This is a genomic window from Nocardioides sp. NPDC059952, assembly GCF_042730435.1.
In the GTDB taxonomy this organism is placed as follows: Bacteria; Actinomycetota; Actinomycetes; order Propionibacteriales; family Nocardioidaceae; genus Nocardioides.
Genome location: NZ_JBHWLY010000013.1, coordinates 28,099 through 84,535, shown reverse-complemented (window position 1 = coordinate 84,535; position 56,437 = coordinate 28,099). Strand labels below are relative to the sequence as shown.

The window sequence follows — 56,437 nt, the reverse complement described above, 5'->3', positions numbered from 1 at the left end:
GCGATCACCGAGCCCGGCACCGGCTCCGACTCGGCCAACATCAAGACCACCGCCACGCTCGACGGCGACCACTACGTGCTCAACGGCGAGAAGATCTTCGTCACCTCCGGTGACCGGTCCGACGCGGTCGTGGTGTGGGCGACGCTCGACAAGGAGCTCGGCAAGGCCGCGATCAAGTCGTTCGTGGTCGAGAAGGGCACGCCGGGGATGAAGGTCGAGCGTCTCGAGCACAAGCTCGGGATCAAGGCCTCCGACACGGCCACGATCACCTTCACCGACTGCCGGGTGCCCGCGGAGAACCTCCTCGGTTCGCCGGAGGTCAACGTCAAGGAGGGCTTCGCCGGCGCGATGGCCACCTTCGACAACACCCGTCCTCTGGTCGCCTCGATGGCGGTCGGCTGCGCCCGGGCGGCGCTCGACTACACCCGCGACCTGCTCGAGAAGGCCGGCGTCGAGATCGACTACGACCGGCCGGCCCACCTGCAGTCGGCGGCCGCGGCGAAGTTCATCCAGCTCGAGTCGGACTACGAGGGCGCCTATCTCCTCATGCTCCAGGCCGCCTGGATGGCCGACAACCGCCAGCCCAACTCCAAGGAAGCCTCGATGGCCAAGGCCAAGGCCGGCCGGATGGGCTCGGACGTGACGCTGTCCTGCGTGGAGCTGGCCGGCACCATCGGCTACTCCGAGGGTGAGCTGCTGGAGAAGTGGGCCCGCGACTCGAAGATCCTCGACATCTTCGAGGGCACCCAGCAGATCCAGCAGCTGATCGTGGCGCGCCGCGTTCTCGGGCTCTCGTCCGCGGAGCTGAAGTAGAACCCCTGGGCCGACTCGGCTCGTCCTGACCAGAATCCATGCCGAGTCGGCGCGTCAGAACGCGCCGACTCGGCATCTGGTTCTCGGGGTGACGGTAGGGTCACCGGCCGTGAGCGTACTCGTGGTGTCGGCGACCAAGGCCGAGGCGGCCCATGTTCCTTCCGGACTCAAGGTGGTGATCACCGGGATGGGGAAGGTGGCGTCCGCATCGGCCGTCTCGCGGGTGCTGGCGGCCGACAAGACCATCCGGCAGGTCGTCAACATCGGTTCGTGCGGTGCGCTGCGTGACGGTCACGCCGGGATCTACGAGGTCGGGACCGTGCTGAACCACGACTTCTCGTCCGCCGCCATCCGGGCGCTGGGTCACCAGGTCGAGGACGCGCTGGAGGTCGGGGAGTCGGACATCGTCTGTGCCACCGGCGACCTCTTCGTCACCGACACGGTCGTACGCGCCGAGCTCGCCCGCCGCGCCCACCTGGTCGACATGGAGGCCTTCGCCGTCGCCTGGGCCTCCCGGGAGGCCGGAGTCCCGGCGCGCATCGTCAAGCACGTCTCGGACAACGCCGACGAGAGCGCCCTCGACTGGGCCAACGTCGTCGACCGCTCCGCCCGCGAGCTGGCGGACTGGCTGTCCGCTCACGTTCTGTGAAACCGCATCCCTGCCCGGTCGGTGGTGGGAGCATGAGTCCGACTCTGTCGACCCGACGGAAGGATGCTCATGATCGTTCGCTACTGGCGGGGCTGGACCACTCCCGCGAACGCGGATGCGTACTTCAAGGTGCTCACCGAGCAGGTGATCCCGGGGATCGCCGCGCGCGCCATCCCGGGGGTGGAGGGACCGGTCGTCCTGCGGCGGGACCTCGGGGACGAGGTCGAGTTCGCGACGGTGATGACCTTCGCCGACGAGGACGGGGTCGCCGCGTTCGGCGGCGCGGACGGTGCGGCGGTCGTGCCCGCGGCGGCTCGCGAGGTGCTGTCGCGGTTCGACGAGTTCTCGGCGCACTACGAGGTGGCCGCAGGGACCGCGGCCGTCGCCCGACCGAGCATGTGACGTGCGCCCCTGCCGGGGCGTGTCGAAGCGACCCGATGCGAGGACCTACTCCTCGGTAGCATCACAATCCTCGGTGTGGACGCAACGCAATCGGGAGTGGTCGAGCTGCTCCGGTCCCGCCTCGGCGGGCACGGCGGGAACAAGGATGACGGGGCGACGCTGGCTCTCGTGATCGAGGGTGGCGGGATGCGAGGGATGCTGTCGGCGACCATGGCCGCGGTGCTCGCCGACCAGGGCATCGTGGACGCGGTCGACCTGGTGGTCGGCACCTCCGCCGGTGCCGCCAACGCGACCGCGGTCGCGGCCGGGACCATCGGCGCATTCAGCGAGTCGTACGCCTCGGTCTTCGCCTCGCCCGAGTACATCGGCGCCGGGCGGATGCTGCGGCGCAAGTCGATGGTGGACACCCGCGGGATCACCGCCCGCTCGGCGGAGCTGTTCGAGTGGTCGCTCGCGCTGCGTGAGGCGGCGCCCCGGCTGGCGGCGGTGGCCACCGACGTGGTGACCGCGAAGGCGGTCCCGCTCACCGACTTCACCGGTCCCACCGACCTCACCGACTCGGTGATCGCCTCCAGCCAGCTGCCCCTGGCCGGCGGTCTCCCGGTGACCGTACGCGGCCGCCGCTGGCTCGACGGCGGGCTGGTCGAAGCGGTCCCGGTCGCCTCGGCGGCGGCGCTCGGGGCGACGCACGCGATCGTGCTGGTCACCCGGCCCTTCGGGACGGCGCCCGCCTACGGGCCGGCCGACCGGGTCATCGAGCGCTATCTGCACCGGGTCAACCCCGAGCTCGGCGACCTCTATCGGGGCCGGCCGGAGCGCTACCGCAGCACGGTCGCCCAGATGCGGGCCGGGAGCTACGCCGGTGTGAGCACGCTGACGTTCGCGCCCGACGCGGACGACCCGATCCCCGGTCGCACCGAGACCGACGTCGATCTGCTGCGAGCGGCGCGTGAAGCGGCCGCCGCCACCGCGACCCGGATGCTGGCGCAGGCGGGGCTGGCCTGAGGCAGCGTGCTCAGGCCACCGTCTCGGTGAACATCGCGCCGGCCGACGGCGTGGCGATCAGGTGCCCCGGGGCGCCGTAGCCCGCCTCGGCGAAGGCCTTGTCGATGGCCGCGCTGACCGTCTCGACGGCGTCGGTGGGGAGGATCGAGACGATCGAGCCGCCGAAGCCGCCACCGGTCATCCGCGCCCCGTCGGCACCGGCGTCGACCGCGGTCGCGACGGCCAGGTCGAGCTCGGGGACGGAGATCTCGAAGTCGTCGCGCATCGAGGCGTGCGAGGTGGCGAAGAGCTCACCGATCGCGACCCAGTCACCGCCACCCAGCGCGGTCACGGTCGGGTCGACGCGGGCGATCTCGGTGACGATGTGGCGCGCCCGACGGCGTACGACCTCGTCGCCGAGGGACTCGACCTGGCCCAGGGTGGCCTCGCGCAGCGAGCGCAGCCCGAGATCCGCGGCAGCCTTCTCGCACTGGGCGCGCCGGGAGGCGTAGCCGCCGTCGGTCAGCTGGTGCTTGACCCGGGTGTCGGTGACCAGGATCGTGCGCTCGCCGAGTGCCAGCGGGACGTTGCGGTGCGCACCGGAGTCGAAGTCGATCAGCAGGGCACCGCCGGCCTCGGCGAAAACGGCGACCGACTGGTCCATCCCGCCGGTCGGCGCCTTGGCAACCTCGGTCTCGGCCCTGATCCCGGCCGCGACGACCGCCCGCTGCAGGTCCTCGTCGAGAGCCCGGCCGGCGACACCCAGCGCCGCCACCGCGGTGGCGCACTCGACCGACGCCGAGGAGGACAGGCCGGCGCCGAGCGGGACCGAGGACTCCAGGTGCATGTCCAGGCCGCCGTTGACGAGGCCGGCCTCGCGCAGCGTCCAGAGCACCCCCGCGACGTACGCGGCCCAGCCCTCGATCTGCGGTCCGAGCTCGTCGATGTGGCCGGTGAACGGCTCCGGCTCCTGGGCGGATGCGATCCGGATGACGCCGTCGGTGCGCGGCGCGGCCGCCGCGTAGGTGGCGTGGGGGAGGGCGACCGGCAGCACCAGCCCGGCGTTGTAGTCGGTGTGCTCACCGATCAGGTTGACCCGTCCGGGCGCCCTCCCGACCACCGTGGCCTCGGCGCCGAAGGTGGTGCGGAGCGCCTCGGTCGCGCGGGCGGTGAGATCGGTCGGTTCGAGCATGGTGCAAAGTCTGCCGGGTGCGCGCGGCCCGCGACGACTCGGGTCTCAGTAGACCGCGATCACCCGGACCGTCGAGGTCCGTCCGGTGACGTCGAGGTTGCGCAGCACGCCGACCACGACCACGTTGTCGCGGTGCTCGAGCTCGTCGAAGTCCTCCTGCTTCCCGCGGCTGCCGACGTGCATGGTGATGGTGAGCCCGTGGCTCTTCTGCTCGAGGGTCCCGGTGTTGTCGCGCCCCTCGCCGACCGGGGCAGGGACCTCGAGCACCGCCTGGCGCAGGTCGGGGCCGGCGACGTTGAACTGGAGGAACTGGTCGTCGGTGTCAGTCCGGGCGACGAGGCCGGCGACACGGTTCAGCTCGGCGTCGGGCTCGTGCAGCAGCCCCCTGACCTGCAGCGCGGCCAGTACGTCCCCGACCAGGGTCTCCCTGGTGGGCTGCGCCTCCTCGGTGTACTTCTTGGCGAGCTCGCGGGCCTGCCTGGTCACCGCCTTGACCGGCGGGACGTCGATCCCGGCCTCGACACCGCCCGACGAGGTCCTGACGATCTCGCGGAGGCGGGACCCGACCTTGCCCCGGAAGAGCTGGGCGTGGAGCATCGCGATCCGGGTCTCGGAGAGGAAGTAATAGGTGTGGATCGGCCGGCCCTCGGGACCACGGGGCGGGCGTGGCTCCGGATCGTCCCCGGGGGCCCGCGAGCCGCGCGCGAGCGACCCGACGGCGCCGAGCACGAGCGACCCGACGGCGCCGACCGCCCATCCCCACGCACCGGTGGCGACGGCCGCACCGGCCAGCGGGACCGCGGCGACCGCCCCGGCACTGGTCCAGCCGGAGTTGATGATCCTGGTGAGGGTCGAAGCGGGCTTACTGGTAGTCACGGATCTCCTGGAAGATCTTGCGGAGGTCGGCGGCGTCCTCGGCCACCACGTCACGGCCGCCGGTGTGCTCGGCGAAGCCGACCAGCTGCTCGATGCTGGCCTCGTCGGAGGTGGCGGCGTCGCCGACGAGCACCACGTAGAGCGGCACCCCGAGATCGCGGTAGGCCGCCTCGTACTTCTTGCTGAGCTGGGCATAGGACTGCCCGCCGTTCTGCTCGCCGTCGGTCATCAGCACGATCGAGGTGGTGGCGCCCTCCTCGGGGGAGGCTTTGATGCCGGCGTAGGCGGCGTCGATCGCGTCGTAGTAGGCGGTGCCGCCGTCGCCGCTCAGCTCGCCGACCCGGTCGATGAGGTCGCCGAGCGCGTCGTCGCGCTCCGGCTGGTCGGCGACCACGACGGAGCCGAGGGGCCGGGCCTCGTCGGCGTAGGTGTAGACCGTGAGCCGCTCACCCTTGCGGAAACGCTTGAACTGGCCGCTGATCGACGTGTCGTCGCCGGCCAGACCCTCAAAGGCCCGCCGCAGCTGGTTCATCTTGATCTCGTCCATCGAGGCGGAGATGTCGAGCAGATAGGTCGTCCGGGTCTTGGGTGCGAACTCGTCGAAGTAGGTGAAGATCAGCTCGTCGATGGTGCCGAGGTCGTCGGGGAGCGGGAGCGTCTTGACGTCGTTGTCGGGCACGCCGGGGGAGGGCTCCACGCCCGTGCGACCCGGTCGGCGCCCGCTCGCCTCGCTCAGCTCCTCCTGCACCTGTGCCGTACGCAGCCACGCGACCGTCGTCTCGTACGCCTTCTGTTTCCCGGCGTCGATGAGCGTGACCGGGTAGGTGGCCTCGGTGGTGCCGTCGCTGGGGTAGACGATGTCGAGATCCTCGACCTGCTCTGCGAGCGCGAGCAGCTCGGACTCGTAGTTGAAGATCGCGTCGTAGGCCGTCGGGTTCTCGCCGAACATGTCCGAGAGCCACCCCGAGCTGGCCGCCCGGCCGAGCTGCCCGCTGAAGAGCTGGCGTACGTCCTCCCGGACCACGTCGACGTCCTCGCTCTGCAGCGGCGGCTCGGCGTCGAAGGCGGTGGCCACGCCGGCCAGCGTGGACAGGCCGGAGTTGGAGGAGGCGGGGCTGGTCATCAGGAATCCGAGCTCGCCGTCGGCGGAGCGGCGGGCGATCTCCTCCCAGGAGACCGGGGTGTCATCGGTCCAGCCGAGCCGGGTGGCGACGTCGTGGTGCACGCCGAGCACCACCGGTGAGCGCATGATCGGGTCGGAGGAGGTCAGGTCGTCGGTGCCCTTGGCCGCCAGCGCCAGCCGCAGGTAGTCGTCGGAGGCGAACCAGGCGGCGTCGTAGCGGTCGGGATCGGCCACGATCGCGTCGGCGGCCTCGAGGGTGCCGATGAACTCCGGCTCGAGCTCGACGTTGGTCTCCTCCTTCAGCTGCTTCACCAGCTTGCTCGGCTTGCAGCGGACCGGTGTGCCGGTCGACTCCTCGGCCCTGCTGGTGCCGCCGGCGCAGAGGATGTCGTCGAGCTCGGAGCCGGCCGCGATCCTCAGGGTCACCGGATCGGCCAGCTTGTCGGTCCCGGCGCCTCCCGGGAGCACGTTCGCGATCAGGAACCAGCCGAGCAGTGCCAGCCCCAGACCGCCTGCGAGGACGGTCGTCCACCCCGTGCGGTTCACCCGTAGCGCCTGCCTTCTCGTCTTGATCGGGCAGAGTCTAGGGACGCACGCGGAGCCTGCTGACCGGAATGAGAGCGGCGCAGCCAGATGTCGCCGGGCGTTCACCCGGCATTTGCCGGAGCCGGAGCCTCAGCCGCGAGAGGAGTTCCGCGAGCGGCCGCGGACGATGCCGATGAAGGTCTGCACCCGCTCGTCGTCGTTGTCGATCAGCCAGGCCAGGCCGACGGTGGTGGGCTCGATGCCGGTGACCGGCCGGAAGACGGCGTCCTTGCGGTGGTAGAGCCGGGCGATCGACATCGGCACGATCGCGATCCCGGTGCCGGCCGCGACCGTCTCGACGGCATCCTTCTCACTCATCGGCGGCCACGACATCTGCTCGGCGCTCGGTGTCCAGCCCCCGCGTTCGGGGATGACCAGCTGCTCCTCGGCGAGGTCGTCGAGGGCGACCTCCTCGAGCAGCGAGAGCAGGTGCTCGTGGCCCATCACCGCGACCGGCTGCTCCTCGTACAGCGGGATGCAGTGGAGGCCGTCGCGGTCCACGGGGAGGCGTAGGAGACACATGTCGAGCTCGCCCTCGCGCAGCAGCCGCTCCTGGTCCTCCTCGGTGACCGGGACCAGCTCGAGCCGCTCACGGCTGCGGTCTCGCCAGGTCCGGGCCCATTTGTCGGGGGTGGCTCCGGTGACGAAGCCGACGGTGAAGGTCACCTGCGCATCCTCCCATCATTCGCCCCTGAATCCCGTGCTGAAGAACGCAGCGTTCCTTGTTGCCGGGAAGTTTCTATCGTGTGACAGGTTTGCTAGGGTCGAAGACGTCAGCCGAGACCGGCTGCCGGACGAGGGAGCCGTACCCGGAGGCGCGACAAGACGGCCGTCTGGAGTGGGTCATGTCCTGGCTTTTTCTTGTTGTATCAGGTGTCCTCGAGGCCGTGTGGGCACTTGCCCTGGGTCGCACCGAGGGATTCTCGCGGCTGGTCCCCTCGATCGTCTTCGGCGTCGCCCTGATCGGCTCTCTGGTGGGCCTCGCGATGGCCATGCGCACCCTGCCGATCGGCACCGCCTACGCGGTCTGGGTCGGCATCGGCGCCGCGCTCACCGTCGGCTACTCGATGGTGGCGGGGGAGGAGGCGATCAGTCCTGTCCGCGTCCTGCTGATCGTCGCGCTCGTCGGCTGTGTCGTCGGGCTCAAGCTCACGCACTGACGGGTTTGGGGGCGGACACGTCCTCTGGCGCTTGACTCTTTCGATATGAGTGCGAAACTTACCCTCTCCGATGTTATCTATCGCACGACAGAAAAAGGCGATGCCACGGTGTCACAGATCTCGCCGCGCCCGGGTCGCGGCCGTCCACGGCTGCTCCCCGGAAAGATTGCGGCGAACCCCCGAGATCAGATCCTCGCTGCCGCTGCCGAGCTCTTCGTGAGCCGTGGCTATGCCGGCACCACCACCCGCGAGATCGCGGACGGTGCCGGGCTGAGGCAGGCCTCCATCTACTACCACTTCGGCAGCAAGGAGGAGATCCTCGCGGTGCTGCTCGAGCGCTCGGTCCAGGACCGGGTCGAGCAGGCCGGGAAGATCGAGGCCGGGATGGGGTCGGTCGAGCCCGACGTCGGCCTCTACGCGCTCGCCGTCAGCGACATGAGCGCGCTGGTCGCCATGCCCTACAACATCGGCATGCTCTACCGCCTGCCCGACGTCATCGCCTCACCCGTCTACGACCGCTACGGCCATCTCCGGGGTGACCTCGTCGCCGGTTACGGCCGGGCCGCGCAGCGCGCAGCGGGCGAGCGGGTCTCGGCGGCGAGCGGCGAACCCGGCCTCGGCGAGCTGGTCGTGCAGATGGTCGAGAGCGTGGTCAGCCTCCGCCGCGAGGACCGGGTCGGCAGCACGACCGTCGCCACGATCGCCGCGGCCTGTCTGCGGCTGTGCGGGGTCGCCGAGGACGCGATCGAGCAGGCCCGCGAGGCGGCCCTCACCGCGCTCGCTCGCGCCTGATCCTGCGCCCTCAGTGCATCCCCGGCTCGTGGGCCAGGTGCGTCTCGGGCTCGAGCTGGAAGGTGGAGTGCTCGACGTCGAAGTGACCGGCCAGGCAGGCCTGGACCCGGTCGAGGACCTTCGGTGCGCTGCCGTCGACGAAGCATTCCGGGCGCAGGGTCAGGTGTGCCGAGACCGCGGGCAGGCCCGAGGTGACCGTCCAGGCATGCAGGTCGTGCACCTCGACCACATGGTCGACGTCGAGCAGGTGCCGGCGCAGGTCGTCGACGTCGACCTCCGCCGGCGCCCCCTCGAGCAGGATCCGGCCGCTGTCGCGGAGCAGGCAGACGCCTGCGTACGTCATCAGGGCGACGACCACGAGCGAGGCCACCGGGTCGGCGCGGGTCCAGCCGGTGAGCAGGATGACGATCGCGGCGACCAGGGTGCCGATGAAGCCGTAGAGGTCGTTGAGGACGTGCTGGTAGGCGCCCTCGACGTTGAGCGAGGTGCGGTTGGCGCGCGCCATCAGGGCGGCCGCGAGGATGTTGACGGCGCAGCCGACGAGCGCGACCACGAACATCGGCCAGCCTTCGGCGTCGGGCGGGTCGATCAGGCGTCGGATGGCCTCCACGGCGACCACCGCGGCGAAGACGATCAGGGTGATGCCGTTGAGTGCGGCGGAGAGGATCTCGGCGCGCTTCCAGCCATAGGTCCACTGGCCGTGCGCCGGCCGCGCGGCCAGCCGCATCGCCCACAGAGCCGCCGCGATCGCCCCGACATCGGTCAGCATGTGGCCGGCGTCGGCCAGCAGCGCGAGCGAGTCAGCGAGGATCGCGACCGTCACCTCGCCGATCAGGAACACACCCAGGAGCGACATCGCGGCGATGAGGTAGCGCCGGTCCGCCGCGGGTGAGATGTGGTCGCGATCGTGGCCCATGCTCATCGATCCTAGGCCGGAATTCCGGTTCTCGGCCGCGCCGTCCCGTGGCAGGGTGACCGGCATGTCGCTCGCCGAGAACTTCCTGTCGCTGCACCTGCCCGGACGCCCGCTGCTGATGCCGAACGCCTGGGACGCGGGCTCGGCCAAGGTCCTGGCCTCGCTGGGCTTCCCGGCCCTGGCCACGACCAGCAGCGGCTACGCCGCGACCCTCGGGCGCCTCGACGGCCAGGTCACCCGCGACGAGGTGATCGCGCACGCCACCGCGCTGGTCGAGGCGGTCGATGTGCCCGTCTCCGCCGACCTGGAGGCGGGCTTTGCGGGCACCACGACCGAGGTGGAGGAGACGTTCCGGCTCGCCGTGGCCGCCGGTCTGGCCGGCGGGTCCATCGAGGACTACGCCGGGATCGAGAAGGACACCATCTACTCCGTCGAGGAAGCCGCCGAGCGGGTGACCGCCGCGGCCGGCGCCGCCGGTGACGGCTTCGTCCTCACCGCCCGCGCCGAGAACCACATCCGCGGCCGCGACGATCTGGACGACACGATCGCCCGCCTCCAGGCCTATCAGGAGGCCGGCGCCGATGTGCTCTTCGCGCCCGGAGTCATCGCCGTCGAGGACGTACGCCGCCTGGTCGACGCCGTCGACCGCCCGGTCAACGTCCTGCTGCTGCCGGGCGGCCCATCGGTCCCGGAGCTGGCCGAGGCCGGCGCGGCGCGCATCTCGGTCGGCGGCGCGTTCGCCTTCGCTGCCCTCGGTGCGGTCAAGCGGGCAGCGGAAGAGCTTCTCGGCGCCGGCACGACGAACTACTCGGAGCTGGCGGCCGAGGGTGCCAAGGCGTTTCGCAACGCTGGTTGACTGGCACCGTGATCGATGAGCTGAGGGTCGTCCGGGCGGGGTTCGCGCCGATCAAGGGGACCAGGCACCTGCCCCACGACCGAGCGGTGCTCGACGCCCAGGGCGTCGTGGGAGACCGGGGCCTCGCGCTGGTGGCGGTCGACGAGACCGACCCGGCCCGCGGGCGGGTGCTGCGGACCGTGCAGCACCCCACGCTGGTCGCGGTGCGGGCGGAGGTGGCCGGCGACCGGCTCGAGGTCGAGCTGCCTGACAAGGAGTCCGTCACGGCGGAGCCGGTCGCGACGGGTGAGCGGCTCACCTGCGACTACTGGGGTCGGGAGGTCGAGGTGGAGCTGCTCGGCGGCCCGCACGCGGAGCTGTTCTCGAGGTGGCTCGACCGGCCCGTGCGGCTGGCCCGTGCCCGACGCGGTGACGTCGTCTTCGCCGGCGCGGTGTCGGTGGTGACCACGGCGTCGCTGCGCGACCTCGCCCGGCAGGCGGGTCAGGACGCCTTGGATGCGGCGCGGTTCCGGCCGAACCTGGTGGTCGAGACCGATGAGCCCTATGCCGAGGACAGCTGGCTCGGACGGGAGATCCGGGTCGGCGGGGCGACGCTCCGGATCGGTGTGCCCATCCCGCGCTGCGCCGTGATCGACATCCATCCGGAGACGGGGGAGCGGGACGTACGGCTACTGAAGACGCTCGCCTCGCACCGCCCGCTCAACCGGGCCGGCGAGCCGGCATTCGGGGTCTTCGCCGAGGTGGTCACGTCCGGCGTCGTCGGCCCGTAGTCGGCCGCACAGGCAACGCACAGGAACACGCCAGCGCGGACTCAGGTGGAGTGCGTACGCTCCTAGGGTGGATATGCAATCGCTGTTGTCGCGCGACTCCGTGAAGGTCGCCCTCGTCGTCAACGCCGGCTCCCGCCGGGGAGCGGACGCGCTGGATTCCGTGGAGGAGAAGCTTCGGTCCGCCGGGATCGAGGAAGTCCGTTCCTATGCAGTCCACTCGGGGGAGGAGCTGGAGGCCGCGCTGGACGAGGTGGCCGCCGAGAAGCCGGACCTGTTGGTCATCGGCGGCGGTGACGGGTCGGTGAGCGCTGCCGCCGGCCGCGTCGCCAACACCGATGTCGTGCTCGCCGTCATCCCGCTCGGCACCGCCAACGACTTCGCGCGCACGCTCGAGCTGGAGCTCGAGCCGGAGGCTGCGATCCAGCAGTTGCTCGAGGGCAAGGTCATCAACGTCGATGTCGGCAGGGCAAACGGCCACGCCTATCTCAACGTGGCCTCCTTCGGTCTTTCCGTCGCGGTGACCGAGGCGCTGAGCCCGGGGATGAAGAAGCTGATCGGACCCGCGGCCTACCCGGTGGCGACACTGAAGGCCTACCGCGATCACACCCCCTTCACCGCACGGCTGGAGTTCCCGGAGGGCGACCACGAGACGGTCGAGTTCGAGGACCTGCTCCAGGTCGCCGTCGGGAACGGCCGCCACTACGGCGGCGGCAACACCGTCTCGCCCAATGCCTCGGTCGACGACGACCTCCTCGATGTCTACGCGATCATGCGAGGCAAGCTGAGCGACCACGTCTCCATCGCCCGGCTGCTGAAAAGCGGCCATTTCGTCGAGCACGAGCAGGTGCATCACGTGACCACCCAGGCCGTGCGGATCACCACCGACGAGCCGATGCCGGTCAACCTTGACGGCGAGATCCTCACCGAGACGCCGGCCCACTTCACGCTCGAGAGCAATGCCCTCCACGTCGCCGTACCGATGCGTAGTCGCGCCGGCCGCCTCGACGGCCCGCCGCCGGACGCCAGCGACGAGCGGGCCGAGGCGTAGACCGGACCCTAGGGGCGCCCGGCCCTCGGCACGTCGACCCGGATGGCCAGCAGCCGTGCCTCCGTGTTGGCCTTGCGCTGATCCTCGAAGAAGTCGGGCGCGGCGCAGGCGTACAGCGTCTTCCCGTCGCTGCCACCCAGCATGCACGCGAAGACGCCGCCGCCCGGCTCGATCTGCTCGAGGATCTCGCCGCCCTCAGCGACCCTGACCAGCCTGCCGAAGACCCCGTCGGCGGTCCACACGGCGCCCTCGGCGTCCAGACAGCAGCCGTCGGGCGCGAGCACGGCATCGCCCATCGCCTCCGCGAAGGCGGTGTGCGTGGTGAGCTCACCGAACTTCGCCCACGTACGCCGGTTGCTCAGCGACCCGTCCTCCGCGATGTCGAAGGCGCTGATCCGGTTGCCGCAGGTCTCGTCGACGATGAGGGTGCCGTCGTCGGTGATCACGCTGCCGTTGGGGAACCACATGTCGTCGGCCACCTCGGTCACCGTCCCGTCCGGGTCGACGCGCAGCAGCACCGTCGGCGCCACGTCGGCGCCGGCCATGATGTCGAAGCCGAAGTTCCCGATGTACGCCCTGCCCTGCTCGTCCACCACCATGTCGTTGAGGTGGTGGCTGACATGGCTGCTGAGGTCGGCATGGGTCACCAGTGATCCGTCCGTCTCGCGTCGCAGGATCCGGCGATCGCGCATCGAGACGACCAGGAGGTGGCCGTCGGGGAGCCAGCCCAGCCCCGACGGCTGCCCCGGCACCTCCGCCTCGACCCGGAGATCTGACCCGTCCTCCTGGGCCGAATAGACCTTGTGGGAGTAGAAGTCCACGAACCAGATCCGGTCCTCGTGCCAGCGCGGGCACTCCAGGAAGTGCAGGTCCTTCACAACGGTAGTGATCTCTCGGGCCATGTCTGTGCTCCTCGGGTCGTCGTCGACTGCCCCCATCATGCCGAGAAGTCAGGTACGTCGGGCGAGAAGTCACTGACGTCGGCCGAGATGCCACCTCGGTGCCATCTCGGCCGACGCACGTGACGCCTCGGCTACTCCTCGAGCCGCCAGGCCGCCTTGAGGGAGAGCTGGCCGCCGGTCTGGAGCAGGGCGCGGCTGTAGAGACGCTCGGCCAGGCGTACGAGGGCGACGCCGAAGGCGAGGAGCAGGACCACGGCGATGATCGGCTCCCACCAGGCCGCGGTGCCTTCGACCAGGCGCATCGGCATGAGGACGGCCGAGAGCGGGGGGACGTACGATCCGATCTGCTCGCCGACGCCGTCGAGGTAGAGGGCGCCGAAGAACATCACCATGAGCAGCATCGTGATCGGGGTGGAGGAGGACTGCAGGTCCTCGGTGCGGGAGGCGAGCGCGCCCGCGACCGCCCACAGGGTCGAGAGCACCACGAAGCCGATCAGGAAGAAGACCACGAACCAGCCGATCGCGCCGGACAGGGCCGGTAGGGCGAAGCTGAACTCGGTCAGGCTCAGGCCGACGAGCCCGACGGCCACATAGATGAGCATCTGCCCGACGGCGATGACGGCGTTGCCGATGATCTTGCCGGCGAGCAGCTGCCGCAGCGGTACGGCGGCGGCGATCATCTCCACGATCCGCGACTGCTTCTCCTCCACGACGCTGTTGGCCAGCGTCATCCCGAACATGATCGAGGCGAAGTAGAAGACGATCGCGAGGGCGTACCCGACGATCCACCGGATGGCGCTCAGCTCGCTGTCGCCCTCGATCTGGTCGAACGCGACCTGCGCTCCTTCGGTGAGCACGGCCGCCGAGGTGCCCGCCGCCTGGGCGTTGCCGGCGAGGACGATCTCCTGGACCGCCTGATCGACTACGTCGCGAAGGTCGGAGTCGGCCTCCTCGAGGCTGACCAGGGTCCACCCGTCCGAGGTCGCCCGCAGATACGCGTCGGCCTGCTCGTCCTCGAGAGCGTGCCGGGCGGCGTCCTCGTCGGCGACCTCGACCGGCTCGATGCTCACCAGCTTGTCGATGTCGCCGGCCCGCTCGGCGACGCCCTCGACCATCGCTTGCGAGGCCGTGGAGGAGTAGGCGAGGTCGTAGGTCTTCTCGCGGCTCTCGCTCCACGCGGTGAAGCCGAGCACGCCCACGATCACCGCGAGCATGACCGCGGTGCCGATCAGGGTCGACTTGTCGGTGGCACGGACCGCGATCTCGCGGCGGGCGACGATCTGCCACACGGGCTGGCTCCTGGGCTTCGTCCTCATGCGGTGACCTCCCGGTAGATCTCGGACAGGCGGGGTACGACGCGGTGGAAGTCGAGCACGTTCCCGCGGCTGGTGGCCTCGGTGAGCAGCTTCTGCTCGGCGCCGGGGGAGACGACCTCGATCTCGGCCTCGGGGCCGGAGACGTCGCGGACGTGGAGGCCCGGCAGGTCGCGTACCCAACCGGCGTCGCCGTCGAGGACGAGCCGGTAGCGGAGCGCGGTGTCGGCGCGCAGCTCCTCGCCCGTCCCCTGGGTGACCACCCGGCCGCGGGCCATCACCACCAGCCGGTCGCACAGCCGGTCGACGAGGTCGAGCTGGTGAGAGGAGAAGACGACGGGTACGCCGTCGCGAGCGTGCTCGCGCAGCAGGTCGGCCATCGCGTCGATGGCGTCGGGATCGAGCCCGGAGAAGGGCTCGTCGAGGATCAGCGCCATCGGCGCGGGGACGAGAGCGGCGATGATCTGGACCCGCTGCTGGTTGCCCAGGGACAGCTTCTCCAGCGGATCCTTCATGCGACCGCCGAGGCCGAACCGCTCCAACAGCGCGGAGATCTCCCGGCGCGCGTCGGCGGTGGACATGCCGCGCAGCCGCGCCAGGTAGACCAGCTGGTCCAGGATCGGCTGCTTCGGATAGAGACCGCGCTCCTCGGGCATGTAGCCGAACCGGCGCCGGTCCTCGCGGGTGACCTCGTGGCCCTGCCAGGACACCGTCCCGGCGTGCGCGGCCAGCACCCCCATGATCATCCGCATGGTGGTGGTCTTCCCGGCACCGTTGCCGCCCACGAACCCGGTGAGCCCACCGGACGGGACCGGGAAGGACACGTCGTCGACGGCGACCATCTCACCGAAGCGACGGGTCAACCCGCTGACCTCGAGCATCGAATCTCCTCTGCGTTGGGAACGAACGGGGCCCACGCTATTTCAGCCCCGCGCCCGGCGGATCCGTCGCGAGGATGAACTCGCCCTCACCCGTTGGGCGGGCCGGCCGGAAGAAGACCGTGGCGGTGGATGAAGACCACCGTCTGCACCCTGTCGCGCAGCTGCAGCTTGGCCAGGCAGGCCGACACGTGGGTCTTCACGGTCGCCTCGGTGAGGAACAGCCGGCGGGCGATCTCGTTGTTGCTCAGGCCCTCGCCGATGAGCAGCAGCACCTCGCGCTCGCGGGCGGTGAGCAGGGCGAGCTCCTTGGGCGGCTTCGTCCTCGGAGTCGAAGGGGCGTTGTCGCTGGTCACCCGCCCGATCACGCGCATCGTGACCTCCGGGGCGAGCAGCGCGTGGCCGTCTGCCGCGGCCCGCACCGCCTCGGCCAGCGAGTCGGGGTCGGCGTTCTTGAGCAGGAAGCCGCTGGCGCCGGCGGCGAGTGCGTCGAAGAGATAGTCGTCGCGGTCGAAGGTGGTCAGGATGATCACCTTGGCGTGCCCCTCGGCGACCACCGTACGCGTCGCCTCGATGCCGTCGGTGCCGGGCATCTGCACGTCCATCAGCACCACATCAGGCCTCAGCTCGCGCGCCTTGGCGATGGCGTCGGCGCCGTCGGAGGCCTCACCGACCACCGAGATGTCGTCCTCCAACGAGAGGATGAGTCGGAATCCCGAGCGCACCAGCTGCTGGTCGTCGGCGAGCAGCACCCGGATCACGCCGGCACCCCCGTCTCGATCGGGAACCGCACCCGCACCCGGAACCCCTGCACGGCCCTGGGTCCGATGTCGACCTCCGCCTTCCGGATGGCCGCCCGTTCGCGTACGCCGAGCAGACCCAGTCCGCTGCCGGAGGTGCCGTGCCGGGGCCGGCCGTTGTCGGTGACCTCGACCTCGGCGTACGGCGCGGCCGACGCCCGGTCGACACGGAGGACGACCTGGGCGCGGTCGGCGGTGGAGTGGCGGCGTACATTGGCCAGCGCCTCCTGGACGATCCGGTAGACCGAGTGCGCCAGCGGCAGCGAGAGGTCCTCGACCGGCCCCACGGCCTGGTAGTCGACCCGCAGCCCGCTCTCGCGTACCTCGTCCAGGAGCGCGGGCAGGTCCTCGAGGCGCGGCTCCGGGCGGCGTACGCTCTCGGCCTCCGTCTCCGTCTCGCCGGCCGGGTCGCGCAGCGTGCCGAGCAGGGAGCGCATCTGGGTGACGCCCTCGCGCGCGGAGGTCTCGACGTTGCCGAGCGCCTCGGCAGCGCCCTCGATGTCACCGGGACGGCCGCGTTCGAGCAGCTTGCGCCCGGCTGCGGCCTGGACGCCGACGACCGCGACGTGGTGGGCGACCACGTCGTGCAGCTCGCGCGCGATGCGCAGGCGCTCGTCGATGACCGCGCGGCGCTGGAGCTGCCCGGACTGGGCGGCGATGGTCGCGGCCTGCTCGGCGAGCTCGGCCTTCTGTCGTGCGCCCCGCCAGGCGACCTGGCCGCCTACGATCGCGCCGGCGAAGTAGAGCAGGTTCATCATCGTGGTGAGCAGGACGTAGGCGGTCACCGGGCCGATGAGCGTGGAGCCTTCGGCGTCGGCGGTCGCCTCGCGGATCTCGTCGATCCCGCTGCCGACCGCGAACTGCCAGGAGAGCCAGGCGAACATGAACAGGGTGATCAGCCCCATCACGACCACCATGTCCCGCCGGCGCCGTGCCCAGGCCGCGCCGGCGAAGAAGGCCACGAAGTAGATGATCTGCATCGGCAGCAGCCCCATCACGGTCGGGAGCCACACCCCGGTGACGAACATGTGCAGCCCGGCCAGGAGCGCGACCGTGAGCGGGAAGCGCCGCCTGAAGACGAGCAGCGCCGCGCCGACGACCACGGCCGTCCACTCGACCCACGTCGGTGCGTCGCTGGAGTCGAGCGTCCCGACTCCCCGGATCAGCTCCAGGGTGGCCAGGCTCGAGACCAGCACGATCGCACCGACGAGCCAGTCGCCGAGCGTGATCGAGCCCTCCCGCTCCCAGTCGTCGTCGGTCGCGAAGAAGGTCGCCAGCCGGCCGGGCGAGCCGGAGGTGTCATGCACAGTCACCCGGCCAACCCTAGTTCGGCCGGCGGACCAGGTCCTCAGTCTCGAGTCGGAGTCCGACCCCGCTGGTCGAGCCGCGAGGCCGCCTGCGGCCGAGCGTGTCGAGACCAACACGGTCCCATCGAGCGCCGAGGGGACTGTGTTGGTCTCGACACGCCTTCGCCTAGCGGCTCCGGCGGCTCGACCGACGGTGGAGACTCAGCGGCTGCCAGCAGCCCGCTGGCGCTTGCGGGCACGCGAGCCGGGGCGGCTCTTCCGGTTGCCGGTGCCCTCGCCGGCGGGGCGGCGCGGCGGCTGGGTGACGACCGGGACGAACGGGCCGGGGCGGCTGCGCTCGCCCGGAGCCAGCTCGACCAGGATCGGGTGGCTGGGGCCGTCGAGGCGGGTGGTGGTCGGCTTGATACCGGCGGCCCGGGTCAGGGTGCGGACGTCCTTGACCTGGTCGGGCAGCATCAGGGTGACCACGGTGCCGGAGGCGCCGGCGCGGGCCGTACGCCCGGAGCGGTGCAGGTAGGCCTTGTGCTCGGCGGGCGGGTCGGCGTGGACGACGAGGGTGACGTCGTCGACGTGGATCCCGCGGGCCGCGATGTCGGTGGCCACCAGCGTGGTCGCCCGGCCGGAGTGGAACGCCTCCAGGTTGCGCACGCGGGCGTTCTGGGAGAGGTCGCCGTGGAGCTCGACGGCCGGGATGCCGGCGCGGCCGAGCTGGCGGGCGACGCCCTTGGCGCCGTGCTTGGTGCGGGTGAAGACGACGGTGCGGCCCGGAGCGGCGGCGAGGTCGGCGAGCACAGGGATGCGGTGCTCGCGGGCCGAGAGATGCAGCACGTGGTGCTCCATCTCGGCCACCGGCGACTGCGCCGAGTCGGCCTCGTGGATGACCGGCTGCTGGAGGAACTGCTTGACCAGCACGTTGACGCCCTTGTCGAGCGTCGCGCTGAACAGGAGGCGCTGGCTGCCCTTCGGCGTCATCGCCAGCAGGCGCCGCACGGCGGGCAGGAAGCCGAGGTCGGCCATGTGGTCGGCCTCGTCCAGGACGGTGACCTCGATCGAGGACAGGTCGGCGTGACGCTGCGAGATCAGGTCCTCAAGGCGGCCGGGGCAGGCGAGCACGACGTCGGCACCCTTGCGCAGGCCGATGACCTGCGGGTTCTGCCCGACACCACCGAAGACGGTCTGGACGCTCAGGCCGGCCTCTGCGGCGAGCGGCCGCAGCGACTCCTCGATCTGGCGGACCAGCTCACGGGTCGGGGCGAGCACGAGCGCCCGCGGCTTGCCGGACTTCGCCCGGGCGCCACCCGCGAGGCGGGCGACGAGCGGAAGCAGGAAGGCGTACGTCTTGCCCGACCCGGTCCGCCCGCGACCGAGCACGTCGCGCCCGGCGAGGGAGTCCGGCAGGGTCGCGGCCTGGATCGGGGTGGGGGAGGTGATGCCGTGGTGGTCGAGGACGGCGGTGAGGTCTGCGGGCACGCCGAGCGCGCTGAAGCTCTGCTGAGACAAGGAGGAGTCAACTTTTCAAGCGAGGTGTCTCGCCATAATGAGTTGATACCGAAAGCAGCCGGGGGCAAGACCGGAACGGGCCGCTGATGGGTCAGATACTACCGGTAGGTGATCCGTCCACCAGAATCGTCGGCTCATGCAGGCGCAGATGTGCGGCCAGGCTGTGCTGGTGATCGACCTGAGGCAGCGGCAGCGAGCGGCCGGTGACGAGGTGCAGGGTGATGTCGATGCGCGGGTTGGGCTTGCGCGAGTCGGCGACACCGGTGTCGATCCTGACCACGTCGTCCCACAGCACGACATCGGTGTGCCGGGCATATTCCAGGACCAGCCCGCCTTCGTACAGTCCCAGGTCGACCGCCAGCGGCCGCCTCAGCCCGAGCCAGGTGAGCCGGAAGCCGAGCCCCAGCCCGGCCAGTGCGACCGCCGAGCCGGCCAGGACGATCACGATCGGCAGCTGCGGGCGGGTCGCGATCCAGGCGCCGAGCCCGACCAGCGCAGGGCCGCCGAGCAGCCCGACCGGAACCAGCCAGGCCCGCCCGTGCGCCGGGTGGGTGCTCAGCCGGATGACAAGATCTTCGGAGAGCGACTCCTCGCTCGGCGTACGCAGCCATGCCCGCCGTGTCGGAAGCACCGCCAGGCCGAGCACGACGAGCCCGAGACCACCCCAGAGCACCGGATCGCGGCCCATGCCGAGGATGCGTACCGGCCACGGGTTGATCGCATGCTCGCCGTAGGCGTCCGCGCCGACCACCCACATCCGGAAGGTCGCCTTGGACGGGTTCGGGTCGCGGCCGATGTCGCGCAGGGTGCCGTGGATCTGCCCGGTCACCTGCTCGCCGGCGACCTTCCACCGGCCGGTGCAGGCGAGGATGTCGCCGGTGCCCGCGTCGAACTCGCAGCGCTCCACCACCTTCACCTCCGCCCATCGACCGCTGTTCCAGCGGTCCGCGACCTGCTGGGCGACCGCGGCGACGGGGAGCAGCATCGCCAGCGCTCCGAGGCCGAGAGTGAGCAGCACGACCGCGGCGGTGGTGCGCCGCTGCAGCCGCAGGATCCGCCGAGACGGCATGATGAGACGGGACTTGGGGCCGGTGGTGGGGGTCACGAGCTCTTTCGGAGGCGATGGACGATCGAGATCGGAAGCCTATCGGGGTATGCCATGAATCCGTTCACCAGAACCGTTGATCACGCCCAGGGGTCGACCAGGATCTTCGCGTGCGTCTCCGGGTCGGCCAGATCGTTGAAGGCCTGAGCGACCCCGTCGAGCCCGACGGTCCCGGTGTGCAGCGGTGAGGGGTCGACCTTTCCGCCGGCGATCAGCTCGAGCGTGCGCGCGAACTCCGCCGGGTCGTAGCCGAACACGAACCGCAGGTCGATCTCCTTGTGGATCGCGATCGCCGGCCGGATCGTGTCCGGCTCCATGCACACCCCGACCACCACGACCCGCGTGTGCAGCGGCGCCGCGGTCATGATCTGCTCCAGCATCCCGGGCACGCCGACGCACTCGAAGACCACCGGGCCGGTCGGCGACTGCCCCAGGCGGTCGGCGTTGAGCAGCACCGTCTCCCAGGGGAGCAGGGGGATGCGGCGTACGACCTGCATCGCGTCGATCCCGAAGCCCAGGTAGTCGGTCAGGGACTTCACCGGGCCACGCTGCTTGTAGGCGTCCCACGGCGAGGACTCGCGCGGGTCGACGACCACGTCGGCACCGCACTTCACCGCGAGCGCGCGGCGCGCGGGGGAAAGGTCGGAGGCGACGACCGTCTTCACCCCCTGCGCCTTGAGCATGAGGATGACGGCGAGCCCGATCGGGCCGCAGCCGATGACCACGGCGGGGCGCCGCGCGGAGACCGCTCCGCGGCGTACGGCGTGGAAGGCGACCGCCAGGGGCTCGGTGAAGACCGCCTGGTCGGGCGAGACGCCATCGGGGACCGGAAAGGTGAAGGCCTCCTGAACGACGCAGTACTCCGCGAAGCCGCCGGGGGAGTCGACGTCGAAGCCGACCATGTGGATCGCCCCGTCGGTACGCAGCACCGGCAGCGCCGCCACCGAGGTGCCCGGCTCCCAGCGACCGCGGGTCTCCGAGCCGTAGGCGACGACCTCGCCGAGGATCTCGTGGCCCAGCACGATCTCCTGGTCCGGCGTCATAGCGGTCGTGTAGCCGATCTCGGTGACCACCTGGTTGAGCTCGTCGGCGTGCTCGCGGACGTGCAGGTCGGAGCCGCAGATCCCGGTGCGCAGCACCTTGATCAGCAGCTGACCCGGCCCGGGCTCCGGTCGCGGCACCGACCGCACCGAGAGCTCGCCGTTGTGGACCACGGTTGCGCGCATCTGAGTCATCACGACTGACGCTACCGTGCGCTGCGGCGCGGATCATGTCGACCCGGTCGACCCATCTGATTGCCGGGAAACGGTGCGTTTCGAAGGCAAAACGATGGATACGTCTGATAAACGATGAAATCATGACCCAGATGCCCCAACCGACCTGCCCGCGCTGCGGTACGCAGCTCGCTGCCGGTGTGACCGCCTGCCCCACCTGTGGGGTTCCGCGATTCGGCCCGCCCCCGCCGGGCATTCACGACGAACCGACCCTGGTGCCGGGCTCATGGACCCCGCCACCCCCGCCACCCCCGCCGCCTGCCCAGTGGGCGGCGCCGGGGACGCCTCCGCCAGGCTTCCCGGCGCCGGGCCCGAAGAAGCGGACAGGACTGTGGATCGGTCTCGCCATCGGTGTGGCGCTGGTCCTCGTCGCCGGTATCGGCATCACCGCCTTCTTGCTCCTGCGCGACGACGAGGGCGGCGAGCTGACCGCAGGGCCGGTGACGACCGAGCCGAGCCAGGAGTGGTCCTGGGAGTCCGACAAGCCGGTCGCGTACGTCCACCCCGGACCGGGGCTCAACCTGGTCAAGCTGGGTGGCGAGGAGCCTGGGCTGGTCGCCCTGGACGAGGACGGCAAGGAGCGCTGGCGCGACGAGCGGCACCCCTACAACTACCTCAACTTCTACGAGGACCAGAAGCTGATCACGGCGAGCTGGTACGTCGCCACGGCTTCCAGCGCGGGCAGCGACAGCGACAGCGGCGACGTCGTGTTCGACTACGACGGCGAGGTCGTCTGGGAGAACACCGATCCGGAGGTCGGTCTCCAAGGCATCGCCGAGGACGGCGACTTTGTGGTCCGGGTCGGCGAGAAGCTGACCAAGCTCGATCCCGAGAGCAAGGAGGAGGACTGGAGCATCACCGGGCAGGACTTCGCCTACGCCGACGATGCGACCTTCGCCCTCGACGGCGACCAGCTGACCCGCTATGCCGAGGAGAGCGGCGAGCAGGAGTGGAGCACTGAGCTGCCCGCGGGCCATGCCGCAGGCCTGGCGGAGGAGTATCTGCTCGGGCTTCGCGCCAACGACGACTTCGTTCTGGTGACGTCCGGCAGCCTGTTCGCCTTCGACCCGAAGACGGGCAAGAGCCTGTGGACCGAGAACGTCTCCGGTGACGTGATGAGTGTCGCGGGCAACAGGTACGCAGTCTCGCCGCCGTACTCCTACGACGAGGCCGCGGGAACGTCGGTGAGCCCCACGCCGCCGTTCCCGATCTACGGCAAGGAGGGCGAGGCGGGGAGCCTTGACATCGTCGAAGGCGGCTTCGGGTGGATGGCGGTCGATGTCGTCGCCGTCGACGGGAAGGAGATGACCCTGCAGAGGTCGAGCGGCCGCCTCTTCGACATCGACGGAGCCTTGGCTGAGAACGGCTACGACCACGTGGCGGCCACGCTCGACGCAGGTGTCTACACCGTCGACGGAGCGACGATCGGATACCGGGAGTGGGGCCGTGACGCGCCGGAGTGGACGCTCACGCTCGACGAGGTCGATTCGCTGGCGACGGAAGAGGAGCCCGGCCAGGATGTCGAGGTAGCCGCCGGGGCGGGGGCGATCTTCGTCAACGACGAGCACACCGTCTGGCGCTATGAGTGAGCCGGTCCCGGTGATGTCCGGCGGTGCTTGATGCACGGTGTGCGCCACCATCTGGATACGATCGGCGTGGCCCTAGTCCACCCGAACGATGCCAGGAGAAATCGTGTCCGAGATCAAGATCGCCGTACTCACCCCCGACGGGCGCGAGGAGCGGACGGTCACTACGGGCACGAAGGCGTGGGAGCTCTTCGCGGACAACCCCGACGTGATCGCGGCCCGGGTCGGTGAGGACCTCAAGGATCTCGCCTACGAGCTCGCCGACGGCGACGAGGTCGAGGGTGTCCTGATCGACTCCAAGGACGGCCACGACATCCTGCGTCACTCCACCGCGCACGTGATGGCGCAGGCGGTGCAGGAGCTCTTCCCGGAGGCCAAGCTCGGGATCGGCCCGCCGGTCACCGACGGGTTCTACTACGACTTCGACGTCGAGACCCCGTTCGTGCCCGAGGACCTGGTCAAGATCGAGTCCCGGATGAAGAAGATCATCAAGGCGAACCAGAAGTTCTCCCGCCGGGTCACCACCGACGACGACGCCCGCGTCGAGCTGGCCGACGAGCCCTACAAGCTCGAGCTGATCGGCCTCAAGGGCTCGGCGGCCGATGCCGCCGAAGGCGCCAGTGCCGAGGTCGGCGGTGGCGAGCTGACCATCTACGACAACCTCGACCGCAACGGCGAGATCGCCTGGAAGGACCTGTGCCGCGGCCCGCACCTGCCGACCACCAAGCGGATCCCGGCCTTCAAGCTGATGCGCAGCGCCGCGGCGTACTGGCGTGGCGACGAGAAGAACAAGCAGCTCCAGCGCATCTACGGCACCGCCTGGGAGTCCAAGGAGGCGCTCGACGCCCACCTGACCCGGATCGAGGAGGCCGAGCGCCGCGACCACCGCAAGCTCGGCCGTGAGCTCGACCTGTTCTCCTTCCCGGACGAGATCGGTTCCGGCCTCCCGGTCTTCCACCCCAAGGGCGGGATCATCAAGCGGGAGATGGAGGACTACGTACGCGCCAAGCACATCGAGCACGGCTTCGAGTACGTCGGCACCCCGCACATCGCGCGTGAGCAGCTCTTCCACACCTCGGGCCACCTGCCCTACTACGGCGACGGCATGTTCCCGGCGCTGGACGTGGACGGGCAGGACTACCGCCTCAAGGCGATGAACTGCCCGATGCACAACCTGATCTTCCGCTCTCGCGGGCGCTCCTACCGCGAGCTGCCGCTGCGCCTGTTCGAGTTCGGCTCGGTCTACCGCAACGAGAAGTCGGGCGTCATCCACGGCCTCACCCGCGTGCGTGGCTTCGCCCAGGACGACTCCCACTCCTACTGCACCAAGGAGCAGGCACCGGCCGAGGTCAAGCACCTGCTCGACTTCATGCTGACCGTCCTCAAGGACTTCGGTCTCGACGACTTCTACCTGGAGATGTCGACCCGCGACGACTCCAACAAGGACAAGTTCGTCGGCAGTGACGAGGACTGGGCCGAGGCCACCAAGATCCTCGAGGACGTCGCGTCCGAGACCGGTCTCGACCTCGTGCCCGACCCGGGCGGTGCGGCGTTCTATGGACCGAAGATCTCCGTCCAGGCCAAGGACGCGATCGGCCGGACCTGGCAGATGGGCACGGTGCAGTACGACTTCAACCAGCCGGCCGCGGACCGGTTCAACCTGGAGTACCAGGCCGCCGACGGCACCCGCCAGCAGCCGGTGATGATCCACTCGGCGAAGTTCGGTTCGATCGAGCGGTTCCTGGGTGTGCTGGTCGAGCACTACGCCGGCGCCATGCCGCCGTGGCTCGCCCCGGTCCAGGTGGAGATGATCCCGGTCGCGGATGCGTTCAACGACTACGTCTACGACATCGCCGGCAAGCTGAAGAAGGCAGGCGTACGCGTCGAGGTGGACGAGTCGAGCGACCGCTTCCAGAAGAAGATCCGCAACGCCCAGCTCCAGAAGATCCCGTTCATGCTGATCGCCGGAGGCGAGGACGTCGAGAAGGGCGCGGTCAGCTTCCGCTACCGCGACGGCCACCAGGAGAACGGCATCCCGGTCGACGAGGCCATCGAGCGGATCGTCGCCGCTGTGGAGTCGCACGAGCAGGTCTGAGCCTGTGACCCTGCGAGGCACGAGCAGGGTCACAACGCGAAGAGATCGAGCGAGCCCCGCTTCCGCGAGCCTGCGAGCGGAAGCGACGGGCGGGTCGAGATCCAGCCTCCGCGATCGATGAGCGCCCCGTCCCGAAGAGGACGGGGCGCTTTCGTATGCCCCGAAGATACGCGTGACACGAAGTCGCGCGTACTCTTGTTATCGGGACGCGTGTCCGGGTAACGTGGGTCACGTCGTCAGCTCAACGTAGAACTCAGCGATGCAAAGGAGCGATCGTCATGACCGCTGTTCAGGATGAGAAGTCCGCTGGATACGTCCGCCAGGGCAAGCAGGCCTACCTCGACACGCTTCGTACGCTGTCGGAGGCCTCGGTGGAGGTGCACTTCGACCCGTTCAAGGACATCGACTGGGACTCCGACGAGCTTGCGGTGCTGCCCGACGACGAGCGCTGGATCCTCAACGACTCCGACGAGATCGGTGCCCACCCGTGGTACAAGGCGCTGTCGAAGCAGCGCCAGATCGAGATCGGGATGTACCGCTGGGCCCAGGTCGCCAAGGTCGGCCTGCAGTTCGAGCAGCTGCTCATCGGCGGCGTCATGAACCACCTGGTCTGGTCGTCGAACAACAACCCGGAGTTCCGTTACGCGACCCACGAGGTCACCGAGGAGACCCACCACACCCAGATGTTCCAGGAGTTCGTCAACCGGGTGAACCCCGACGTGGCGGGCGCGCCGACCTACTTCAAGGTCCTGGTGCCCTTCATGGCCTCGGCGGGCGCGTTCTTCCCGGAGGCGTTCTTCACCGGCATCCTCGCCGGCGAGGAGCCGATCGACCACCTGCAGAAGGGCGCGATGCGCTCCGGCGGCAGCCACCCCGCGGCCAACCGGATCATGCAGATCCACATCGCCGAGGAGGCCCGCCACATCGGCTTCGCCCACCAGTACCTCGAGCAGCACGTGCCCGAGCTCGGCCGCGTGAAGAAGACGCTGCTGGCCTACCTCTTCCCGGTCATCATGCGCCTGCTCTGCGACGTGATCATGGTCCCGAGCAAGCAGGCCCGCCACGACATGGGCATCCCGGACGAGGTAGCGAAGGAGATCTGGTGGGACTCCGCGGAGTCCGAGAAGCTGCTGCGTGACCTCTTCGGTGACGTACGCCTCCTGGCCGACAACCTCGGCATCCGCAAGGGCCCGGCCAAGGTGCTGTGGCGGCTGACCGGCATCGACGGTCGCCCCTCGCGCTTCCGTGCCGAGCCGCGCGCGGCCTCGTACTGAGGACCGGTCACCAGTGCCTCACGTCGTCACCCAGTCGTGCTGTGCGGACGCCTCGTGCGTGGTCGCCTGCCCGGTCAACTGCATCCACCCCGCCCCGGGCGAGCCCGGCTTCGGCGAGGCCGAGATGCTCTACGTCGACGCCAAGAGCTGCGTCGACTGCGGAGCCTGCATCACGGCCTGCCCGGCCGACGCCATCGTCCCGCACACGACCCTGAGTGCCGCGCAGACGCCGTTCCTGGCGATCAATGCGGAGTACTTCGAGGTCTTCCCGCACCAGGACCGCACGCCGCTCGCCCTGGTCCACCCCCAGCGCCGGCTGACCCGCACCGGGCCGTTCCGGGTCGCGGTGGTCGGGGCCGGGCCGGCGGGGATGTACGCCGCCGACGAGCTGCTCAAGCACCCCGAGATCACCGTCGACGTCTTCGACCGGCTGCCGACGCCGTACGGCCTGGTCCGGGCCGGGGTCGCGCCGGACCACCAGAACACCAAGCAGATCGAGAGGCTCTTCGCGCAGATCGAGTCGCAGCCGGGGTTCCGCTACTTCCTGGGTGTCGAGGTCGGCAAGGACGTCTCCCACGCCGAGCTGACCGCTCGCTACGACGCGGTCGTCTACACCGTCGGCGCGGCGAGCGACCGGGCCCTCGGGATCGACGGCGACGACCTGCCCGGCTCGCTCAGCGCGACCGACTTCGTCGGCTGGTACAACGGCCATCCCGACAAGCAGGACCTGCCCGTCCACCTCGACCCGGACTCCCTCCCGTCGGGGCGGGTCGTCCTCGTCGGCAACGGCAACGTGGCGCTCGACTGCGCCCGGATCCTCGCCGAGGACCCCGAGCGGCTGGCCGGCACCGACATCGCCGAGGGGCCGCTGGCGGTCCTGCGCGACAGCGCGGTGCGGGAGGTCGTCGTCCTCGGGCGCAGGGGGCCCGAGGAGGCGGCCTTCACCGTGCCCGAGCTGGTCGGGCTGATGGGGCACACCGGAATCAACGTCGTGGTGGACACCGGGGACCTTCCGATCGAGGAGTCGCTCGCCGGCGGCGCGACCACCACCCGGCTGCTGCGCGAGCTCGCCGGCCGCGAGGTGCGTCCGGAGCTGCGTACGGTCGTGCTGCGGTTCCTCAGCTCGCCGGTGCGTGTGCTGGGCGAGGGCCGGGTCGCCGGGGTCGAGGTCGGTCGCAACCGTCTGCAGCGCGACGAGCACGGTGTCGTCCGGGCCGTTCCCACCGGTGAGACCGAGGTCCTCGAGACCGGCATGCTCCTGCGCGCGGTCGGCTACAAGGGCCTGCCCGTGGCCGACCTGCCCTACGACGCCGCCACCGGCACCGTCCCCAACGAGCGCGGCCGGGTGCTCCCGGGTGTCTACGTCGCGGGCTGGGTCAAGCGCGGCCCCAACGGCTTCATCGGCACCAACAAGTCCGACGCAGAGGAGACGGTCGGGCAGCTGCTCGACGACCTCGACGCGGACCGGATCCCGGCCCCGGTCGGTGACGCCGGCGAGATCACCGCGGTCGTACGCAGCCGCCAGCCCGCCATGGTCGACCTGGCCGGCTGGCAGGCGATCGACCGCGAGGAGAAGCGTCGCGGCGCCGAGTCCGGCCGTCCGCGGGTGAAGATCACCGATGTCGAGGAGATGCGGGGCATCGCCGCGAAGTCGCGGAAACCCCGATACTCTCTTGGACGTCGCAAGGAGCGCTGAGACGCTCTCGACACGGAGCGAAGCAGGGGAGCAGGGGGAGACTCGGGTGGCCGAGAAGCGCGATGGTCGGCAGGACCGGTGGAGCAAGCACAACGAGCAGCGCCGCCAGCAGATCATCGACGCCGCCATCGCGGTGATCGAGGCCGGTGAGCCGGGCGCCGACGTACAGGTGCAGCAGATCGCGGTGCGCGCCGGACTGTCCCGCACGGTCATCTACCGCCACTTCGAGGACCGCGCCGACCTCGACCGGGCCGTGCAGCAGGCGATCCTCGACGGTCTCTGGTCCGACCTGATGCCCGGGATCACCCTCGACGGCACCGTGCCGCAGATCATCGAGCGGATCATCGGCACCTATGTCCGCTGGGCCCGGGCCCATCCGGCTCTCCACCTCGCCGCCGACCACGACATCGACGGTGGTGACGACGGCCCCTTCCAGCAGGGGATGGAGCAGCTCGCGGGCCGGATCTCGGCGATCGTCGGCACCGCCGTCCTCGCCCTCGGGGGCAACCCCACCGAGGAGGAGGCCGAGGCGCTCGACCCGCTGATCTACGGCCTGGTCGGCGCGGTCTTCGGTGCCGTACGCCGCTGGCTGACCCGGACCGGTGAGCGCCTGCCCGCCGAGACGCTGGAGCGGCTCACCGCCCAGTCGATCTGGTTCGTCATCGACGGCCATGCCCGTAGCTTCGGGATCGAGCTCGATCCCGACCTTCCGCTGGAAGAACTCCTGTCCAAGGACATCCTGGCGGTATAACCTCCCGGTATCACCGGCCGCACGGCCGTTCAGTCCAGGAGAAGACCATGCCCCACATGCGCAGACTCTCGATCGCCGTCACCGCCGGCCTGGCGGCCACCGCCGGGCTCGCCGCCCCGCTGATCCCGGCCACCGCGGCCCCGGACAGCGGATCCTCCGAGGGCACCGCCCGCGTCTTCATGGTCAACCCGGTCCAGTCCAGCAACGACCAGGACCTGAGCGACCAGAAGGACGCCGCGAGCGCCGTCCCGGACAGCGCCTACGCCCAGGTTCCGCTCACCCACCTGGACGGCTCGGGCTACCTCCGCGGCGACTACGCGGTCGTCGAGTCGAGCACCGGCACGCCCGCGCGCTCGACCACCAACACCTTCTCCTACGACCGCCACCAGGACCAGTTCGAGCAGGTCATGGGCTACTTCTGGGTGACCCGGGCGCAGACCTACCTGCACACCCTCGGCTTCGGCGAGACGCTCCCGGGTGTCCTGAACGAGCCGTTCTCGGTGAAGATCAACCAGTACGGCGGCGACAACTCCTACCAGACCGACAAGCCCTACCGGATCCGGCTGGGCAAGGGTGGTGTCGACGACGCCGAGGACGCCGAGGTGATCGTCCACGAGTACGGCCACGCCGTCCACGCCAGCCAGGTGCCCGGCTACGGCAGCAGCCTGGACGCCGGCGCGATCGGGGAGTCCTTCGGCGACTATCTCGCCGTCACCGTCGGGCTCGACGCCGCCGCGGAGTTCGGCTGGCCGGTGGCCGCCGACCCGTCGTGCCCGATGGACTGGGACTCGACCTCCTACACCGACGCCCCGCACTGCATCCGCAGCTTCCACCTCGACCTGACCCTCGAGGACCGCCGCAACCAGGTGCACTACGACGGCCAGATCTGGAGCCAGGCGCTGTGGGAGATCCGCGAGGGCTACCAGGCCCTCGGCCTCTCCACCCGCGACTGGGACACCACCCTGATCTACTCCCAGTTCTCCTACGCCCCCGACACCAGCTTCCAGGCCGCAGCCGCCGAGACGTACGCCGCGGCGGCTGCTCGCGACGGCCAGGCGGCCGCCGACCTGGTCCGCGACCGGTTCGCCGCCCGGGGGATCACCTTCTGATCATGGCGCCGGACGCGCCCACCGGGTGCGGCCGGGCGGAGGTGAGCTCCGCGAGCCGCCATCGCAGCACCATGACGGCGGCCTCGCGGGCCACCTCGCCGCTCATCTTGGACGTGCCGGCGGTGCGCTCGACGAACGTGATCGGATGCTCGGCCACGCGCAGGCCCAGCCGTTCGCAGCGCCAGGTGTTCTCCACCTGGAAGCCGTAGCCGGTCGAGGTCGTCTGCAGGACTCCGGCCCGGACCAGCGCCTCGGTGCGCCACGCGCGGAACCCCGCGGTCGTGTCGTGCGTCCTCAGCCCCAGCACGCGGCGGGCGTAGGCGTTGGCGCACCAGGACAGCGCGCGCCGGCGCAGCGGCCAGTTCTCGGTGGCGCCGCCCGGGACGTACCGGGACCCGAGGACGACGTCGTGGGTGCGCAGCAGCGCGAGCATCGCCGGGATCTCGGCGGCAGGGTGGGAGCCGTCGGCGTCCATCTGGACGATCGCGTCGTAGCCGCCGGCGACGGCCGCGGCGAAACCGGCCCGGTACGCCGCCCCCAGACCGTCCTTGGACGTACGGCCGAGCAGGGCGAGCCAGTCGCCGAACCCCTCGTGCGCCTCGACCAGCGCGGCGGTGCCGTCCGGGCTGCCGTCGTCGACGACCAGGACGTCGATACTCGCCCGGTCGCCGGCGGCCCTGACGGTCTCGAGGCTCGTGAGCAGCGTGGGGAGGGTGGCCGCCTCGTTGAAGGTCGGCACGATGATGACGCAACGCATGAAGGGACCGTACGGATCCGGACGTGAAGGACGGATTAACCGGTGGGATCGGTGCGGTCGGTCGGCAGGAGCACGGTGACCGTCATCTCCGAACCGTGGGTGCACGTGACCGGAGCGGGGGAGCCGTACGTGGCGTGGCGGCCGTCGTGGCACAGCCTCAGCTCGCCGCCGGCGCGAGAGACGAGCGTGCCGACCAGGGACAGGCCCAGTCCCGAGCCGGGTCGTGCGCGCGCCTCCTCGGCGCGGGTGAAGCGCTGCGTCGCCGTGGTCAGCAACGCGGGTGGCATCCCGGGGCCGGCGTCCGCGACCGTCAGCCGCGCCCACCCTGGGGCCGGCTCGTCCACGCTCACCTGCACGGGTGGTGCGCCGTGGGTCGAGGCGTTGTCGAGCAGGTTGCTGAGCACCCGCTCCAGCTCGAAGTCCGCCATCGGCGCGGGCACGGGTTCTTCGGGAAGGGTCACGGTGAGGCTGCCGGCGTGATCGGGATCGGCAAGCCGACGCTGATTGACCGTACGCGCCGTGACGGTCACCAGGTCGGCATCCCCTGCCGGGTGGCTGCCCTCGGACCGGCCGATCTGGAGCAGCTGCTCCGAGAGCGTGGCGAGCCGGTCCAGGTCGACCATGAGCTCGGTGAGGATGCGCTCGTGCTCGACCGCGCTGCGAGGACGTCGCAGCGCCAGCTGGATCCGGCTGGTCAGCAGCGTGATCGGCGTACGCAGCTCGTGGCTGGCCTCGGTGACGAACTGTCGCTCCCGGTCCAGCGCTGCCTCGAGACTGGTGAGCATGTCGTTGAAGGTGTCGCCCAGGCGGGTGATCTCGTCGTCGCGCTGAGGTGGCACGTCGAGCCGAAGACTCGTGTTGCCGGCGGTGATCGCGGCGGCCTGGCGCCGATAGCGTTCGACCGGGCGCAGCGCGGCGCGGGCCAGCCGGTCGCCGACCAGCGCGGTGACGCACAGGGCGCCGAGGCCAGCGAGGCCGAGCTGGAGGAGAAGCTCGCGCAACGCCTCGTCGCGGTGGTCGCGCCGCACGCCGACCAGCAGGTAGCGCCGCGGTAAGGTCGAGAGCCGGACCACCTGCAGCCGATACGGTTTGGCGGCGGCGGGCAGGAAGTCGCCGACGTTGAAGGTGCGCGGCGTCGTGGTCACCCGGTCCAGCCGGGATGCGGGCACCAGGGGAGTGGTCCCCGCTGCGCCCCCGCGGTCGATGACGGTGCCGTCCGGGCCCAGCACCTGCCAGGGAACGCCGGTGGCATCGGCCGCGGACCGGGTGCTGACCCGGCCATCGGCGCCGACCAGCGGCTCGAGCGCGTAACGGGCCTGGGTGAGCTCGGTGTCGAGGCCACGGTCGAGCGCGTAGTCGACGCGCCAGTAGACGAAGACCCCGGCGGCGATCAGGACGACGAGGCTCGCGGCGGAGAAGCCGGCGACGAGGCGTACCCGCAGCGGCAGCCGGGAGAGGCGAACGGTCAGCGAGCTCATCGGCTCGACGGCGCCGTCTCGAGGCGGTAGCCGGCTCCGCGCAGGGTGGTGATCGTGTCGGTGCCGAACGGTCGGTCGATCTTGCCGCGGATCGCGGCCACGTGCACGTCGATGACGTTGCTGCGCAGGTCGGTCTCGCCGTCCCAGACCTCGTCGAGGATCCGCAGCCGGGTGACGACCTGCCCGGCGTGCGAGGCGAGCAGATAGAGGATGTCGAACTCGCGGGTGGACAGGGTGATCTCGACGCCGCCACGAGTGACCCGGCGTGCGCCGGGATCGACCACCAGGTCGCCGATCTGCGCGGGTGCCTCGCCGCTGAACCCGCCACGCCGGTAGAGCGCGCGTAGTCGTGCCAGGAGCTCGTCGAGGTCGAACGGCTTGGGCAGGTAATCGTCGGCACCGGCGTCGAGCCCGTTGATCCGGTCGCGTACGTCCCCGCGGGCGGTGAGCATCAGGATCGGCGTCGCCAGCCCCAGGTCGCGCAGCCGGCGTGCGACGGTGACGCCGTCGAGGCCGGGCAGCATCCAGTCGAGGAGCGCGACGTCGTAGCCGGCATCGCTCAGCAGGCGCTCGTAGGCGACCCGCCCGTTGTGGGCGACGTCGACCTGCCAGCCGGCCTCGGCCAGCGACTGTTCGAGCAGGCCCGCCAGGCGTACGTCGTCCTCGGCGACCAGGATCCTCATCGCCTCGTCCCCTCGGGGCCCCGGCGCTCCCAGACGTGCCAGTTGTCGTAGTTCACCCTCTCAACGTAATGCCGCACGAGATACTGCTGCGCGTCGTCGGCGTTCAGTCCCCACGAGTCGAGACTGCCGCCGTCGACGACGACCCACCGCGGGGCCGAGGGCCCCGCCAGCACGGAGTGCAGCCGGTTCAGCTCGGGGTCGCGAACCCGCACCGGCAGGCTCCACAGATACTCGTAGGCGCTGTACTGGCCGCTCGCGGCGACGATCTCGGGGTGGCCGAACCCGACCACGACGCCATCGGTGGAGCTGTGCGCGTGCTCGCGCAGGTAGGTGGAGACCTGCGCCTCGGGGGAGGGCGGAGGCGGGGAGGCGACCCGATAGGTCCACACGGTGAGGGTGACCGCGACCGTGTAGGCCACGGCGCGGGTCAGGGCACGCCCTGCCCGCGGCGGGGCGATCGCCACCAGCAGCACCAGGCCGGGAACGATGCCGGTCAGGTAGTGCAGCCAGTAGCTGCCGCCCGCGGCGATCCCGAACACCTCCCAGGCGGTCAGCGCGAGCGCCGGCCAGGCGAGGCGGGTCCGGTGCGTGAGGATCGCCGCCACCGCGACGACCAGCAACACCGCGACGCCGGAGACCACCGACGCCGCGACGAGCTCCGCCCCACGGAGAAGGGTCGCGCTCGAGGCGGAGGCGTTGATCACCTCGGAGGCCTGGCCGCGGAAGGTCACGACGGCGTCCCACAGGCCGGCGGCCGAGGTGCCGTGGGCCCAGGCCCCGGCGAGCGCCGCGCCGAGGACGGTGATCGCGCCACCGGCGAACGCGGCGACCCGTCTCCCGAGCCGAGGCACGTGCCCGAAGGAGACCACGACGAGGACGGCGGCGAACACGAACACGTCGAGGACGTTCTGCTTGACCAGCGCCGCGGCCATGCCGGCCGCGCCGGCACCGACGGCCAGGCCGGCCGTACGCCATCCCCAGGATCCGCGCAGCGCCACGATCAGACACACCAGCCCGGCCAGGACGAACGGCACCGCGAGCAGCTCACCGTTGACCTCGGGCATCGCCAGCAGCGGGCTGGACAGCAGCGCGGCGGCCAGCACGACGCAGGCGATCCGGCCGCGGCGCGTCGGCGAGACCAGGCTTGCGAGGACGCCCGCGAGCCCCACCGACGTCGCGCTGGCCAGGGCGCCGAGGATCTTGACCCCCGGCGCCACGAAACCTGTCGCCGTCGCACCGCCCGGGCCGAGATTCCCCGCCGCGGCGAACAGCCAGACCAGCAGCGGCGGCCGGTCGACCCAGAGATCGCCGTACAACGAGTGCCCCGGCCACCACTGCTGCGCGAGCATCAGGAACCCACTCTCGTCCGCCGACAACGGCCGGTCGAGGAACGGCAGCCACGCCGCCGTGGCCACCAGCATCGCGAGGATGACGACGCCGGCCGTCGCCCACCGCCGGGCGCGGACGGGCGGTGCTGTCGCCGGGGTCGCGGGTGCCGTCGGCCCGCTGACAGGAAGGGTCACACTCGCACGCTAAGAACGCGTGCATGAAGGCTGGATGAATGCGCCTCGGGTTTCATCAATCCTTCATCCGCGGGGAGTCATCCTCGCCGCCATGACGACTCAGACCATGCCCATCGCGGCGGTGCCGCTGCTCGCCCTCGCCCCGGGGACGCCCCGGGTCGCGGTGATCACTGGCAGCTACGGCGCCGGTCACAACTCCGCCGCTCGCGAGATCGCCCGTGTCCTGATGGCCGCGGGCTGTGACGTCGAGATCCACGACGTCGTGACCCTGCTGCCGTTCCGGCTCGGTCCGCTCCTGCGGCGCGTCTACTACGCCCAGCTCCGTCGCCGCCCCGGCTCGTGGGGGACCACGCTGCGGCTGCTCGAACCGGACCACGCCGCGTACCGGGTCGTGACCCGGCTCCTCGGCGCGACCGCGGCCCGGATCGTCGAGGCTACGCGTGGCTGCGACCTGGTCCTCACCACGCATCCGTTCGGTGCCCAGGCGCTCGGGCACGCCCGCGTGAGCGGCATGCTCGCGGCTCCCGTGGTCACCTACCTCACCGACACCTCCGTCCACCCGCTGTGGATCCACGCCGGCGTCGACCTCAACCTCGCCATCCACGAGGTCGCGGCCGCTGAGGCACGACGGTGGGGCGGACGTACGGAGGTCGTGCGGCCGCTCATCCCGGAGCGGCCGGCAGGGCTCGGCGCTCCCCGCCAGGAGCCGATGCCCGGTGACATCGCCGGACCCTGGGCTCTGGTCACCGGTGGCTCGTTGGGCATGGGACGGCTGGAGGCCACCGCGCGCGACCTCCTCGCCGACGGACGGATGACGCCGGTCGTGCTGTGCGGCACCGACACCCGGCTGCGTCGCCGTCTGTCCCGGATCCCCGGCGTCGTCGCGCTCGGCTGGCGTGACGACATCCCGGCGCTGATGAGCGCCTGCGACTGCGTCGTGCAGAACGCCGGCGGGTTCACCTCGCTGGAGGCGCTGGCCTCCGGTACGCCGGTGGTCACCTACCGGCCGCTGCCGGGCCACGGTGTCGCGAACTCGGTCAACCTGGAAGCGGCCGGCCTGATCCCGTGGGCCCGCACCTCGACGGACCTCGCCCGATTCCTCGCCGGCGCCGGACTCGCTCCGCGGCGGAGCCACCTGCCCATGGGTGCGCCCGAGCTCCTCGACCTGATCACCGGACACGTCCCGACGGAGGTCGCGGCATGAGCCGGGTCGCGGCCACCCGGGGAGCCGGCGGCGGATCCCACATCGCGCTCACCTTCGACGACGGGCCCGACCCGGCCAGCACACCGGCGTTCCTCGACCTCCTCGCCACGCACGGCCGGAGGGCGACGTTCTTCGTCCTGGGCTCCCAGGCTGTCGAGCACCCCGAGCTGATCCGGCGGATCAGCCGGGAAGGGCACGAGCTGGCGATCCACGGCTGGACGCACCGCTGCACCCTGGCGCTGCCACCCACCAGGCTGACCCGTGGGATGCGCCGGGCGCGCGACGTCGTCGAGGACATCAGCGGCGCCCAGGTCACCTGGTATCGGCCGCCGTACGGGGTGCCCAGTGGCGAGGCCGTCCTGGCCTGCCGTGCCCTCGGCCTGACTCCCGTGCTGTGGACGGCCTGGGGACGCGAGTGGGAGCGAACGGCCTCACCGGCCACCGTCGTCGCGACCGTCCTGCGTACGCTGCAGCCCGGCGGAACGGTCCTGCTGCACGACACCGACCTCCACGCGCCGCACGGCGACTGGCGGCGTACGCTGGCAGCGACCGAGCACCTGCTGGCCGGTCCGCTGGCCTCCGCGAACGTCGGCACTCTGGGTGAGCACTGGCGCGAGGTCCCCTGCGAGAATCGATCCACGTGACGCAGACATCGTCCGGCCACGACGCCGGCCCCGCCGGGGGACCCAGGGCCTGGACGCCGTGGCGTACGGTCTTCGCCTTCGGCCTCGTCAGCCTCTGCGCCGACATGGTCTATGAGGGCATGCGGGCGATGACCGGGCCGTTCCTCGGCAGCCTCGGCGCCTCCGCGCTGACCGTCGGCCTGATCACCGGTGCCGGCGAGGGGATCGCGCTCGTGCTGCGGCTGGTGACCGGCGTGTGGGCCGACCGGAGCCACAACCACTGGCGGCTGACCGTGCTCGGCTACGCCATGACCGCGGTCTGCGTCCCGCTGCTCGCGGTCACGCCGTTCCTCGGCGCTGCCGGGCTCGCCGTCGCCGCGACCCTGATCCTGCTCGAGCGCACCGGGAAGGCTGTCCGGAGCCCCGCCAAGTCGGCCCTGCTGGCTCGGATGGCCACCTCCACCGGCAGGGGCAAGGGGTTCGCCGTCCACAAGGCCTTGGACCAGGTCGGGGCCTTCTCCGGACCGCTCCTGCTCGCCGGGGTCGCCGCCGCGACCGGGCTGATCTGGCCGGGCTTCGCGCTGCTCGCCGTGCCCGGTGCGATCTCGCTCCTGCTGCTGGCCCAGCTGCGCCGCCGGGCACCGATCGTGACCGAGCCCGAGCCCGAGACCGAGCCCCAGGCTGCGAAGGGTGTCGACCCGGCGGGCCGCGCGCCGAGCACGCTCGCGGCGATCGGCCGGGCCGTGACGGGCAGTGACCTGCCGCGTACGTTCCATCTCTTCTCCCTGGCCGCCGCCATGATGACCGCCGGCCTGATGACGTTCGGTGTGATCTCCTTCCGGATGGTCGAGGACGGTCTCCTCCTCGCCGCCGCCGTCCCCCTCGTCTACGCCCTGGCGATGGCGGTCGAGGCCGTCGCGGCGCTCGGCACCGGCCACCTCTTCGACCGCCGGGGCAGCCGCGTGCTCCTGGTCGTGCCCGTCCTCGTCGCCCTGGTGCCGTGGTGCGTCTTCGCCTCCCAGCTCTGGCTGGTGCTGGTCGGTGTCGTGGTGTGGGGCGTGGCCTACGGCATCCAGGACTCGACGGTGAAGGCGTACGTCGCCGACCTCGTCCCCGCGCCTCGCCGGGCCACGGCCTACGGGGTCTTCGCCGCCGTCCAGGGCCTCGGCGCGCTCGCCGGCGGCGGTCTGGCCGGCGCGCTGGTCACCGGTCACGTCCCGGTCCTGGCCGGGGTGATCGGTGGGCTGCAGGTCGCCGCCTTCGCGCTGCTCGTCCACGTCACCCGGCGCCGGACCGGTTCGGTCCAGGTGTGATGCCCCCGCCAGGGCGAAAGCAGCCCGGACCGACCGAGATCAGGGCGCCAGCTTGATCGAGTTGAACGGAGTGATCGAGCCTTCCCAGGTGAAATGAACGTAGACCGGCACTGTGCAGTTCGTGCCGTTGTAGCCGTAGCAGAGGTAGGCCATCGCGTTGCCGGTCTGGCAGTTGACGATCCTGCGCGTGCCGTACTCGTTCGAGAAGTTGTAGTAGCCGTAGTTGTAGAACTTGTGGTGGTCGCGCCAAGCCTGCCGCTGGCTGTCCCACTTCTGCTCGCGCACCCAGCCGTCAAGGGTCGGGCACGAAGCGGTGTCGACGTACATGGCGTTCGCGGGGGCGGGAGCGAGTGAGATCGACGTTGCGATGGCCATCACTGCTCCGGCCAGCACGACGCCGATCCGCGTTGATCTGATCTTTCGTCGGATTCTCATGACCCTCATGGTGGTGCGCGACGCTGACAGACTGCTGTCAGATTCATGTCACGATCGTCGTTCCGCGAGAACCTGGCCCCGCGAGCAGGGCATCTAGGCCTCGCGCAGGTAGGCGAGGACGGCGGAGACGCGTCGGTCGGTGGTCGGGTCGAGCCGGAGCTTGGCGAAGATGTTGCCGACATGCTTGCGGACGGCGGCCTCGGAGACGAAGAGCGTGGTGGCGATGCTGCCGTTGGTGCGACCCTCGGCCATCAGGCCCAGGACCTCGCGCTCGCGCTCGGAGAGCACGTCGAGCGGACCGTCGGACTGGTGCCGGCTGAGGAGGCCGCGTACGACCTGGGGGTCGACGACGGTCTCGCCGCCGGCGACCCGGTCCAGGCTGTCGAGGAAGTCCCGGACGTGGCCGACCCGGTCCTTGAGCAGGTAGCCGATGCCGCCGCCACCGGTGGTGTCGAGGAGCTCGGCGAGGTAGGCGTCGGCGACGTAGGCGGAGAGCACCAGGACGGCCAGGTCGGGGTGCCGCCGGCGGAGCTCGGCGGCGGCACGCAGCCCTTCGTCGGTGTGGGTCGGAGGCATCCGGATGTCGGTGATGACCACGTCAGGACGGGTGTGGTCGGTGAAGGCGAGCAGGGCGTCCGCGTCGCCGACCGCGGCGATGACCTCGTGGCCGGCTCGCTCGAGGATGGCGAGGAGGCCCTCGCGCAGCAGCGCGGCGTCCTCGGCCAGGACGATCCTCAGCGGAGCCCTCACGGAAGCACGGTCGGGCACGTCATCCTCACTTCCGTCGGTCCGCCGGGTGGGCTGGTGACCTCGAGGTGGCCGTCCAGGGCGGCCAGACGGGTGGCCAGGCCGGCCAGCCCGCCCCCGGGACGCACGGCGGCGCCGCCGGCCCCATCATCGCGTACGCCGACCTCCAGCCGGTCGCCGGTGACGTGGCCCTCGACGCGGGCGGAACGGGCACCGGCATGGCGGACCGCGTTGGTGAGCGCCTCGGCGACCAGGAAGTACGCCGCGGCCTCGACCGGCGCCGGCAGCCGGCCGTCGACCCGCAGGTCGACCGAGACCGGGATCCCGGAGGCGTCGGCGAGCTCGCGGACGGCAGCGGTGAGCCCGTGGTCGACCAGCACCCGCGGGTGGATCCCGCGGACGGTGGCGCGAAGCTCGGCCAGCGCCGTCTCGGCCTGGGCATGGGCCTGCCGGACGAGATCGAGCCCGGCGCCCTCGGGCACCTCCAGCTCGGCGAGGCCGAGGGTCATGGTCAGCGCGACCAGCCGTTGCTGTGCGCCGTCGTGGAGGTCGCGCTCGATCCGGCTGCGTTCGGTCTCGAAGGCGTCGACGAGGTCGACGCGCGATCGGCGCAGCTCGGCGACGGCCGCGGCCATCCGCGTCTGGGCCGGCTCGAGCAGGAGCCGGGCCAGGCTGGCCTGGGCGGCGGCGAGGAGGGTGGCGGCGTACAGGCCGGCGATCAGCAGCACCAGCCCCGGGATCACGGCGATCCAGGCCTCCGTGGGCGTGGTGAGCTGCCAGGGGCCGAAGGCGATGGGAGCGTCGAGCCGGACCAGAACCGGGGCGAGCACGAGGACACCCGGGATGGTGATGATCAGGTTGATCGCGACGGCGTCGACCAGCCACAGCACCGTGGCGACCAGCACGGTGTAGCCGACCTCGGGTCCGGAGACCCGCAGTCGGCGCAGGGCCCGGAGCCGGTCGCTCCAGGCGATCGGCTCCGGCGGCTCGGCCGGTCCTGGGCGGACCTCGGGAAGGATCAGCCGGAGGCGTACCCGCTCCATGTCGGCGACGAGTGCCGCCAGCAGCGGGATCCCGGCGAGGACCAGCACTCCGACCAGGAGGACCAGGGTGAGCAGCCCGACGCCGACCAGCACGAACAGCAGGAAGGCGACGACGAGACCGATCAGAGCGCCGGAGGCCAGGTAGGCCAGAGCGCGCCAGGGCCAGCTGGAGGCGAGCAGCCGCCAGGGTGAGGAGCGCAGCGCGGTCCAGACGTCGGGTGGTGGTCTCATGACTCTCGAGCCTAGGCACTCAGCGCCCGTGGCGGGGTAGCGCACGCGCTACCCCCCCGTGGCGTCCGCGCCCCGGTGCGTGCCGCGTAGGACGCGTTTGCTGGAGACATGACCGCCACCATGCCGGCCGCCGTCCACGCGCCCCGGCCGCTCGGCCCGCCCGCCGTCGTCCTCGACGACGTCACCCGCACCTACCGCTCCCGCTCCGGCAAGGTCGACGCCCTGCGGGGCGTGAGCCACGCCTTCGCCTCCGGGACGTTCACCGCGATCATGGGGCCGTCGGGATCGGGCAAGTCCACGCTGATGCAGATCGCGGCCGGCCTCGACCGGCCCACCCGGGGCCGCGTCCGGGTCGCCGGCGCCGACCTGGCCGGCCTGAACCGGACGACCCTGACCAAGCTGCGACGCGAGACGATGGGCTTCGTGTTCCAGCAGTACAACCTGCTCGACGCGCTCACCGCCTACGACAACGTCGCCCTCCCCGCCCGTCTCGCCGGCCGGCGTCCGGATCGCGGCGCGGTGATCGGGGCGCTCGAGCAGGTCGGTCTGCACGGGCTCGCCAGGAGGCGGCCGCCGGAGCTCTCCGGTGGCCAGCAGCAGCGCGTGGCCATCGCGCGTGCGTTGCACGCCCGGCCCGCGGTGCTCTTCGCCGACGAGCCCACCGGTGCCCTGGACCGCCACGCCGGCCGTGACGTGCTCGAGCTGCTGCGGAAGCTCGTCGACGCACCGGTGGTCCACGGGCGCCCGCAGACGGTCGTGATGGTCACCCACGACCCGCTCGCCGCCTCGTACGCCGACAGCGTGCTGTTCCTCGCCGACGGCCGGGTCGTGGGGCAGATGGAGCGCAGCGGCCCGGCTCGGATCGGTGCCCGGATGGCCGAGCTGGAGCCCGTGCGATGAGCCTCGTGGTGATGGTCGCGCACGGTCTGAAGACCCTCCGCCAGTCCTGGCCTCCGTACGCCGGCGCCGCTGTCGCCCTCGCCGGCGGCATCGCCCTGATCACCCTCGCCACCAACATGCTGGGAGCGCTCGGCACCGCCACCGACGGGCTGGACCAGCAGACCCGGACGCAGATCGACGACCTCGGGTCGCTGTTCGGCATCATGGCCGGCATCTCGCTGTTCCTGGCGCTCTTCGTGGTCTCCTCGACCTTCGGGTTCGTGGTGGCCACCCGGCGCCGCGAGCTCGGTCTGCTCCGCCTGCTCGGGGCCACCCCGCGCCAGGTGCGGACCCTGCTCCTCGGCGAGGCGCTCGCCGTCGCGGCCCTCGGCACGGTCGCCGGCTGCCTGCTCGGCACGGCGGTGACGGTGCCGGTCCTGCGCATCCTGCACCGGGCCGATGTCACTCCGGTCCTGCTCGCGATGCCGAGCCAGGGCACCGGGTGGGCGATCGCCACCTGCTGCGGTGTCGGCGTCGCCCTGGTCGGGGCCTGGCGTGCGGGCGCGCGGGCGGGACGTACGCAACCGGTCGAGGCGCTTCGCGACGCGGTCCTCGAGCGACGACGGCCCACGGTGGTCCAGGGGCTGGTCGCGCTCACCGCGACCGGCGCGCTGGTCGCGACCGCGATCCTCGCTCCCGAGATGCCGCTGCTGTTCGCGCTGCTGGTGGGCATGTTCCTGCCGATCGTCGCCGTGATCGGCGCCAACGCGGTGGGCGGCCTGCTCTACACCGAGCTGGCGGCGTACGCCGGTGCAACGGTGGCGCGACGGGACCCGGCGGCCCATCTGGCCCGTGACCTCGCCCGCACCAGCAGCCGGATGACCGCCGCGGTGGCGGCGCCGGTGGTGGCCATCATGGCGGTGGCCGGCTCGATGGTGCTGGCGGTCGGTGCGACGGCGGACTGGAGCGAGGGTGCCGACCGGGCCGCGCTCAAGTCGGAGCTGGTCGTCGAGCAGGCGGAGCGCCCCGAGCGGATCCAGGACGTGCCCGGGGTGGGCGTGAGCGACGTACGACGCACGGCACAGGTCGGGTTCGGGGGCGGTCCGGAGGATGTCGAGGTCGTCGACGTCGCGGGCGCGGCCGCCACGCGGAGCCTGCGGGCAACACAGGGGAGCCTCGCCGACCTGCACGGCCGGGCGATGGCGGTCACCGCCTCCTACGTCACCGATCTCGGCGGCCGGGTCGGCCAGACCCACCGGATGCGCGTCGGCGACCGGACCGTCAAGGTGCGCCTGGTCGCCGTCGTCCCCGACGCCCCGAACCTGTGGAGCGACATCATCGTGCCCGACGACCTGCCGCGCATCGACCGGGCCGCCCGCGACACCGGAACTGTCTTCGTGCGCACCGACGCCGGCGCGGACGTCGCCGGGACCGCACGGTCGATCCGGGACACCGGGGCCGAGGTGAGCACCGGCGAGGAGTGGGTCGGCTCGGTCTCGGCCGAGGCGCGCGAGATGAATGCGGTCGTGTTGTGGGTGATGCTCGGCCCGGCCGGGGTCTACGCCGCGATCGCCGCCGTCAACGCGGTCCTGATCGGGGCGAGTCAGCGCCGCCGCGAGACCGCCACCGCCCGGCTCCTCGGTGCCACCCCGGCACAGGTGCGCCGAACTGCGCTCTGGGAGACGGTGTTCACCGGCGCCGGAGCTCTGCTGGTCGGCGGCGCGATCACTGGATTCACCGGCTGGCTGATGCGGCAGGCGGTCGTACGCGACGTGCCCGAGGCGCCGCTGACGTTCCCCTGGCAGCCCCTGTCCGGGATCACCGCGGCCTGCCTGGTCGTGCTGCTCGCCGCCGCCGTCGCCGGGGCGTACGCGCTGCGGGGCGGGGAAGCGGCCGAATGAGGCTGTGAGGGGTTAAGTAGTGTTTGCCGCGTGACAGAGATGGACGGGGTGCTCACCCAGGACGGCATCGGCGAGGGTGACGGCCTGGAGCGGCTGTGGACCCCCTACCGGATGGCCTACATCCGCGGCGAGAACAAGCCCACCGACCCCTCGGAGACGAAGTGCCCCTTCTGCCGGGTGCCGACGCTCGAGGACGCCGAGGGGCTGGTCGTCCACCGCGGCGAGACCTGCTTCGTGGTGCTCAACCTCTACCCGTACGCCCCGGGTCACATGATGGTGTGCCCCTACCGTCACGTCGCCGGCTATGTCGAGACCACCGACGAGGAGGCCGCCGAGATGGCGGTGCTGACCAAGCAGGCCGTACGCACCCTCGCCGACGTCTCCCGGGCCGAGGGCTTCAACATCGGGATGAACCAGGGCACCGCGGGCGGCGCCGGCATCGCCGCCCACCTGCACCAGCACATCGTGCCCCGCTGGGTCGGCGACCAGAACTTCATGCCGATCATCGGCCGCACCAAGACCCTGCCGCAGCTGCTCACCGACACCCGCGAGCTGCTCGCGAAGGCGTGGGGATAGATCTTCCCCCGCGGCAGACCGGTCAACATCCACATTCGTCAGACCGGGAGCCCGACGGCTCGGTACGCGCTGCTGTTCCGGGACTTTCTGCGCGCAGAGCAATGGGCCGCCGAGACCAGCTGGAGCCCCTGAAGCGCTCGGCGGCCCGCTGCCTCAGACGATCGCCCAGGCGACGGCGGCGGCCGCGAAGCCGACGATGGAGAGCACCGTCTCCAGGACGGTCCAGGTCGCCAGCGTCTGCTTCACGGTCATGTTGAAGTAGCGCGACACGATCCAGAAGCCACCGTCGTTGACGTGGCTGAGGATGATCGAGCCGGCGGCGATCGCGACGGCGATCACGGCGAGCTCGGGCTGCGAGTAGCCGGTGCCGAGGGTCGGGGCGATGATGCCGCCGGTGGTCACGATCGCCACGGTCGCCGAGCCCTGGGCGATCCGGAGGGTGCAGGAGATGACGTAGGCCAGCAGCAGGACCGGCAGGCCGGCGTCGGAGAGCACCTCGGCGAGCGCGGTGCCCACACCGGTCGCGGTGATCACCGCGCCGAAGAAGGCGCCGGCGCCGACGACGAGCAGGATCATGCCGACCGGCCGCAGCGAGGCGCCGGTGAACTCCGAGATCTCCTCGAGGCTCATCCCGCGCCGGATGCCGAGCAGCCAGAAGGCGAGCAGCACGGCGATGGTGAGCGCGATCGCCGGGTTGCCGAAGAAGGTGAGCAGGCTGAGCAGCCGGCCCGGGTCGAGCAGCATCGTGCCGAAGGTCGCGCCGAGGATCAGGATCAGCGGCACCGCGATGACCCCGAGGACGAGGGCGAGCGAGACGGGGGTGGTGGGCGTCTTGTCCTGCTCCGCCTCGGTCTCCGCGACCAGGAACTCCTCGGGCACCGAGACCTGGACGCGCGGGGCGATCCAGGTGGGGAAGAGGATGCCGGCCGCGGCGAACGCGGGCAGACCGCACAGCAGACCCATGATGATCAGCCAGCCGAGGTCGACGCCGAGGAGACCGCCCAGGGCCGTCGGGCCGGGGTGGGGAGGCAGGAAGGCGTGCGTCATCGACAGGCCGGCCAGGACCGGCAGGGCGTAGAGGACGAGCGACTTGCCGCCGCGGTGTGCGGCGACGTAGACCAGCGGGGCGAGCACGAAGATGCCGATGTCGAAGAAGACCGGGATGCCGAAGATCAGGCCGACCAGGCCCATCGCGACCGGTGTGCCGCGCTCCCCGAAGATACCGATCAGCCTCGCGGCGAGGACATCGGCGCCGCCGGACCGCTCCAGGAGCGACCCGAGGACGGTGCCGAGACCGATGATGAGCGCGATGTGGCCCAGTACGCCGCCGAAGCCGGTCTCGATGAGCGACTCCTTCGCGGAGAGGGCGGTGCCCACCATCTGCTCGACGGACAGGCCGGCCGCGACAGCGAGGCCGATGCCGCTGATGAAGAGGGCGATGAAGGGTTCGAGCTTCACCTTGATGATCAGGAAGAGGAGGACGGCGATCGCTGCGCCGCAGAGCAGCAGCAGGCCGGTGGTGCTCGTCTGGAGCCAATGCATGGTTGGTTCTCCCGTATCGGGTGGGGGATGGTCTCAGCGCAGAGCTGCGCTGAACCGGGCGGCGTTGGTGGTGATCTGCTCCCACCGGGCCTCGTCTACGTCGGCGGGCTGGACCACCGACGTCCCGGCGGTCACGGCGATGGCGCCGGCCCGCAGGAACTCCGCGGCGTTGTCTTCGTCGACTCCGCCGGAAGGGATCAGGGCGACCTCGGGGAACGGCCCCCGCAGGTCGGAGAAGTAGCGCGGGCCGACGGCCCGCGCGGGGAAGATCTTGACCGCGTCGGCGCCGAGCTGGGTCGCGGCGAGGACCTCGGTGGGGGTGAGGGCGCCGAGCACGACGGCCGCACCCGCGGCGTGGCCCTCGGCGACGATCTCCGCCGCCTCCGCCGGCAGGCCGGGCGTCACCAGGAATCGGGCGCCGGCCGCGAGCGCGGCACGGGCCTGGTCGGCGCTCAGCACCGTGCCGGCGCCGACGACGATGTCGCTGCCCGCGCGGGCGCTGACATCGGCGAGCAGGTCGGTCAGGCCCGGTGTCGTGTAGGTCAGCTCGACGGTCCGGATGCCACCGGCGGCCAGGGCGTGGCAGAGCGCGACGGGATCCTCGATCCGTGAGGCGCGCACGACGACGAGGGAGCGGTCGGCGCGGAGCGTGTCGATCAGGGGGCTGGTCATCGGGCTCGGGTTCCTTCGTCGGTGCGGCGCAGCGCCCGTCCGGGCAGTGCATCGGTGCGGTGGCCGTCCTCGATGACGGCGGTGCCGTTGACCAGCACCCAGTTGATGCCGCGCGCCTGCTGGCGCGGCTGCTCGAACGTGGCGGTGTCCGCGACGATGTCGGGGTCGAACAGCACCAGGTCGGCGGCGTACCCCTCCCGGACGAGGCCACGCTCGTGCAGCCTGAGCCGGGAGGCCGGGCGGCCGGTGAGGTGGTGAACGCAGTCGACCAGGTCGAGGACCCCGAGGTCGCGTACGTAGCGGGCGAGGTAGCGGGGGAAGGTGCCCCATGCACGCGGGTGCGGGCGCTCGCCGACGAGGATCGCGTCGCTGCCGCCGCAGTGGGTGCGGTGCCGCATGATCGTCTGCACATTCTCCTCGTGGCCGACGTGCTGCAGGATCGTCGTGGCCAGCCGGTCGCGGACGAGGATGTCGAAGAAGACGTCGGTCGCGACCTGCCCGGACTCCTCCGCGATCTCGGCGACGGTGCGGCCGACGTGACCGGACAGCTCCGGGTTGCGTACGCCGCTGATCTGGATCGTGCGCCAGTCGGTCACGCAGCCGTGGCAGCCGTCGGTGCCGACGTGGTCGAGCTCGTGCGCGATCCGGGCCCGGTCGCCGGGGTCCGCGATCCGCGCGAGCAGGGCATCGGGGCCGCCGGAGGTCGACCAGCTGGGCAGCACGGCGCTGAGCGTGGTGGCGCCAGGCAGGTAGGGGTAGGTGTCGAGGGTGATGTCGACCCCGTCGGCCAGGCCCGCGTCGATGATCTCGATGAGCTCGCCGGCCCGCCCGCGGTTGGGCTCGAAGTTCATGGTCGCGTGGGTCAGGTGCAGGGCGCACCCGGAGGCCCGGGAGACCTCGATCATCTCGGCGTACGCCTCCAGCGCGCCGGCGCCGTAGGAGCGGTGGTGCGGGCTGTAGTAGCCGCCCGCACCGGCGACGACCCGGCACAGGGTGGCCAGCTCCTCGTCGTCGGCGAACATGCTCGGCGGGTAGGTCAGGCCGCTGCTCATCCCCACCGCGCCCTCGGCGAGACCGACCCGCAGCAGCCGGGCCATCTCGGCGATCTCGGCGGGGGTCGCGGGCCGGTTGTCCGGGCCGACGACCATCAGCCGCAGCGTCCCCTGCGGCACGAGGTACGCCGCGTTGCACGCGATCCCGCGGTCGAGCCGGTCCAGGTAGCCGGCGACGGTGTCCCAGTCGAAGTCGAAGTCGTCCGGCTCGCCGTTCCACCCCGCGATCTGCCGGCGCAGGTGGGTCCGCGTCGCCGGATCGGCGGGGGCGAACGAGAGTCCGTCCTGCCCGACCACCTCGAGGGTGACACCTTGGCTCACCTTGGCCGTGTGGTCGGGGTTGACCAGGATCTGCAGGTCCGAGTGGGCGTGCATGTCGATGAACCCCGGCGTCAGCGCCCGCCCGTCGGCGTCGACGGTGCGCCGCGCCGCCGGTGTTGCGCCGTCGGTGTGGATGCCCGTGATCCGCCCGGCGTCGATGCTGACGTGGGCGTGGAACGCCGGGGCTCCGCTGCCGTCGATGACGGTCGCGTCGCGGATGAGCAGGTCGGTCATGGTGACTCCTCCTGGGACTCTCAGAACCAGGTCCGCACGAGGTCGACGACGACCGGGTCGTCGGCGTCGGCGTCGTCGAGGACCGGGATGAGGCTCCACTTGTCGAAAGCGGTGCACGGGTGCGAGAGCCCGAGACGGAGCTCGTCGCCGATCACGACCGGCGGCTCACCCGAGGGGTCCCAGCGGAGGAAGCCGTGCTGGTCGTTGAGCGCGGTCACGGTGACTCCGGTGAGCGGGCTCGCGGGGGAGCCGGTCGTCCGCGCCCGCAGCAGCTGGGCCTCGGGCAGACCCTCGTCGAAGGGCAGATCGCGCTTGCCCGCGTCGAACAGCGCGAGACCCGGCTCCGGTTGTGAGGAGATCCGCACCCAGCCGTGGAGGGCGCTGCGCAGGCCGGGGCCGGTGGTGCGCGGGGCGCTGCCGAGGGGCGAGATGTCGCGGTAGAAACCGTCGTCGTGGGTGATGTAGGCGCCGCTGCGCAGCACCACACGGGCCTCGTCGTCGGCCACGAGCGGCGCGAGAGCGTCGGCCACCTGCTCGAAGTAGGCGCTGCCGCCGGCGCTGACCACCGGCGTCCGGCCGGCGGGCAGCAGGTCGGAGATCCGCCGGTGCAGGGAGACCAGGCTGTCGACGTACGCATGGACGACGCCGAGCGCGGCCGCGTCAGTGGTGTGGGCGAGGGCGCCCTCGTAACCGGTGACGCCGGCGAGCTCGAGGTGGGGCGAGGCGGCGATCGCCTCGGCGACAGCGACGGCGGTCGCCTCGTCCCGGGCGCCGGTGCGGCCCCCCGCGGCCCCGCGCTCGACCAGGACGGCCAGCGGGCGTCGGGGGCCGACCTCGGCGGCATGGGCCGCGAGCGCGTCGTGCATCAGGGCCACCGTCCGTGGCGAGTCGGCCCAGACCAGCACCTCCATCCCGGGGTCCTCGGTGAGCTGGTCGGAGATCCAGCGCAGCGTCAGCGGGGAGACGATCGCGTTGGCGACGATCACCCGGGAGAGGCCGAAGGCGCGGGCGACGGCGAGCTGGGCGAGGTTCGCCACGGTGATCGCCCAGGCGCCGGCGGCGAGCTGCTCGGCCCACAGCTGCGGCGCCATCGAGGTCTTGCCGTGCGGGGCCAGGGCGATGCCGCGCTCAGCGCACCAGGTGGCCAGCACGTCACGGTTGTGGGTCATCGCGACCCGCGAGAGCGAGAGCACGGGCGTGGGCAGCTGCGAGAGCCGGGGCGCCGCGTCGAGCACCTCGGCGACCGTACGTCCCCACAGCGCGGGTGGGATCGCCTTGTGGCGCCAGTCGACCCGCTCCTCGCGCAGTGCCGCGACGGCCGCCGTGTCGATGTGGGCTGCCGGGTGATCCATGACCCGTCCTTCCTGCGTTGCACATTATGCAACGGCGATTGCGTAATTCGATTCGTTAGTTGTAGCATCGGCCACACCGGGCGTCAACGGTCCGGCGGAGAACCAACAGGGGAGGAGCTCCATCCGTGGGCAGTAGCGGAGACGTGCGAGTGGTCTGTCTCGGGGAGGCGATGGTCGTGCTGCGTCCGGAGGGCGACCAGTCGCTCGCCGCGGCGACGACCCTGCGACGTTCGGTCGGTGGCGCCGAGGCCAACGTGGCCGGAGCCCTGGCCGGCCTCGGTGTGCGGACCGCCTGGGTGTCCCGGCTCGGCCGGGACCCGTTCGGCGACGTCGTGACCGAGGACCTGATCGCCCGCGGCGTGGACGTCGAGGCGGAGCGCGATCCCGAGCGGCCGACGGGGCTCTACCTGAAGGAGCCCGCCCCCGGCGGCAGCCGCATGCACTACTACCGGGCGGGCTCCGCGGCCGCCGCGATGGATGCCGACCTGCTCGATCGCCCCGCGGTCGCGCGCGTGCTGGCCATGGCCGAGGTCGTGCACACCTCCGGCATCACTCTCGGCATCCTCGAGTACGGATCGGCGCTGGTCGCCCGCCTGCTGGCGTTGCGCGACGAGCTCGGCTTCCGGCTCAGCGTCGATCTCAACTGGCGACCGGCCCTGTGGGCCGGACGAGGCATCGCGCCGCTGCTCGACCTGCTCCGAGCTGCCGACGTCGTCCTGCTCGGCGCCGACGAGGCACGCGCCGCGCTCGGCGTGCACACCCCCGAGGACCTCCGCGAGCTCCTGGGCGATCGTCCGCGACTCGTGCTCAAGGCCGACTCGCACGCCGCCGGGGAGCACGACCCGGACGGGCGCAGGACCGAGGTGCCCGCCCTCCGTGTCGACGTCGTGGAGCCGGTGGGCGCCGGTGACGGCTTCGCGGCCGGCTACCTCGCCGCGCTCGTCGACGGCGCCGGTCCGGTGGGCCGGCTGCGGCAGGGCCACCTGGTCGCGGCAGGCGTGCTGGCCGTGGCCGGTGACCATGCGAAACCGCCGCCCGAGGACGTACGTGAGCGGCTGCTCGAGTGCTCCGAGGACGACTGGGCCGCGACCCGGGTGAGCGCCGCCGGCATCGACTCCCCGGCGCTCGCGGCCCACGAGGAGATCCGATGAGCCAGAGTCTCTCCCGTGCGCTGCAGATCCTCATCGAGCTCGGTGAGGGCGAGCGCTCCCTCGACCAGGTGGCCGCCAGCCTCGAGGTCCACAAGACCACCGCGATGCGGCTGCTGCACACCCTGGAGGCCGACCGGTTCGTACGCCGCGACGACCGCCAGCGCTACCACCTCGGCTCCCGGCTGTTCGCGCTCGGCGGCGCCGCGCTCGCCCAGCACGCGATCCGCGACGTGGCCCAGCCCCATCTGACCCGGCTCGCGGCCGAGACGGGCGGCCAGGCCGTCCACCTGGCCGCCTACGAGAACGGCACGGCCATCTATCTGGCCAAGGTGGAGAGCACCCACGCCGTGCGGATGTACTCCCGCGTCGGGCTGCCCGCCGCGCTGCACGCGACCGCGGTCGGCAAGGTGCTGGTCGCCGATCTGCCGCCGGGGGAGCGCGACGCCGTGATCGCGGGCATCGACTTCCGGCCCTTCACCAGCCGCACCATCGCCGACGCGGCGGGCTACCGCGAGGTGCTCGCCCGCACCCGCGAACAGGGCTGGGCCGAGGACGCCGCCGAGCACGAGGACTTCATCAACTGCGTCGGGGCGCCCGTGCGCGACGAGGCCGGGCGCGTGGTCGCAGCGGTCTCCGTCTCCGTGCCCGACGTCATCCTGCCCCGCGAGGGGGTGCGCGCCCTGGTGCCGCAGCTCCTCGCCGCCACCGAAGCGATCTCCGCCGACTGGGCCGGCCCGAGCTCATGACACCACCCGAGAGGAACCACATGTCCGACATCCGCATCTCCACCGACCAGGCGCCTGCCCCCGCGCACACCTTCTCCCAGGGCGTGGTCCGCGGCGGCCTGATCCAGGTCTCCGGCCAGGGTCCGGTCGACCCCGACACGAACGAATATCTGTTCCCCGGCGACGTGAAGGCCCAGACCGTCCGCACCCTTCAGAACGTGGAGGCCATCCTGGCCGCCGCCGGCGCGGGTTTTGAGGACGTACTCATGCTCCGGGTCTACCTGACCACCCGCGACGACTTCGCCGCGATGAACGACGCCTACGGCGAGTTCATCGGATCGCGGGTCGCCGAGGGCGGCATCCTCCCGTGCCGCACCACCGTGATGACCGGCCTGCCGCGTGCGGAGATGCTCGTCGAGATCGACGCGCTCGCCGTGGCCCGTTAGCCGATGACCCGGGCGAGCTCCTGGCTGAGGTAGGGCGCCAGGGTGCGGGCGTAGCGCGCGGTGATGTGGTTGCCGTCGCGGTAGACGATCACGTTGCCGATCACCGCCGGGCAGACCTCGTCCCCGCAGAACAGGCGGGTCAGGTCGACCAGGTGCGCGTTGGGATCGCGAAGGACCGCGTCGCGGTGCGGATCCTTGACGAGTACGTCGGTGCGCGGCCGCCCGCACGCCTCGCCGGCGGTCTCGGGGGAGTGCCGCTGGATGCAGCCCAGCGTGGTGCGGAGGTAGGCGGCGTTGTCGGGCTCGAACATCGGGTTGTCGACGAGCGCGATCACCGGGATGTCCTTCGAGGGCCGGTGGCTCCACGCCGCGACGAGGCCGTCGACGGTGGCGTCGTAGGGCGTCTCGCCGGCCAGCGGCTGGGTCGTTTTCCGGGCCGAGTGGGTCACGATGATGGCGTCGAGATCCTTCTGCTCGGGAGCACGCAGGTAGGCCTCGAGCTGCCGGTTCCACTCTGCGCAGGCGGGGCGGTTATCGGCGATGTCCTTCCCGAGGGGCCGCGCGTTCCAGTGGCAGGCGGCGCGGGCGGCGACGTCGATGCGCCAGTTGCGCTGCTTGCCGATCAGGTCGAGCGCGCCGACCGGGGCGACGGCATGGGAGTCGCCGACCATCAGCAGCCGCTTCCGGTAGCCGTCGACCGACCCGTTCGGGCAGGCCGTGAACCGCACCGGCCGCTCCTCGAAGGACCAGCACTGGCCCCGGTTCTCGTCGTCCGCGCCGATCGCGGCGACCGCCGGGATCAGCTCACCGCGTAGGTCGGGGTTGCGGCACGGGCCTCCCGTGGAGGTCGCCGCCAGCGAGGCCGCACCCAGGCACTCGGTCGTATAGGGGTCGGCGCTGGCGAGCCTGGCCGCCGCCGCGATCGCCCGGTCCTCGGAGTGGGCGATCGCGACCAGGCCGCTCCAGCCGGCCCCGACCGCGACCACGAGGGCGGCCAGGGTGGCGACCAGGGCTCGCGGGCCGCCGGGCCTGATGACGTACGTCTGGACCTGGCGGGTGACGAGCCGGTTGGTCGCCCAGGCGAGCAACGTCGAGACGACCAGCACGCCGGCGGCCGAGGCGACGGTGAGCTGCTCCCCGCCGGTGTAGTAGAGCCACGCGATCAGCAGCGGCCAGTGCCACAGGTAGAGCTCGTAGGAGATGTCGGCGACGAACCGCAGCGGACGGGTCTCCAGCAGGCGCCGCGGCCCGCGTGGCGACGAGGTGGAACCGGCCATCACCAGCAGCGCACCGGCGACCGGCCACAGGGCCAGCGGCCCCGGGAAGTGGTCCGCGCCGTCCATCACGAAACCGCAGGTCACGACGAGGGCGAGGCCGGCCCACGCGGCGTACGGCTTGATCTTCCCGGGCAGGCTCAGGCGGCGCAGGGCCAGCGCGGTGAGGGCACCGGCGGCGATCTCCCAGAAGCGGGTGACGGAATTGAAGTACGCAGCCGCCTGGTCGGCCCCGGAGACCTTGATCGCGTAGGCGAAGGAGAGCGTGAACGCCGCCGCGGTCAGCACGAACAGCACCCGCGCGAGGCTGAGCTGTCCGCGCAGTCGGCCGCGGGCCACGAGGCGGAGGGTCAGGGCGAGCCCGACGACCACCAGTGGCCACAGCAGGAAGAACTGCCCCTGCACCGCGAGCGACCAGAAGTGCTGCACCGGCGTCGAGGACGGCCCCGCGGCACCGTAGGAGAGCTGGCTGGCGATGAGCTCCCAGTTGAGCGTGTAGGTCGCGGCCGCGATGAGCTCGCGGGTCGTCTGCGTCCACAGCGTCTGCGGGATGAAGGCCACCATGAGCGCGGCCGTCGAGGCCAGCACGATCAGCGCCGGCGCGGCGAGCCGCGCGAACGTACGTCCGTAGTGCTCGCCCAGCCTGACCTGGTTGCGTTCGGCCCTGCCCACCAGCGAGCGGGTGGCGAGGAAGCCGGAGACCACCAGGAAGACGTCGATCCCGCCGGAGACCCGGCCGTTGCCGAAGAGATGGAAGGCGACGACGAGGGCCAGGGCGATACCTCGCAGGCCGTGGATCTCGCTGATGTGTCCTGAGGTGTGCCCAGATTTGGGGCTGTTGGGCTCGCTGTCGGCCCGGCTGGTCGTGGGCGTGCGGAAATCCGAGGTGGCGGTCACGTGATCGCTGTTCTAGTGGGCGTTGACGGGCGGGAGCCGTCGCACCGTAACGAGCAGTGGTGACGTGAAGGCGTACGGGCGTTATCAATCCGCCGTCGAGATCTCCTCAGAACCGCTTCATATCGCTGCTGAAGGAGATAGGTTGCACCCCGACGTGACATAGATCACACTCAGGACTGAGGAGTTCGACGATGAACACGCACAAGATCGGCCGCCTGATGGCGGTCGCAGCGGTGGCGACCCTGTCGACCGCATCGCTCGTGGCATGTGGAGGCTCGGATGACGACGGCGGGTCAGGAGACTCGGGCGGCACCGATGTCGGAGTGATCCTGCCCGACGCGACCACGTCTCCCCGATGGGAGTCCCAGGACCGGCCCAACCTCGAGAAGGCGTTCGCCGATGCCGGCCTCGAGGCCACGATCCAGAACGCCCAGGGCGACACCGCCAAGTTCGGTCAGCTGTGCGACAGCATGATCAACGAGAACGTCAAGGTCATCATCATCACCAACCTCGACTCCGAGTCGGGTGCTGCCTGCCTGAAGAAGGCGGCGGACGCGGGCGTGACGAGCATCGACTACGACCGGCTGACGCTCAACGGTGGTGCCTCCTACTACGTCTCCTTCGACAACGTGAAGGTCGGCGAGCTGATGGGCGCCGGGCTGGACGCGTGCCTGACCGAGATGGGCAAGACCAAGGGCAACATCGTCTTCGTCAACGGTGCGGCCACCGACAACAACGCGGCGCTGTTCAAGTCGGGTTACCAGAAGGCGCTCCAGCCGAAGATCGACGACGGCACCTACAAGCTCGTCGGTGACCAGTCGGGGGAGTGGGACGCCACCAAGGCCGGTGAGGTCTTCGACCAGATGTACACCGCCAACGACGGAAAGATCGACGGCGTCATCTCCGCCAACGACACCATGGCCGGCGGCATCATCGCCCGGCTGAAGGCCAACAACGCGCAGGGCAAGATCCCGGTGACCGGCCAGGATGCCTCGGTCGAGGGTCTGCAGAACATCCTGCAGGGCTTCCAGTGCGGCACCGTCTACAAGAACACCGAGCTCGAGGCCAAGGCCGCCTCCGACCTGGCGATCGCGCTGATCGAGGGTGACAAGGACGCCGCCGCGGAGCTGGCCACCGGCTCGGTGGAGGACACCGAGGCCGGCAAGGACGTGCCCTCGGTGCTCGCCGAGCCCGTCTGGGTCACCAAGGACACTGTCAAGACGGTCGTCGAGGACGGTCAGGCCGACGCCGCGGAGGTGTGCGCCGGCGCGATCGCCGACCTGTGCACCGAGAACGGCGTGCCTCAGTGAGTTCGCTGCTGGAGCTGCACGGCGTCGAGAAGTCCTTCGGCGCCGTGCAGGTCCTGCGCGGAGTGGACCTCTCGGTCCAGGCGGGCCGGGTCACCGCGCTCGTCGGCGACAACGGTGCCGGCAAGAGCACCCTGGTCAAGGGCATGGCCGGGATCCATCTCTTCGACGCCGGTGACTACCTCTTCGAGGGGGAGCCGGTGAAGGTGACCAACCCCAAGGACGCCGCCGCCCTCGGGATCGAGGTCGTCTACCAGGACCTTGCGCTGTGCGACAACCTCGACGTCGTCCACAACATGTTCCTCGGCCGGGAGATGAAACGGCTCCGGCTGGTCGACGAGGACAGCATGGAGCAGCGCGCTCGCGAGACCCTCGACGGTCTCTCGGTGCGTACGCTGAAATCGGTGCGTACGCCGGTGGCCTCCCTCTCCGGCGGCCAGCGCCAGACGGTGGCGATCGCCCGCGCCGTGCTGTGGAACTCGAAGCTGGTCATCCTCGACGAGCCGACCGCGGCTCTCGGCGTGGCGCAGACCGAGCAGGTGCTCCGGCTGGTGCGGCGCCTGGCCGACCGGGGTCTCGGCGTCCTGCTGATCAGCCACAACCTCAACGACGTCTTCGAGGTCGCCGACGACATCGCGGTCCTGTATCTGGGCGCCATGGTCGGGCAGATCGAGGCCGCCTCCACCACGCGCGAGCGGGTCGTGCAGGCGATCACCACGGGCGTCGTTCCCGAGGGAGGTGCGGCATGAGCGAGCGCCAGCGAGCGACAGTAGGCCTCAGGCCGCCGCGTCCGTATTCTGGCGCTTGCGCTACGGAGGTGGCGGCATGAGCACCGACACCGATGACCCGACCGTCGCCGCGGCACCGGACCCGGAGCCCGACAACTCGCTCGCCGGGATCTTCCGGGCCTACATGGCCAAGCTCAAGGGCGGTGAGGTCGGTTCGCTGCCGGCGGTGCTGGGCCTGATCGCACTGGTCGTGGTCTTCTCCGCGCTGCGTCCGGAGCAGTTCACCAACTCGTTCAACTTCGCCAACCTGATCGGCCAGTCGGCAGGCGTGACCGTGCTCGCGATGGGTCTGGTCTTCGTGCTGCTGCTGGGCGAGATCGACCTGTCGGCCGGGTTCGCGGGTGGGACGTGCGCCGGGGTGCTCGGGGTGTGCCTGACCCGGCAGGAGTGGCCCCTGATCCCGGCGCTGCTGGCGGCTCTCCTCACCGGAGCGGTGATCGGCCTGCTCATCGGGCTGCTGGTGGCCAGGCTCGGGATCCCGTCGTTCGTGGTCACGCTGGCCGCGTTCCTCGGGCTGCAGGGCGTGCTCCTGACGATGATCGGCGAGGGTGGGACGATCCCCATCCGCAACGACTTCATCAACGGCCTCAACAACGCCAACCTGCCGGTCTGGCTCGGCTGGGTGCTCGGCGTCGTCTGCATCGTGGGCTATGCGGGTTCGACGTACGTCACCGATGCTCGCCGCCGCGCCAAGAACCTCACCGTGCAGCCGATCCTGCTCTGGGCGTTGAAGACCGGGCTGCTGACGGTCGTGGTGCTCGCGGTGGTCGGCTACCTCTCCGTCGAGCGCAGCCGCAACCCGGCGCTGACCTCGCTCAAGGGGGTGCCGGTCTCGCTGGTGGTGATCGTCGGCCTGCTGATCATGCTCACGTTCGTGCTGACCCGCACAGGCTGGGGCCGGCACGTCTACGCCGTCGGCGGCAACGCCGAGGCGGCACGGCGGGCCGGGATCAACGTGTTCCGGGTGCGCCTGTCCTGCTTCGTCCTCTGTTCCACCATGGCGGCGGTGGCCGGCATCATGATCGCCAGCCGGACCAACTCGGTGAACCCGAACACGGGCGGCGAGACGACCCTGCTGTACGCCGTGGGCGCAGCCGTCATCGGCGGCACCTCGCTCTTCGGGGGCAAGGGCCGGGTCATCGACGCCGTCATCGGTGGCACCGTCGTGGCAGTCATCGACAACGGGATGGGTCTGCTCGACCAGCCCCAGGGCACCGTCTGGATGGTCACCGGCCTGGTCCTCCTGGTCGCGGCCAGCGTCGACGCGCTCTCCAGGCGCCGGGCCTCGGCGACGGGGCACGTGTAGCGCCCCCGAGCCGAGACCGCAGAAACGGCGGCCGAATCGGTAGTTGTGGGGGGGGGGCAGACGGTTGTTGGGGCCCGCCAACAAAAAAAGAGCCCCCCCCAAGAAAGGGTTGGGGGGGGGGGGGGGGTGGGGCGGGGGCGGCGGGGGTCGCGGCGGCCCGGCGGGCGTGGCCGCCGCCGTAGGCGTTGTCGAGGGTGCGGAACAGTTCGCCCACCGAGCGC

The 56,437-nt window shown here is 71.1% G+C and carries 53 protein-coding genes and 1 riboswitch (1 of these 54 cut by a window edge); of the genes, 28 read left to right on the top strand and 25 right to left on the bottom strand.

What is annotated here, in order from left to right; all coding sequences use genetic code 11:
* The 4 genes from ACFV9G_RS08775 to ACFV9G_RS08760 form a co-directional block, all read left to right on the top strand.
* Positions 1-813, top strand: partial view of an acyl-CoA dehydrogenase family protein gene (locus tag ACFV9G_RS08775; protein WP_378726820.1) — the 3' portion only. It extends 402 nt beyond the left edge of the window; only the last 813 of its 1,215 coding nucleotides appear in the window; its start codon lies off the left edge, out of view; it ends in the stop codon at positions 811-813.
* Between the two features lie 109 nt (positions 814-922).
* Positions 923-1,462, top strand: coding sequence for a nucleosidase (locus ACFV9G_RS08770; RefSeq protein ID WP_378726818.1), 540 nt, complete (start codon positions 923-925; stop codon positions 1,460-1,462).
* Positions 1,463-1,531: 69 nt separating this feature from the next.
* Positions 1,532-1,864: a hypothetical protein gene (locus tag ACFV9G_RS08765; RefSeq protein ID WP_378726816.1), complete on the top strand. Its 333-nt coding sequence runs from the start codon at positions 1,532-1,534 to the stop codon at positions 1,862-1,864.
* A gap of 75 nt (positions 1,865-1,939) precedes the next feature.
* Positions 1,940-2,869 carry a patatin-like phospholipase family protein gene (locus ACFV9G_RS08760; RefSeq protein ID WP_378726814.1) on the top strand — a complete coding sequence of 310 codons (930 nt, stop codon included), beginning with the start codon at positions 1,940-1,942 and terminating at the stop codon, positions 2,867-2,869.
* A 10-nt stretch (positions 2,870-2,879) separates the two neighbouring features.
* Here ACFV9G_RS08760 and galK read toward each other — a convergent pair whose 3' ends face one another.
* The 4 genes from galK to ACFV9G_RS08740 form a co-directional block, all read right to left on the bottom strand.
* A complete protein-coding gene (galK, locus tag ACFV9G_RS08755) occupies positions 2,880-4,040 on the bottom strand; it encodes a galactokinase (RefSeq protein WP_378726812.1) in 1,161 nt (386 codons plus the stop codon).
* A gap of 45 nt (positions 4,041-4,085) precedes the next feature.
* Entirely contained in the window at positions 4,086-4,916 is an 831-nt protein-coding gene (locus ACFV9G_RS08750; RefSeq protein WP_378726810.1) for a hypothetical protein, read from the bottom strand.
* Positions 4,903-6,585: a VWA domain-containing protein gene (locus ACFV9G_RS08745; RefSeq protein WP_378726808.1), complete on the bottom strand. Its 1,683-nt coding sequence runs from the start codon at positions 6,583-6,585 to the stop codon at positions 4,903-4,905. The genes ACFV9G_RS08750 and ACFV9G_RS08745 overlap by 14 nt, the downstream gene beginning before the upstream one ends.
* Positions 6,586-6,714: 129 nt before the next feature.
* On the bottom strand, positions 6,715-7,290 hold the full coding sequence (locus tag ACFV9G_RS08740) for a LysR family substrate-binding domain-containing protein (protein WP_378726806.1): 576 nt from the start codon (positions 7,288-7,290) through the stop codon (positions 6,715-6,717).
* A gap of 104 nt (positions 7,291-7,394) precedes the next feature.
* Positions 7,395-7,458, top strand: a riboswitch (guanidine-III (ykkC-III) riboswitch).
* Between the two features lie 11 nt (positions 7,459-7,469).
* Here ACFV9G_RS08740 and ACFV9G_RS08735 point away from each other — a divergent pair.
* Together ACFV9G_RS08735 and ACFV9G_RS08730 are read left to right on the top strand one after the other, a co-directional pair.
* The gene (locus ACFV9G_RS08735) at positions 7,470-7,784 is read left to right on the top strand and encodes a DMT family transporter (protein WP_378726804.1); all 315 of its coding nucleotides are present in this window, start codon (positions 7,470-7,472) and stop codon (positions 7,782-7,784) included.
* A gap of 108 nt (positions 7,785-7,892) precedes the next feature.
* Positions 7,893-8,576: a TetR/AcrR family transcriptional regulator gene (locus ACFV9G_RS08730; protein WP_378726802.1), complete on the top strand. Its 684-nt coding sequence runs from the start codon at positions 7,893-7,895 to the stop codon at positions 8,574-8,576.
* 10 nt (positions 8,577-8,586) lie between these two features.
* Here ACFV9G_RS08730 and ACFV9G_RS08725 read toward each other — a convergent pair whose 3' ends face one another.
* Positions 8,587-9,498 (bottom strand): cation diffusion facilitator family transporter, encoded by a 912-nt coding sequence (locus ACFV9G_RS08725; RefSeq protein ID WP_378726800.1) that lies wholly within the window; start codon positions 9,496-9,498, stop codon positions 8,587-8,589.
* Positions 9,499-9,556: 58 nt separating this feature from the next.
* Here ACFV9G_RS08725 and ACFV9G_RS08720 point away from each other — a divergent pair, with 58 nt between their 5' ends.
* From ACFV9G_RS08720 to ACFV9G_RS08710, 3 genes are all read left to right on the top strand, one after another.
* Positions 9,557-10,348, top strand: coding sequence for an isocitrate lyase/phosphoenolpyruvate mutase family protein (locus tag ACFV9G_RS08720; RefSeq protein ID WP_378726798.1), 792 nt, complete (start codon positions 9,557-9,559; stop codon positions 10,346-10,348).
* 8 nt (positions 10,349-10,356) lie between these two features.
* Entirely contained in the window at positions 10,357-11,118 is a 762-nt protein-coding gene (locus ACFV9G_RS08715) for an MOSC domain-containing protein (protein WP_378726796.1), read from the top strand.
* Positions 11,119-11,191: 73 nt separating this feature from the next.
* Positions 11,192-12,166, top strand: coding sequence for a lipid kinase (locus tag ACFV9G_RS08710; RefSeq protein WP_378726848.1), 975 nt, complete (start codon positions 11,192-11,194; stop codon positions 12,164-12,166).
* 8 nt (positions 12,167-12,174) lie between these two features.
* Here ACFV9G_RS08710 and ACFV9G_RS08705 read toward each other — a convergent pair whose 3' ends face one another.
* The 8 genes from ACFV9G_RS08705 to ACFV9G_RS08670 all read right to left on the bottom strand — a co-directional run bounded on the left by ACFV9G_RS08705 (position 12,175) and on the right by ACFV9G_RS08670 (position 21,206).
* On the bottom strand, positions 12,175-13,068 hold the full coding sequence (locus ACFV9G_RS08705; protein ID WP_378726794.1) for an SMP-30/gluconolactonase/LRE family protein: 894 nt from the start codon (positions 13,066-13,068) through the stop codon (positions 12,175-12,177).
* A gap of 131 nt (positions 13,069-13,199) precedes the next feature.
* Entirely contained in the window at positions 13,200-14,384 is a 1,185-nt protein-coding gene (locus ACFV9G_RS08700) for an ABC transporter permease (protein ID WP_378726792.1), read from the bottom strand.
* On the bottom strand, positions 14,381-15,262 hold the full coding sequence (locus tag ACFV9G_RS08695) for an ABC transporter ATP-binding protein (protein WP_378726790.1): 882 nt from the start codon (positions 15,260-15,262) through the stop codon (positions 14,381-14,383). The genes ACFV9G_RS08700 and ACFV9G_RS08695 overlap by 4 nt, the downstream gene beginning before the upstream one ends.
* An 86-nt stretch (positions 15,263-15,348) precedes the next feature.
* Positions 15,349-16,017: a response regulator gene (locus tag ACFV9G_RS08690; RefSeq protein WP_378726846.1), complete on the bottom strand. Its 669-nt coding sequence runs from the start codon at positions 16,015-16,017 to the stop codon at positions 15,349-15,351.
* Positions 16,017-17,372 (bottom strand): sensor histidine kinase, encoded by a 1,356-nt coding sequence (locus ACFV9G_RS08685; protein ID WP_378726788.1) that lies wholly within the window; start codon positions 17,370-17,372, stop codon positions 16,017-16,019. Before ACFV9G_RS08685 ends, ACFV9G_RS08690 begins: the two co-directional genes overlap by 1 nt.
* Before the next feature lie 195 nt (positions 17,373-17,567).
* A complete protein-coding gene (locus tag ACFV9G_RS08680) occupies positions 17,568-18,866 on the bottom strand; it encodes a DEAD/DEAH box helicase (RefSeq protein ID WP_378726786.1) in 1,299 nt (432 codons plus the stop codon).
* 91 nt (positions 18,867-18,957) lie between these two features.
* The gene (locus tag ACFV9G_RS08675) at positions 18,958-19,971 is read right to left on the bottom strand and encodes a hypothetical protein (RefSeq protein ID WP_378726784.1); all 1,014 of its coding nucleotides are present in this window, start codon (positions 19,969-19,971) and stop codon (positions 18,958-18,960) included.
* Between the two features lie 80 nt (positions 19,972-20,051).
* Complete coding sequence (locus ACFV9G_RS08670) at positions 20,052-21,206, bottom strand: zinc-binding dehydrogenase (RefSeq protein ID WP_378726782.1); 1,155 nt, start codon at positions 21,204-21,206, stop codon at positions 20,052-20,054.
* A 122-nt stretch (positions 21,207-21,328) separates the two neighbouring features.
* Here ACFV9G_RS08670 and ACFV9G_RS08665 point away from each other — a divergent pair, with 122 nt between their 5' ends.
* The 6 genes from ACFV9G_RS08665 to ACFV9G_RS08640 all read left to right on the top strand — a co-directional run bounded on the left by ACFV9G_RS08665 (position 21,329) and on the right by ACFV9G_RS08640 (position 29,756).
* The gene (locus tag ACFV9G_RS08665; protein WP_378726780.1) at positions 21,329-22,834 is read left to right on the top strand and encodes a PQQ-binding-like beta-propeller repeat protein; all 1,506 of its coding nucleotides are present in this window, start codon (positions 21,329-21,331) and stop codon (positions 22,832-22,834) included.
* A gap of 103 nt (positions 22,835-22,937) precedes the next feature.
* Positions 22,938-24,926, top strand: coding sequence for a threonine--tRNA ligase (gene thrS / locus ACFV9G_RS08660; protein WP_378726778.1), 1,989 nt, complete (start codon positions 22,938-22,940; stop codon positions 24,924-24,926).
* 278 nt (positions 24,927-25,204) lie between these two features.
* On the top strand, positions 25,205-26,200 hold the full coding sequence (locus tag ACFV9G_RS08655; protein WP_378726776.1) for a diiron oxygenase: 996 nt from the start codon (positions 25,205-25,207) through the stop codon (positions 26,198-26,200).
* Between the two features lie 13 nt (positions 26,201-26,213).
* The gene (locus ACFV9G_RS08650) at positions 26,214-27,896 is read left to right on the top strand and encodes an FAD-dependent oxidoreductase (protein WP_378726774.1); all 1,683 of its coding nucleotides are present in this window, start codon (positions 26,214-26,216) and stop codon (positions 27,894-27,896) included.
* A gap of 46 nt (positions 27,897-27,942) precedes the next feature.
* Positions 27,943-28,647, top strand: coding sequence for a TetR/AcrR family transcriptional regulator (locus ACFV9G_RS08645; RefSeq protein ID WP_378726772.1), 705 nt, complete (start codon positions 27,943-27,945; stop codon positions 28,645-28,647).
* A gap of 56 nt (positions 28,648-28,703) precedes the next feature.
* Complete coding sequence (locus ACFV9G_RS08640) at positions 28,704-29,756, top strand: M36 family metallopeptidase (protein WP_378726770.1); 1,053 nt, start codon at positions 28,704-28,706, stop codon at positions 29,754-29,756.
* On the opposite strand, the gene ACFV9G_RS08635 is transcribed toward ACFV9G_RS08640, so the two are convergent.
* Genes ACFV9G_RS08635 through ACFV9G_RS08620 form a run of 4 tightly spaced genes read right to left on the bottom strand, consistent with a single transcriptional unit; the run spans position 29,746 to position 34,197 of the window.
* Positions 29,746-30,513, bottom strand: coding sequence for a polyprenol monophosphomannose synthase (locus tag ACFV9G_RS08635; RefSeq protein WP_378726768.1), 768 nt, complete (start codon positions 30,511-30,513; stop codon positions 29,746-29,748). The two genes, ACFV9G_RS08640 and ACFV9G_RS08635, sit on opposite strands and share 11 nt — an antisense overlap.
* 35 nt (positions 30,514-30,548) lie before the next feature.
* A complete protein-coding gene (locus ACFV9G_RS08630; RefSeq protein WP_378726766.1) occupies positions 30,549-31,991 on the bottom strand; it encodes an ATP-binding protein in 1,443 nt (480 codons plus the stop codon).
* The gene (locus ACFV9G_RS08625) at positions 31,988-32,674 is read right to left on the bottom strand and encodes a response regulator transcription factor (RefSeq protein ID WP_378726764.1); all 687 of its coding nucleotides are present in this window, start codon (positions 32,672-32,674) and stop codon (positions 31,988-31,990) included. Before ACFV9G_RS08625 ends, ACFV9G_RS08630 begins: the two co-directional genes overlap by 4 nt.
* Complete coding sequence (locus ACFV9G_RS08620; RefSeq protein WP_378726762.1) at positions 32,671-34,197, bottom strand: hypothetical protein; 1,527 nt, start codon at positions 34,195-34,197, stop codon at positions 32,671-32,673. Before ACFV9G_RS08620 ends, ACFV9G_RS08625 begins: the two co-directional genes overlap by 4 nt.
* Positions 34,198-34,288: 91 nt before the next feature.
* Between ACFV9G_RS08620 and ACFV9G_RS08615 the strand changes: the two genes are divergently transcribed.
* From ACFV9G_RS08615 to ACFV9G_RS08605, 3 genes are read left to right on the top strand one after another with little or no spacing between them, the layout of a single operon-like run.
* A complete protein-coding gene (locus tag ACFV9G_RS08615; protein WP_378726760.1) occupies positions 34,289-35,401 on the top strand; it encodes a glycosyltransferase in 1,113 nt (370 codons plus the stop codon).
* Positions 35,398-36,045, top strand: a complete 648-nt coding sequence (locus ACFV9G_RS08610; RefSeq protein WP_378726758.1) for a polysaccharide deacetylase family protein — start codon at positions 35,398-35,400, stop codon at positions 36,043-36,045. Before ACFV9G_RS08615 ends, ACFV9G_RS08610 begins: the two co-directional genes overlap by 4 nt.
* Positions 36,042-37,337, top strand: coding sequence for an MFS transporter (locus ACFV9G_RS08605; protein ID WP_378726756.1), 1,296 nt, complete (start codon positions 36,042-36,044; stop codon positions 37,335-37,337). Before ACFV9G_RS08610 ends, ACFV9G_RS08605 begins: the two co-directional genes overlap by 4 nt.
* Positions 37,338-37,376: 39 nt before the next feature.
* Here the strand turns inward: ACFV9G_RS08605 and ACFV9G_RS08600 are convergent, their stop codons facing one another.
* The 3 genes from ACFV9G_RS08600 to ACFV9G_RS08590 all read right to left on the bottom strand — a co-directional run bounded on the left by ACFV9G_RS08600 (position 37,377) and on the right by ACFV9G_RS08590 (position 39,793).
* The gene (locus ACFV9G_RS08600) at positions 37,377-37,772 is read right to left on the bottom strand and encodes a hypothetical protein (RefSeq protein ID WP_378726754.1); all 396 of its coding nucleotides are present in this window, start codon (positions 37,770-37,772) and stop codon (positions 37,377-37,379) included.
* A gap of 93 nt (positions 37,773-37,865) precedes the next feature.
* Positions 37,866-38,510, bottom strand: a complete 645-nt coding sequence (locus ACFV9G_RS08595) for a response regulator (RefSeq protein ID WP_378726844.1) — start codon at positions 38,508-38,510, stop codon at positions 37,866-37,868.
* A gap of 8 nt (positions 38,511-38,518) precedes the next feature.
* On the bottom strand, positions 38,519-39,793 hold the full coding sequence (locus ACFV9G_RS08590; protein WP_378726752.1) for a sensor histidine kinase: 1,275 nt from the start codon (positions 39,791-39,793) through the stop codon (positions 38,519-38,521).
* Between the two features lie 108 nt (positions 39,794-39,901).
* Between ACFV9G_RS08590 and ACFV9G_RS08585 the strand changes: the two genes are divergently transcribed.
* From ACFV9G_RS08585 to ACFV9G_RS08570, 4 genes are read left to right on the top strand one after another with little or no spacing between them, the layout of a single operon-like run.
* Positions 39,902-40,693 carry an ABC transporter ATP-binding protein gene (locus ACFV9G_RS08585; protein ID WP_378726750.1) on the top strand — a complete coding sequence of 264 codons (792 nt, stop codon included), beginning with the start codon at positions 39,902-39,904 and terminating at the stop codon, positions 40,691-40,693.
* Positions 40,690-42,573: an FtsX-like permease family protein gene (locus tag ACFV9G_RS08580; protein ID WP_378726748.1), complete on the top strand. Its 1,884-nt coding sequence runs from the start codon at positions 40,690-40,692 to the stop codon at positions 42,571-42,573. The genes ACFV9G_RS08585 and ACFV9G_RS08580 overlap by 4 nt, the downstream gene beginning before the upstream one ends.
* A 39-nt stretch (positions 42,574-42,612) precedes the next feature.
* Complete coding sequence (locus ACFV9G_RS08575; RefSeq protein ID WP_378726843.1) at positions 42,613-43,149, top strand: HIT family protein; 537 nt, start codon at positions 42,613-42,615, stop codon at positions 43,147-43,149.
* A complete protein-coding gene (locus ACFV9G_RS08570; protein WP_378726841.1) occupies positions 43,150-43,281 on the top strand; it encodes a GrpB family protein in 132 nt (43 codons plus the stop codon).
* Between the two features lie 21 nt (positions 43,282-43,302).
* On the opposite strand, the gene ACFV9G_RS08565 is transcribed toward ACFV9G_RS08570, so the two are convergent.
* From ACFV9G_RS08565 to ACFV9G_RS08550, 4 genes are read right to left on the bottom strand one after another with little or no spacing between them, the layout of a single operon-like run.
* The gene (locus ACFV9G_RS08565) at positions 43,303-44,691 is read right to left on the bottom strand and encodes a GntP family permease (protein WP_378726746.1); all 1,389 of its coding nucleotides are present in this window, start codon (positions 44,689-44,691) and stop codon (positions 43,303-43,305) included.
* A gap of 33 nt (positions 44,692-44,724) precedes the next feature.
* Positions 44,725-45,363, bottom strand: a complete 639-nt coding sequence (locus tag ACFV9G_RS08560; RefSeq protein ID WP_378726744.1) for a bifunctional 4-hydroxy-2-oxoglutarate aldolase/2-dehydro-3-deoxy-phosphogluconate aldolase — start codon at positions 45,361-45,363, stop codon at positions 44,725-44,727.
* The gene (locus ACFV9G_RS08555) at positions 45,360-46,970 is read right to left on the bottom strand and encodes an amidohydrolase family protein (RefSeq protein WP_378726742.1); all 1,611 of its coding nucleotides are present in this window, start codon (positions 46,968-46,970) and stop codon (positions 45,360-45,362) included. The genes ACFV9G_RS08560 and ACFV9G_RS08555 overlap by 4 nt, the downstream gene beginning before the upstream one ends.
* Before the next feature lie 20 nt (positions 46,971-46,990).
* Entirely contained in the window at positions 46,991-48,322 is a 1,332-nt protein-coding gene (locus ACFV9G_RS08550; protein ID WP_378726740.1) for an amino acid deaminase, read from the bottom strand.
* Between the two features lie 125 nt (positions 48,323-48,447).
* Between ACFV9G_RS08550 and ACFV9G_RS08545 the strand changes: the two genes are divergently transcribed.
* Genes ACFV9G_RS08545 through ACFV9G_RS08535 form a run of 3 tightly spaced genes read left to right on the top strand, consistent with a single transcriptional unit; the run spans position 48,448 to position 50,644 of the window.
* A complete protein-coding gene (locus ACFV9G_RS08545; protein ID WP_378726738.1) occupies positions 48,448-49,473 on the top strand; it encodes a sugar kinase in 1,026 nt (341 codons plus the stop codon).
* Entirely contained in the window at positions 49,470-50,219 is a 750-nt protein-coding gene (locus ACFV9G_RS08540) for an IclR family transcriptional regulator (protein WP_378726736.1), read from the top strand. The genes ACFV9G_RS08545 and ACFV9G_RS08540 overlap by 4 nt, the downstream gene beginning before the upstream one ends.
* A gap of 20 nt (positions 50,220-50,239) precedes the next feature.
* On the top strand, positions 50,240-50,644 hold the full coding sequence (locus ACFV9G_RS08535; RefSeq protein WP_378726734.1) for a RidA family protein: 405 nt from the start codon (positions 50,240-50,242) through the stop codon (positions 50,642-50,644).
* On the opposite strand, the gene ACFV9G_RS08530 is transcribed toward ACFV9G_RS08535, so the two are convergent.
* Positions 50,641-52,815: an acyltransferase family protein gene (locus ACFV9G_RS08530; RefSeq protein WP_378726733.1), complete on the bottom strand. Its 2,175-nt coding sequence runs from the start codon at positions 52,813-52,815 to the stop codon at positions 50,641-50,643. The genes ACFV9G_RS08535 and ACFV9G_RS08530 overlap by 4 nt on opposite strands.
* Positions 52,816-53,006: 191 nt before the next feature.
* Here ACFV9G_RS08530 and ACFV9G_RS08525 point away from each other — a divergent pair, with 191 nt between their 5' ends.
* From ACFV9G_RS08525 to ACFV9G_RS08515, 3 genes are all read left to right on the top strand, one after another.
* Positions 53,007-54,125 carry a sugar ABC transporter substrate-binding protein gene (locus ACFV9G_RS08525; protein WP_378726730.1) on the top strand — a complete coding sequence of 373 codons (1,119 nt, stop codon included), beginning with the start codon at positions 53,007-53,009 and terminating at the stop codon, positions 54,123-54,125.
* A complete protein-coding gene (locus ACFV9G_RS08520) occupies positions 54,122-54,871 on the top strand; it encodes an ATP-binding cassette domain-containing protein (RefSeq protein WP_378726728.1) in 750 nt (249 codons plus the stop codon). The genes ACFV9G_RS08525 and ACFV9G_RS08520 overlap by 4 nt, the downstream gene beginning before the upstream one ends.
* Positions 54,872-54,947: 76 nt before the next feature.
* On the top strand, positions 54,948-56,216 hold the full coding sequence (locus tag ACFV9G_RS08515) for a sugar ABC transporter permease (RefSeq protein WP_378726726.1): 1,269 nt from the start codon (positions 54,948-54,950) through the stop codon (positions 56,214-56,216).
* The last annotated feature ends 221 nt before the right edge of the window (positions 56,217-56,437 follow it).

Bases quoted from the DNA above. Each gene is read 5' to 3' on its own strand.
- ACFV9G_RS08765 (WP_378726816.1), top strand. From the start codon at position 1,532: ATGATCGTTCGCTACTGGCGGGGCTGGACCACTCCCGCGAACGCGGAT.
- galK (WP_378726812.1), bottom strand. From the start codon at position 4,040: ATGCTCGAACCGACCGATCTCACCGCCCGCGCGACCGAGGCGCTCCGC.
- ACFV9G_RS08735 (WP_378726804.1), top strand. From the start codon at position 7,470: ATGTCCTGGCTTTTTCTTGTTGTATCAGGTGTCCTCGAGGCCGTGTGG.
- ACFV9G_RS08725 (WP_378726800.1), bottom strand. From the start codon at position 9,498: ATGAGCATGGGCCACGATCGCGACCACATCTCACCCGCGGCGGACCGG.
- ACFV9G_RS08720 (WP_378726798.1), top strand. From the start codon at position 9,557: ATGTCGCTCGCCGAGAACTTCCTGTCGCTGCACCTGCCCGGACGCCCG.
- ACFV9G_RS08710 (WP_378726848.1), top strand. From the start codon at position 11,192: ATGCAATCGCTGTTGTCGCGCGACTCCGTGAAGGTCGCCCTCGTCGTC.
- ACFV9G_RS08705 (WP_378726794.1), bottom strand. From the start codon at position 13,068: ATGGCCCGAGAGATCACTACCGTTGTGAAGGACCTGCACTTCCTGGAG.
- ACFV9G_RS08700 (WP_378726792.1), bottom strand. From the start codon at position 14,384: ATGAGGACGAAGCCCAGGAGCCAGCCCGTGTGGCAGATCGTCGCCCGC.
- ACFV9G_RS08695 (WP_378726790.1), bottom strand. From the start codon at position 15,262: ATGCTCGAGGTCAGCGGGTTGACCCGTCGCTTCGGTGAGATGGTCGCC.
- ACFV9G_RS08670 (WP_378726782.1), bottom strand. From the start codon at position 21,206: ATGACTCAGATGCGCGCAACCGTGGTCCACAACGGCGAGCTCTCGGTG.
- ACFV9G_RS08665 (WP_378726780.1), top strand. From the start codon at position 21,329: ATGACCCAGATGCCCCAACCGACCTGCCCGCGCTGCGGTACGCAGCTC.
- ACFV9G_RS08655 (WP_378726776.1), top strand. From the start codon at position 25,205: ATGACCGCTGTTCAGGATGAGAAGTCCGCTGGATACGTCCGCCAGGGC.
- ACFV9G_RS08640 (WP_378726770.1), top strand. From the start codon at position 28,704: ATGCGCAGACTCTCGATCGCCGTCACCGCCGGCCTGGCGGCCACCGCC.
- ACFV9G_RS08635 (WP_378726768.1), bottom strand. From the start codon at position 30,513: ATGCGTTGCGTCATCATCGTGCCGACCTTCAACGAGGCGGCCACCCTC.
- ACFV9G_RS08630 (WP_378726766.1), bottom strand. From the start codon at position 31,991: ATGAGCTCGCTGACCGTTCGCCTCTCCCGGCTGCCGCTGCGGGTACGC.
- ACFV9G_RS08625 (WP_378726764.1), bottom strand. From the start codon at position 32,674: ATGAGGATCCTGGTCGCCGAGGACGACGTACGCCTGGCGGGCCTGCTC.
- ACFV9G_RS08615 (WP_378726760.1), top strand. From the start codon at position 34,289: ATGACGACTCAGACCATGCCCATCGCGGCGGTGCCGCTGCTCGCCCTC.
- ACFV9G_RS08610 (WP_378726758.1), top strand. From the start codon at position 35,398: ATGAGCCGGGTCGCGGCCACCCGGGGAGCCGGCGGCGGATCCCACATC.
- ACFV9G_RS08600 (WP_378726754.1), bottom strand. From the start codon at position 37,772: ATGAGAATCCGACGAAAGATCAGATCAACGCGGATCGGCGTCGTGCTG.
- ACFV9G_RS08590 (WP_378726752.1), bottom strand. From the start codon at position 39,793: ATGAGACCACCACCCGACGTCTGGACCGCGCTGCGCTCCTCACCCTGG.
- ACFV9G_RS08585 (WP_378726750.1), top strand. From the start codon at position 39,902: ATGACCGCCACCATGCCGGCCGCCGTCCACGCGCCCCGGCCGCTCGGC.
- ACFV9G_RS08580 (WP_378726748.1), top strand. From the start codon at position 40,690: ATGAGCCTCGTGGTGATGGTCGCGCACGGTCTGAAGACCCTCCGCCAG.
- ACFV9G_RS08575 (WP_378726843.1), top strand. From the start codon at position 42,613: ATGGACGGGGTGCTCACCCAGGACGGCATCGGCGAGGGTGACGGCCTG.
- ACFV9G_RS08565 (WP_378726746.1), bottom strand. From the start codon at position 44,691: ATGCATTGGCTCCAGACGAGCACCACCGGCCTGCTGCTGCTCTGCGGC.
- ACFV9G_RS08560 (WP_378726744.1), bottom strand. From the start codon at position 45,363: ATGACCAGCCCCCTGATCGACACGCTCCGCGCCGACCGCTCCCTCGTC.
- ACFV9G_RS08555 (WP_378726742.1), bottom strand. From the start codon at position 46,970: ATGACCGACCTGCTCATCCGCGACGCGACCGTCATCGACGGCAGCGGA.
- ACFV9G_RS08550 (WP_378726740.1), bottom strand. From the start codon at position 48,322: ATGGATCACCCGGCAGCCCACATCGACACGGCGGCCGTCGCGGCACTG.
- ACFV9G_RS08540 (WP_378726736.1), top strand. From the start codon at position 49,470: ATGAGCCAGAGTCTCTCCCGTGCGCTGCAGATCCTCATCGAGCTCGGT.
- ACFV9G_RS08535 (WP_378726734.1), top strand. From the start codon at position 50,240: ATGTCCGACATCCGCATCTCCACCGACCAGGCGCCTGCCCCCGCGCAC.
- ACFV9G_RS08525 (WP_378726730.1), top strand. From the start codon at position 53,007: ATGAACACGCACAAGATCGGCCGCCTGATGGCGGTCGCAGCGGTGGCG.
- ACFV9G_RS08515 (WP_378726726.1), top strand. From the start codon at position 54,948: ATGAGCACCGACACCGATGACCCGACCGTCGCCGCGGCACCGGACCCG.